The organism is Caballeronia sp. NCF2 (genome assembly GCF_023631205.1).
Taxonomy (GTDB): domain Bacteria; phylum Pseudomonadota; class Gammaproteobacteria; order Burkholderiales; family Burkholderiaceae; genus Caballeronia; species Caballeronia zhejiangensis.
In genome coordinates this window covers 56,269-101,847 of sequence record NZ_JALQDN010000030.1, presented here as the reverse complement: position 1 = coordinate 101,847, position 45,579 = coordinate 56,269, and the positions used below count along the sequence as shown (strand labels likewise).

Genomic DNA, 45,579 nt, shown 5'->3' with positions numbered 1-45,579 from the left:
AAAGGTAAATTCGAGCGGACCAAGCCGCACGTGAACGTGGGCACGATCGGTCACGTTGACCACGGCAAGACCACGCTGACGGCAGCGATCACGACGGTTCTCACGCAGAAGTTCGGCGGCGAAGCGAAGGCGTACGACCAGATCGACGCAGCGCCGGAAGAAAAGGCACGCGGTATTACCATCAACACCGCGCACGTCGAGTACGAAACGGCTAACCGCCACTACGCACACGTCGACTGCCCGGGCCACGCCGACTACGTGAAGAACATGATCACGGGCGCCGCGCAGATGGACGGCGCAATCCTGGTGTGTTCGGCTGCTGACGGCCCGATGCCGCAAACGCGTGAGCACATCCTGCTGGCCCGTCAGGTTGGCGTGCCGTACATCATCGTGTTCCTGAACAAGTGCGACATGGTGGACGACGCCGAGCTGCTCGAGCTCGTCGAAATGGAAGTGCGCGAACTGCTGTCGAAGTACGACTTCCCGGGCGACGACACCCCGATCATCAAGGGTTCGGCCAAGCTGGCGCTGGAAGGCGACAAGGGCGAGCTGGGCGAAGTGGCGATCATGAACCTGGCCGACGCGTTGGATTCGTACATCCCGACGCCGGAGCGTGCAGTTGACGGCGCGTTCCTGATGCCGGTGGAAGACGTGTTCTCGATCTCGGGTCGCGGCACGGTGGTGACGGGTCGCGTTGAGCGCGGCATCGTCAAGGTCGGCGAGGAAATCGAAATCGTCGGTATCAAGCCGACGGTGAAGACGACCTGCACGGGCGTGGAAATGTTCCGCAAGCTGCTCGACCAAGGTCAGGCAGGCGACAACGTCGGTATCCTGCTGCGCGGCACGAAGCGTGAAGACGTGGAGCGCGGCCAGGTTCTGGCCAAGCCGGGTTCGATCACGCCGCACACGCACTTCACGGCTGAAGTGTACGTGCTGAGCAAGGACGAAGGCGGCCGTCACACGCCGTTCTTCAACAACTACCGTCCGCAGTTCTACTTCCGTACGACGGACGTGACCGGCTCAATCGAGCTGCCGAAGGACAAGGAAATGGTGATGCCGGGCGACAACGTGTCGATCACGGTCAAGCTGATCGCTCCGATCGCCATGGAAGAAGGCCTGCGCTTCGCAATCCGCGAAGGCGGCCGTACCGTCGGCGCCGGTGTCGTGGCGAAGATTATCGAGTAAGAGCCAGAAATCTTCTCGGTAGTTAGTGGTTTCGGGGTCGGCAATGTCCGTCGACCCCAAGTGGTTTAGGGGTATAGCTCAACTGGCAGAGCGTCGGTCTCCAAAACCGAAGGTTGGGGGTTCGATTCCCTCTGCCCCTGCCAAAATTCTCGCGCCAAGTGGCGCTGTTTAAGGTGTTATGGCGAATCCTTCCGTCGAAACTGTAAATACTTCCGGCGACAAGTTGATGTTGGTGGCGGGCGTATTGTTGGTCTTGGCCGGGTTCGTTGGATTCTTCTGGCTCTCGGGCCAAGAATGGTACGTCCGCGGCGCAGCGCTTGCTGTTGGTGTCATCGCGGGTGTCGCAGTCGGTCTGCTCTCTGCGCCGGGCAAGGGTTTCATCGCTTTTGCCAAAGACTCGTACAAGGAAGTCCGCAAGGTTGTCTGGCCGACTCGCAAAGAGGCCACGCAAACGACCCTGGTGGTCTTCGCGTTTGTTCTGATCATGGCCATCTTCCTTTGGCTTAGCGATAAGTCGATCGAATGGGTGATTTTCTCGGCGATTCTGGGTTGGAAATGATATGAGCGATACTCCGACATCCCCGAGTGGAAAGCGTTGGTATGTGGTGCACGCCTACTCCGGCATGGAGAAGAGCGTGCAACGTGCGCTTCAGGAGCGCATCGAGCGCGCAGGCATGCAAAATCAATTCGGTCAGATTCTTGTCCCGACCGAAGAAGTTGTTGAAGTAAAGGGCGGCCACAAATCGGTCACCGAGCGTCGTTTCTTCCCGGGTTACGTCCTGGTCGAAATGGAAATGACGGACGAAACGTGGCATCTGGTCAAGAACACGGCCAAAGTAACCGGTTTCGTTGGTGGTGCGCGCAATCGCCCGAGTCCCATCTCGCCACGTGAAGTCGAAAAGATCATGTCGCAGATGCAGGAAGGCGTCGAGAAGCCGCGGCCGAAGACGCTCTTCGAAGTCGGCGAGATGGTCCGCGTGAAGGAAGGTCCGTTCACCGACTTTAATGGCAACGTCGAAGAAGTGAATTACGAAAAGTCCCGAGTGCGTGTTTCTGTCACGATTTTCGGGCGTTCGACGCCGGTCGAACTCGAGTTCGGTCAGGTCGAGAAGCTTTAATCGAATACATCGCGCGTGGCTTCCGGGCCATCGCGCGATTCGCGCTTACGGTCCGCGTCATGACCGTTGAGGAGCGTCAGTAGTCGGCAACGTCGAACGCGCGCTATCACTCACCGAACGCTCACGCGTTCAGCAGAGGTTTTCAACATGGCAAAGAAAATCATCGGCTTTATCAAGCTGCAGATTCCTGCAGGTAAAGCCAACCCGTCGCCGCCGGTCGGTCCGGCACTGGGCCAGCGTGGCCTGAACATCATGGAGTTCTGCAAGGCGTTCAACGCGCAGACTCAGGGTATGGAGCCGGGTCTGCCGGTGCCGGTCGTCATTACGGCATTCGCGGACAAGAGCTTCACCTTCATCATGAAGACGCCGCCGGCTACCGTTCTGATCAAGAAGGCGGCCGCAGTGCAGAAGGGTTCGAGCAAGCCGCACACCGACAAGGTCGGCAACATCACCCGCGCTCAAGCGGAAGAAATCGCGAAGACCAAGATGCCGGATCTTACGGCAGCTGATCTGGATGCAGCCGTGCGTACGATCGCCGGCAGCGCGCGTTCGATGGGCATCACTGTGGAGGGCGTGTAAATGGCTAAGCTTTCTAAGCGCCTTCAGGCATTTGCGAACAAGGTTGATCGTCAGAAGCTGTACGCGATCGACGACGCGCTGGCTCTCGTGAAGGAATGCGCGAGCGCCAAGTTCGACGAGTCGATCGACGTTGCAGTGCAGCTCGGCATCGACGCGAAGAAGTCGGATCAGGTGGTTCGCGGCTCCGTGGTTCTGCCGGCTGGTACCGGCAAGTCGGTTCGCGTCGCAGTGTTCGCGCAAGGCGACAAGGCTGAACAGGCTCGCGCAGCTGGCGCAGACGTGGTCGGCATGGAAGACCTGGCCGAGCAAGTCAAGGCCGGCAATCTGAATTTCGACGTCGTGATCGCTTCGCCGGACACGATGCGTGTCGTCGGTACGCTGGGTCAGATCCTCGGTCCGCGTGGTCTGATGCCGAACCCGAAGGTCGGTACGGTTACGCCGGACGTCGCTCAAGCGGTCAAGAACGCGAAGGCGGGTCAGGTTCAGTTCCGCGTCGACAAGGCCGGTATCATCCACGGCACGATCGGTCGCGCATCGTTCGAGCCGGCATCGCTGCGTCAGAACCTGTCGGCGCTGATCGAAGCGCTGCAAAAGGCGAAGCCGGCGACCAGCAAGGGCGTGTACCTGCGCAAGATCGCTGTGTCGAGCACGATGGGTGTCGGCGTTCGCGTGGATCAAGCCACGCTGGCGCAACAGTAAGAATTTCGAGCGCGGTCAGGTGACCGCGCTTCATATGGGCTTTGGGCGGTTGCAAGATTGCAGTTTCGATTGAGCAACCGGTTGTCAAAGACCGTTGGTGGCGGTGCAGCAGGCAGGCATTGCCTTAATTCAAGCCAACGCAGATGGCGAACCCGAAACAGTTTTGCAGTGGTTGAAGTCGGTTATCGAGCGTCGTGAGACGTCTCACCAATCGATCGAAATACTCCTAACAGTCGGACGCCGTTGTTGAACGTGGTGCATGAGGGTAGTTCGCCCGAGTGCATCGAATCTGGAGGTTTAACCGTGCCACTGAACAAAGAAGATAAGCAGGCAGTCGTCGCTGAAGTCGCCGCGCAAGTCGCGAAGGCTCAGACGATGGTGCTCGCTGAGTATCGTGGGATCACGGTTGGCGATCTGACCAAGCTGCGCGCGAAAGCGCGTGAGCAACAGGTGTATCTGCGCGTGTTGAAGAACACGCTGGCGCGTCGCGCCGTCGAAGGTACGCCGTTCGCTCCGCTGGCTGAGCAGATGACCGGTCCTCTGATCTACGGCATCTCGGAAGATGCCATTGCCGCTGCCAAGGTCGTCAACGACTTCGGCAAGAGCAATGACAAGTTGATCATCAAGGCTGGTTCCTACGAAGGCAACGTGATGGACAAGGCAGGCGTGCAAGCGCTGGCCAACATCCCGAGCCGCGAAGAACTGCTCTCCAAGTTGCTGTTCGTCATGCAGGCACCTGTTTCCGGCTTTGCGCGCGCTCTGGCCGCGCTGGCTGAAAAGAAGCAGGGCGAAGCTGCGTAACGACCGCGCTTGGGCGCTAGTCGCTTAAGTTAGGCAAAGCTAGATCGCTAGCTCGATCCGAATTCAATCTAGGAGTATTTCACATGGCAATCGCAAAAGAAGACATCCTCGAAGCCGTTGGCTCGATGTCGGTGCTGGAACTGAACGAACTGGTCAAGGCGTTCGAAGAGAAGTTTGGCGTGTCGGCTGCTGCTGTCGCAGTTGCTGGCCCCGCAGGTGCCGGTGGCGCCGCTGCTGCTGCTGAAGAGCAGACGGAGTTCACCGTGAACCTGCTCGAAGCAGGCGCGAACAAGGTTTCCGTCATTAAGGCTGTTCGTGAACTGACGGGTCTCGGCCTGAAGGAAGCGAAGGATCTGGTTGACGGCGCACCGAAGCCCATCAAGGAAGCGGTGCCCAAGGCTGCTGCTGAAGAAGCCAAGAAGAAGCTGGAAGACGCTGGCGCGAAGGCTGAAATCAAGTAAGTTTCATTGCGCTATGCGAAGGCTGGCGGTTTTTCACCGCCGGCCTTTTTGTGCTTTGTGGGGACGCAGTTTGTATGCTGGTCAGCAAGCATAAATGTCTCCACAGAAGCCAAAGATAACGGTCGGAGCCGCAGAATTTTCCGATTGTTCTCTTTGTCTTCTGAAGCGACTGCAGAAGGCAAGTTTGGTCGGGTAGCGGGAAACACAGGCATCCGCTGCCGTCAGCCAGCGGTTGGTAGCGGCCAACCACCAAGCTTCTAGATTCGCGCGTCCTCCCCGGACAGTTGCGCGGGTCTCAGTCGGTGAACACCGGGCTGTGGCATCGAGGTATCCCGCCTCGGTAACGCCCGCCGTGATTCGGAGATCGTATGCAATATTCCTTCACCGAGAAGAAGCGTATTCGCAAGAGTTTCGCGAAGCGCCCCATCGTTCACCAAGTTCCCTTTTTGCTGGCGACCCAGCTTGAATCATTCCAGACGTTTCTGCAAGCGGACACGTCTTCCTCGCAGCGCAAGTCCGAAGGCTTGCAGGCTGCGTTCAGCTCTGTTTTCCCGATCGTCTCGCACAACGGTTTCGCGCGTCTCGAGTTCGTCAGCTACATGCTGTCGCCGCCCGCGTTCAACATCAAGGAATGCCAGCAGCGCGGTCTGACGTACTGCTCGGCGCTGCGCGCGAAAGTGCGCCTGGTTCTGCTCGACAAGGAATCGCCGAGCAAGCCGGTCGTCAAGGAAGTGAAGGAGCAGGAAGTGTACATGGGCGAAATTCCGCTCATGACGCCGACGGGTTCCTTCGTCATCAACGGTACCGAGCGCGTGATCGTGTCGCAGCTCCACCGTTCGCCTGGTGTCTTCTTCGAGCACGACAAGGGCAAGACGCACAGCTCCGGCAAGCTGCTGTTCTCGGCTCGTATCATTCCCTATCGTGGCTCGTGGCTCGACTTCGAATTCGATCCGAAGGACGTGCTGTACTTCCGCGTCGACCGTCGCCGCAAGATGCCGGTCACGATCCTGCTGAAGGCTATCGGCATGTCGCCGGAGCAGATCCTCGCGAACTTCTTCGTGTTCGACAACTTCGCGCTGATGAGCGAAGGCGCGCAAATGGAATTCGTGCCTGAGCGTCTGCGCGGCGAAGTCGCGCGCTTCGACATCCAGGATCGCGATGGCAACGTCATCGTCACGAAGGACAAGCGGATCAACGCGAAGCACATTCGCGACCTCGAAAACGCCAAGACGAAGTTCATCTCGGTGCCGGAGGAATACCTGCTCGGCCGCGTGCTGGCGAAGAACGTGATCGACCCCGAAACGGGCGAAGTGATCGCGAACGCCAACGAAGAAATCACGGAAACGGTTCTCGAGAAGCTGCGCGAAGCGAAGGTCAAGGACATTCAGACGCTCTACACGAACGATCTGGATCAGGGTCCGTACATTTCGTCGACGCTGCGTATCGACGAAACTGCCGACAAGATGGCCGCGCGCATCGCGATCTACCGCATGATGCGCCCGGGCGAGCCGCCGACCGAAGAAGCGGTCGAGGCGCTGTTCAACCGTCTGTTCTACAGCGAAGACGCGTACGACCTGTCGAAGGTCGGCCGCATGAAGTTCAACCGCCGCGTCGGCCGTGACGAAATCATCGGACCGATGACGCTGCAGGACGACGACATCCTCGCGACCATCAAGATCCTCGTCGAGCTGCGTAACGGCAAGGGCGAAGTGGACGATATCGACCACCTCGGCAATCGTCGCGTGCGTTGCGTCGGCGAGCTCGCGGAGAACCAGTTTCGCGCGGGTCTCGTGCGCGTCGAACGGGCTGTGAAGGAACGCCTCGGCCAGGCCGAAAGCGAAAACCTGATGCCGCACGACCTGATCAACTCGAAGCCGATTTCGTCGGCGATTCGCGAGTTCTTCGGTTCGTCGCAGCTCTCGCAGTTCATGGACCAGACCAACCCGCTGTCGGAAATCACGCACAAGCGTCGCGTTTCCGCACTGGGCCCGGGCGGTCTGACGCGCGAGCGCGCGGGCTTCGAAGTCCGCGACGTGCATCCGACGCACTACGGCCGTGTGTGCCCGATCGAAACACCGGAAGGTCCGAACATCGGTCTGATCAACTCGCTCGCTCTGTACGCGCACCTCAACGAGTACGGCTTCCTCGAAACGCCGTACCGCAAGGTCGTGGACAGCAAGGTGACGGATCAGATCGACTATCTGTCGGCGATCGAAGAAGGCCGCTACGTGATCGCGCAGGCGAATGCCGCCGTGAGCGAAGACGGCACGCTGACCGACGAACTCGTGTCGTCGCGTGAAGCGGGCGAAACGCTGATGGTCACGCCGGACCGCATCCAGTACATGGACGTGGCGCCGTCGCAGATCGTGTCGGTGGCTGCATCGCTGATCCCGTTCCTCGAGCACGACGACGCGAACCGCGCGTTGATGGGTTCGAACATGCAGCGTCAGGCCGTGCCTTGCCTGCGTCCGGAAAAGCCGGTCGTCGGTACGGGCATCGAGCGCACGGTCGCGGTCGACTCGGGCACGACGGTTCAGGCGCTGCGCGGTGGCGTGGTGGATTACGTCGACGCGGGCCGTATCGTGATTCGCGTGAACGACGATGAAGCCGTCGCCGGCGACGTCGGCGTGGACATCTACAACCTGATCAAGTACACGCGTTCGAACCAGAACACGAACATCAACCAGCGTCCGATCGCGAAGGTCGGCGACAAGGTTGCGCGCGGCGACGTGCTGGCTGACGGTGCATCGACGGATTTGGGCGAGCTCGCGCTCGGCCAGAACATGCTGGTCGCGTTCATGCCGTGGAACGGCTACAACTTCGAAGACTCGATTCTGATCTCGGAGAAGGTCGTTGCGGACGATCGCTATACGTCGATCCACATCGAAGAACTGAATGTCGTTGCTCGCGACACGAAGCTCGGACCGGAAGAAATCACGCGCGATATCTCGAACCTCGCGGAAGTGCAGCTTGGCCGTCTCGATGAGTCGGGCATCGTGTACATCGGCGCGGAAGTCGAGGCGGGCGACGTGCTGGTCGGCAAGGTCACGCCGAAGGGCGAAACCCAACTGACGCCGGAAGAAAAGCTGCTGCGCGCGATCTTCGGCGAGAAGGCATCGGACGTGAAGGATACGTCGCTGCGCGTGCCCTCGGGCATGAGCGGTACGGTCATCGACGTGCAAGTGTTCACGCGCGAAGGCATCACGCGTGACAAGCGCGCGCAACAGATCATCGACGACGAACTGAAGCGTTATCGCCTCGATTTGAACGACCAGCTGCGCATCGTGGAAGGCGACGCGTTCTCGCGTCTCGCCCGCATGCTGAACGGCAAGGTCGCGAATGGCGGTCCGAAGAAGCTCGCGAAGGGCACGAAGATCGACCTCGCGTACCTCGAAGATCTCGATCACTACCACTGGTTCGACATCCGCCTCGCGGACGAAGAAGCCGCGGCACAGCTGGAAGCGATCAAGGACTCGATCGAGCAGAAGCGTCACCAGTTCGATCTCGCGTTCGAAGAGAAGCGCAAGAAGCTCACGCAAGGCGACGAACTGCCGCCGGGCGTGCTGAAGATGGTCAAGGTGTATCTCGCCGTGAAGCGTCGCCTGCAGCCTGGCGACAAGATGGCGGGTCGTCACGGTAACAAGGGTGTCGTGTCGAAGATCGTGCCGATCGAAGACATGCCGTACATGGCCGATGGCCGTCCGGCCGACGTCGTGCTGAACCCGCTCGGCGTGCCGTCGCGGATGAACGTGGGTCAGATTCTCGAAGTGCACCTCGGCTGGGCCGCGAAGGGTCTCGGCTGGCGCATCGGCGAGATGATGCAGCGTCAGGCGAAGATCGAAGAAATGCGTCAGTTCCTCACGCAGATCTATAACGAGTCGGGCCGTCAGGAAGAGCTGGACAAGTTCTCCGACGACGAGATCCTCGAACTCGCGAAGAACCTGCGCGAAGGTGTGCCGTTCGCGACGCCGGTGTTCGACGGCGCGACGGAACACGAAATGACGCGTGCGCTCGATCTGGCGTTCCCGGACGACATCGCCACGAATCTCGGCATGACGCCGTCGAAGAACCAGGTCACGCTGTACGACGGCCGCACCGGCGAAGCATTCGAGCGCACGGTCACGGTCGGCTACATGCACTACCTGAAGCTGCACCACTTGGTCGACGACAAGATGCACGCACGTTCGACCGGTCCGTACTCGCTCGTCACGCAGCAGCCGCTGGGTGGTAAGGCGCAGTTCGGTGGTCAGCGCTTCGGTGAGATGGAAGTGTGGGCACTCGAGGCGTATGGCGCGTCGTATGTGCTGCAAGAAATGCTGACGGTCAAGTCGGACGACGTGACGGGCCGGACGAAGGTTTATGAGAACCTCGTCAAGGGCGATCACGTCATCGACGCGGGCATGCCGGAATCCTTCAACGTGTTGGTGAAGGAAATCCGCTCGCTCGGTATTGATATCGATCTGGACCGCAACTAATCGGACTACGGAGAGAAAGCAATGAAAGCTCTGCTCGATCTATTCAAGCAAGTCCAACAAGAAGAAGTTTTTGATGCGATCAAGATCGGCCTCGCGTCGCCCGACAAGATTCGTTCTTGGTCGTTCGGCGAAGTGAAGAAGCCGGAGACCATCAATTACCGCACGTTCAAGCCGGAGCGGGATGGTCTGTTCTGCGCGAAGATTTTTGGTCCGATCAAGGACTACGAATGCCTGTGCGGCAAGTACAAGCGCCTGAAGCATCGCGGCGTGATCTGCGAGAAGTGCGGCGTCGAAGTGACGCTGGCCAAGGTGCGCCGCGAACGGATGGGCCACATCGAACTGGCCTCGCCGGTCGCGCACATCTGGTTCCTGAAGTCGCTGCCGTCGCGTCTGGGCATGGTGCTCGACATGACGCTGCGCGACATCGAGCGCGTGCTGTACTTCGAAGCATATGTGGTGATCGATCCGGGCATGACGCCGCTGAAAGCGCGGCAGATCATGACCGAAGAGGATTACTACAACAAGGTCGAAGAGTACGGTGACGAGTTCCGTGCCGAAATGGGCGCGGAAGGCGTGCGCGAACTGCTGCGCGCGATCAACATCGACGAACAGGTCGAGACGCTGCGCACGGAACTGAAGAACACCGGTTCCGAAGCGAAGATCAAGAAGTACGCGAAGCGCCTGAAAGTGCTCGAGGCTTTCCAGCGTTCGGGCATCAAGCCTGACTGGATGGTGCTCGACGTGCTGCCGGTGCTGCCGCCGGAACTGCGTCCGCTCGTGCCGCTGGACGGCGGCCGTTTCGCGACGTCGGACCTGAACGACCTGTATCGCCGCGTCATCAACCGTAACAACCGGTTGAAGCGTCTGCTCGAACTGAAGGCGCCTGAAATCATCGTCCGCAACGAAAAGCGGATGCTGCAGGAAGCCGTCGATTCGCTGCTCGACAACGGCCGTCGCGGCAAGGCGATGACCGGCGCGAACAAGCGTCCGCTGAAGTCGCTCGCTGACATGATCAAGGGTAAGGGCGGTCGTTTCCGTCAGAACCTGCTCGGTAAGCGTGTGGACTATTCGGGCCGTTCGGTGATCGTGGTCGGCCCGACGCTCAAGCTGCATCAGTGCGGTCTGCCGAAGCTGATGGCGCTCGAACTGTTCAAGCCGTTCATCTTCAACAAGCTGGAAGTGATGGGCGTCGCGACGACCATCAAGGCCGCGAAGAAGGAAGTCGAGAACCAGACGCCGGTCGTGTGGGACATTCTCGAAGAAGTCATTCGCGAGCATCCGGTGATGCTGAACCGCGCGCCTACTCTTCACCGTCTCGGCATTCAGGCTTTCGAGCCGGTGCTGATCGAAGGTAAGGCGATCCAGCTGCATCCGCTCGTTTGCGCGGCGTTCAACGCCGACTTCGACGGCGACCAGATGGCCGTGCACGTTCCGCTGTCGCTCGAAGCGCAGATGGAAGCGCGCACGCTGATGCTGGCGTCGAACAACGTCCTGTTCCCGGCCAACGGCGATCCGTCGATCGTGCCGTCGCAGGATATCGTGCTGGGCCTGTACTACGCGTCGCGCGAAGCGATCAACGGCAAGGGCGAAGGCATGACGTTCACGGGCGTGTCGGAAGTGATCCGCGCGTACGAGAACAAGGAAGTCGAATTGGCATCGCGCGTCAACGTGCGTATCACCGAAATGGTGGCGAACGAAGACCAGAGTGAAGGTGCGCCGAAGTTCGTGCCGAAGATCTCGCTGTACGCGACGACCGTCGGCCGTTCGATCCTGTCGGAGATTCTGCCGCCGGGCCTGCCGTTCACGGTGCTGAACAAGCCGCTGAAGAAGAAGCAGATTTCGCAACTGATCAACACGGCGTTCCGCAAGTGCGGTCTGCGCGAAACGGTGATCTTCGCCGACCAGCTGATGCAAATGGGCTTCCGTCTCGCAACGCGCGCCGGTATCTCGATTTGCGTCGACGACATGCTCGTGCCGCCGCAGAAGGAAACCATCGTCGGCGACGCCGCGAAGAAGGTGAAGGAATACGACCGTCAGTACATGTCGGGTCTCGTCACCGCGCAGGAGCGCTACAACAACGTGGTCGACATCTGGTCGGCAACGTCGGAAGCGGTCGGCAAGGCGATGATGGAGCAGCTCGCAACGGAGCCGGTGGTCGATCGCGACGGCAACGAAACGAAGCAGGAGTCGTTCAACTCCATCTACATGATGGCCGACTCGGGCGCGCGTGGTTCCGCGGTGCAGATTCGTCAGCTCGCCGGTATGCGCGGCCTGATGGCGAAGCCGGACGGCTCGATCATCGAGACGCCGATTACCGCGAACTTCCGCGAAGGCCTGAACGTGTTGCAGTACTTCATCTCGACGCACGGCGCTCGTAAGGGTCTGGCGGACACGGCGTTGAAGACCGCGAACTCGGGTTACCTGACGCGTCGTCTCGTCGACGTGACGCAGGATCTGGTCGTCGTCGAAGACGATTGCGGCACGTCGAACGGCGTGGCGATGAAGGCGTTGGTCGAAGGCGGTGAAGTCGTCGAAGCGCTGCGTGACCGTATTCTCGGTCGCGTCGCGGTGGCGGACGTCGTCAATCCGGAAACGCAGGAAACGATCTACGCTTCGGGCGATCTGCTCGACGAAGATGCGGTGGAGGAAATCGAGCGCCTCGGCATCGACGAAGTGCGCGTGCGCACGCCGCTCACCTGCGAGACGCGTTATGGCCTGTGCGCCGCGTGCTACGGCCGCGACCTGGGCCGCGGTTCGCGCGTGAACGTCGGTGAGGCAGTCGGTGTGATCGCTGCTCAGTCGATCGGCGAGCCGGGCACGCAGCTGACGATGCGTACGTTCCACATCGGTGGTGCGGCATCGCGTGCGGCGGTGGCTTCGACGGTGGAAGCGAAGAGCAACGGTACGCTGCGCTTCACGGCCACGATGCGTTACGTCACCAACGCGAAGGGCGAGCAGGTCGTCATTTCGCGTTCCGGCGAGGCGATCATCGCGGACGACTTCGGTCGCGAGCGTGAGCGTCACAAGATTCCGTACGGCGCAACGCTGCTGCAACTCGACGGCGCTGCGATCAAGGCCGGTACGCAACTGGCTCAATGGGATCCGCTGACGCGTCCGATCATCACCGAGTGGGGCGGTACGGTGAAGTTCGAGAACGTCGAGGAAGGCGTGACGGTCGCGAAGCAGATCGACGACGTGACCGGTCTTTCGACCCTGGTCGTGATCGACGCGAAGCGCCGTGGCTCGCAGGCTGGCAAGAGCGTGCGTCCGCAGGTGAAGCTGCTCGACGCGAACGGCGAGGAAGTGAAGATCCCGAACACCGAGCATTCGGTGCAGATCGGCTTCCAGGTCGGCGCACTGATCACCGTGAAGGATGGTCAGCAGGTGCAGGTCGGTGAAGTGCTGGCGCGTATCCCGGTTGAAGCGCAGAAGACGCGTGACATTACCGGTGGTCTGCCGCGCGTGGCCGAGCTGTTCGAAGCGCGCTCGCCGAAGGACGCCGGCATTCTGGCGGAAGTCACGGGCACGACGTCGTTCGGCAAGGACACGAAGGGCAAGCAGCGTCTCGTCATCACGGACCTCGAGGGCAATCAGCACGAGTTCCTGATCGCGAAGGAAAAGCAGGTGCTGGTGCACGACGGTCAGGTCGTCAACAAGGGCGAAATGATCGTCGACGGTCCTGCCGATCCGCACGACATCCTGCGTCTGCAGGGTATCGAGGCGTTGTCGCGCTACATCGTGGACGAAGTGCAGGACGTGTACCGTCTGCAGGGCGTGAAGATCAACGACAAGCACATCGAAGTGATCGTGCGTCAGATGCTGCGCCGCGTGCAGATCGTCGACAACGGCGATACGCGTTTCATTCCTGGCGAACAAGTCGAGCGTTCGGACATGCTCGACGAGAACGACAAGATGATCGCGGAAGACAAGCGTCCGGCGACGTACGACAACGTGCTGCTCGGTATCACGAAGGCATCGCTGTCGACCGATTCGTTCATCTCGGCGGCGTCGTTCCAGGAAACGACCCGCGTGCTGACCGAAGCGGCGATCATGGGCAAGCGCGACGATCTGCGTGGCCTGAAGGAAAACGTGATCGTCGGCCGTCTGATTCCGGCCGGTACGGGTCTCGCGTTCCACAAGGCGCGCAAGGCGAAGGAATCGTCGGATCGCGAGCGTTTCGACCAGATCGCGGCCGAAGAGGCTTTCGACTTCGGTACGCCAGAAACGCCGGCGGCGGAGCAGCAGCCGCACACCAACGAGTAAGCGTCTCTCGCTAGTAGCATCGATGAACCGCTCAGCTTCGGCTGGGCGGTTTTTTTTTCGTCTGCACGTTTCGCTGCCGGCATCGTCCGAATGGCTAACGCCGGTTTCACGCGCTAATGCGTTGGTAGAATTCGTTATCTCCCACGTCGCAGTGCGCGCTTTTCCACATGTCCCGGTCGCTCGAAATACTCAACGAAATCTTCGGCTATCCCGCATTTCGCGGACAACAGGCGGAGATCGTCGAGCATGTCGCGAACGGCGGCGATTCCCTCGTGCTGATGCCCACCGGCGGCGGCAAGTCGCTGTGCTATCAGATACCGTCGCTGGTACGGCGCGAGGCGGGTTTCGGGGCGGGCATCGTCGTGTCGCCTCTCATCGCGTTGATGCAGGATCAGGTCGCCGCGCTGACCGAGGTGGGCGTGCGCGCCGCGTATCTCAATTCCACGTTGTCCGGCGCCGAAGCAGCCGCGACCGAGCGCGCCCTGCGCAACGGCGAGATCGACTTGCTGTATGTCGCGCCTGAACGCCTGATGACACCGCGCTTTCTCGATCTCCTCGACAGCGCGCCGGTCGGTCTTTTCGCGATCGACGAGGCACATTGCGTTTCGCAATGGGGGCACGATTTCCGCCCTGAATACATTCAGCTTTCCGTGCTGCACGAGCGGTTTCCCGATGTGCCGCGCATCGCGCTCACCGCGACCGCCGATGCGATCACGCGCGACGAAATCGTGCATCGCCTCGCGCTCGACGACGCGCGCATCTTCGTTTCGAGCTTCGATCGGCCGAACATTCGTTATCGGATCGTCGAGAAGGACAATGCGCGCTCGCAGCTGCTCGATTTCATCCGCGCGGAGCATACGAACAAGGACGGCACCACCGATGCGGGCGTCGTCTATTGTCTGTCGCGCCGCAAAGTCGAGGAAACCGCGGACTGGCTGAAGGGCCAGGGCATCCGCGCGTTGCCGTATCACGCGGGCATGGAGTTCGAGACGCGCCAGAAGCATCAGGAGATGTTCCAGCGCGAGGAAGGCATCGTCATGTGCGCGACCATCGCGTTCGGCATGGGCATCGACAAGCCGGACGTGCGCTTCGTCGCGCATCTGGATTTGCCGAAGAGCGTCGAGGGCTACTACCAGGAAACCGGACGCGCGGGCCGCGACGGCTTGCCGGCGAACGCGTGGATGGCTTACGGATTGGGCGACGTCGTGCAGCAGCGGAAGATGATCGACGAATCCGACGCCGACGACGCCCACAAGCGGGTGCAGACCGGCAAGCTCGATGCACTGCTTGGACTTTGCGAGGCGGCCACGTGCCGCCGCGTGCGTTTGCTCGCGTACTTCGGCGAGACGAGCACGCCGTGCGGCAATTGCGATACGTGCATCGAGCCGCCCGCGTCCTTCGATGCCACTCGCGAGGCGCAGATGGCGCTGTCGTGCGTGTATCGCGCACAGCGGGCGAGCGGATTCCATTTCGGTGCCGGGCACCTGATCGACATTCTGCGCGGCACGCGCAGCGAAAAGGTCCTGCAACGCGGCCACGAGAAAATTTCGACGTTTGGCGTCGGCGCGGCGCTGTCCGAGCCCGAGTGGCGCGCAGTGTTCCGGCAATTGGTGGCGTTCGGCTATCTCGCAGTCGATCACGACGGCTTCGGCGCGCTCGTTCTGACGGATGCCAGCAAGCCAGTACTCAAGGGCGAAGAGCGCGTCACGCTGCGCAAATACGTGAAGCCGACGCGCGCGCGGCAGTCGTCGAGCCGCACGGGCGAACGCGCGGATCCGACCGCAGGCATGTCACCGCGCGAGAAGTCGCGCTGGGAGCGCTTGCGGACCTGGCGCGCGGAAACCGCAAAGAGCGACGGCGTGCCCGCCTACGTCATCTTCCACGACGCGACGCTCGCCGAAATCGCGCGCAGCGACCCCGATACGATCGACGACTTGCGCCATATTCCCGGCATCGGCGTGCGCAAACTGGAGCGTTTCGGCGACGAACTGCTCGACGTCGTCGGTTCGGATTGAGATTCGTCGCTCGAAAATCCATCGAAATCGTCGCAACGTATTGACCCGATTGCGATTTTCAGAATATCATGCTTGGTTCTCGTCATTGGTCCGTCTTCGGATCTGGCCTAGTGCCGGATGCGAAGCGCGGGAATCGTCGGCGAGATCGCTAAACACGCAATTCTTTTCGCTTTGCCCGATCGAATTGCGTGGATTTTGTTCATTTTTAGGATTAGACAATGCCAACCATCAATCAACTGGTTCGCAAAGGCCGCGCGTCGGAAACGACGAAGAGCAAGTCGCCGGCCCTGCAGGACTGCCCGCAGCGTCGCGGCGTGTGCACCCGCGTGTACACGACGACGCCGAAGAAGCCGAACTCGGCACTCCGTAAGGTCGCCAAGGTTCGCCTGACCAACGGCTTCGAAGTCATTTCGTACATCGGCGGTGAAGGCCACAACCTGCAAGAGCACTCGGTCGTGCTGATCCGCGGCGGCCGTGTGAAGGACTTGCCGGGTGTGCGTTACCACATGGTTCGCGGCTCGCTGGATACCCAGGGCGTCAAGGACCGTAAGCAAGCTCGCTCGAAGTACGGTGCGAAGCGCGCTAAGGCTGGCAAGTAAGTCGCCGGTCGGAAGTAACGAATCAAGGTCGCCGCAAGGCGGTAAAGGCGGTGGTGCCGGAAGTGCCGGTGCTATCGAGTAAGTGGTCACCCGGCCAAGCTGGTTTAGTCGAATAGATGGATCGGGTTAGTTGGTGGCCGCGGAGCGGGGAATCGCTCCAACTGAAAAAGTAAAGGAAGAATCATGCCGCGTCGTCGCGAAGTCCCCAAGCGGGAAGTGTTGCCGGATCCGAAGTTCGGCAACGTAGATGTAGCCAAGTTCATGAACGTGCTGATGCTCTCCGGCAAGAAGTCGGTTGCCGAGCGTATCGTGTACGGCGCTTTTGAACAGATCCAGACCAAGGGTGGCAAGGACCCGCTGGAAGTGTTCACGGTTGCGCTCAACAACGTGAAGCCGGTGGTCGAAGTGAAGAGCCGTCGCGTTGGTGGTGCGAACTATCAGGTTCCGGTCGAAGTGCGTCCCTCGCGTCGTATGGCATTGGCGATGCGTTGGTTGCGTGAAGCCGCGAAGAAGCGCAGCGAAAAGTCGATGGCCCTGCGTCTCGCAGGTGAACTGCAGGAAGCGGCTGAAGGCCGTGGTGGCGCAATGAAGAAGCGCGACGAAGTTCACCGCATGGCAGAAGCCAACAAGGCATTCTCGCACTTCCGTTTCTAAGCTCCCGCTCACCGGGCAAACGGAAAATCAGGGCGGGTGCGCTAGTTTTGGCGCCTCGCCCGTTTGTGTTAGGACGCGGCCGGTATTTCGCCGGCGCGTCGACCGAAAAAGGATCCAAAGTGGCTCGCAAGACACCTATCGAGCGCTACCGCAATATCGGTATTAGCGCTCACATCGACGCCGGCAAGACGACGACGACCGAGCGCATCCTGTTCTACACGGGCGTGAACCACAAGATCGGTGAAGTTCACGACGGCGCAGCAACGATGGACTGGATGGAGCAGGAGCAGGAGCGCGGCATCACCATCACGTCGGCTGCTACCACGGCCTTCTGGAAGGGCATGGGCGGCAACTACCCCGAGCACCGCATCAACATCATCGACACGCCGGGACACGTCGACTTCACGATCGAAGTGGAACGCTCGATGCGCGTTCTCGACGGCGCGTGCATGGTCTACTGCGCAGTGGGCGGCGTTCAGCCGCAGTCGGAAACCGTGTGGCGCCAGGCGAACAAGTACAAGGTTCCCCGTCTCGCGTTCGTCAACAAGATGGACCGTACCGGCGCGAACTTCTTCAAGGTCTATGACCAACTGAAGAACCGCCTGAAGGCGAACCCGGTTCCCGTCGTCGTGCCGATCGGCGCCGAAGAAAACTTCAAGGGCGTCGTCGACCTCCTGAAGATGAAAGCGATCATTTGGGACGAAGCATCGCAAGGCACGAAGTTCGACTACGTCGACATCCCGGCCGAACTCGTTGACACGTGCAACGAGTGGCGCGAGAAGATGATCGAGTCGGCTGCGGAAGCCAGCGAAGAGCTGATGGAAAAGTACCTCGGCGGCGAAGAGCTGAGCGAAGCGGAGATCGTCAAGGCGATCCGCGACCGGACCATCGCGTGCGAAATCCAGCCGATGCTGTGCGGCACCGCGTTCAAGAACAAGGGCGTGCAGCGCATGCTCGACGCCGTGATCGACTTCCTGCCGTCGCCGGTCGACATTCCCCCGGTTACGGGCGAACTCGAAAGCGGTGAAAAGGCCGAGCGTCGCGCAGCCGACGACGAGAAGTTCTCGTCGCTGGCGTTCAAGATCATGACGGACCCGTTCGTCGGTCAGCTGATCTTCTTCCGCGTGTACTCGGGCGTCGTGAATTCGGGTGACACCGTGCTGAACGCGACCAAGGACAAGAAGGAACGTCTGGGCCGTATTCTGCAGATGCACGCGAACCAGCGCGAAGAAATCAAGGAAGTTCGCGCGGGCGACATCGCCGCGGCCGTCGGCCTGAAGGAAGCGACCACGGGCGACACGCTGTGCGATCCGCAGCACCCGATCGTTCTGGAACGCATGATTTTCCCGGAACCGGTGATTTCGCAGGCAGTCGAGCCGAAGACGAAGGCTGACCAGGAAAAGATGGGCCTGGCGCTGAACCGTCTCGCGCAGGAAGACCCGTCGTTCCGCGTCCAGACGGACGAAGAATCGGGCCAGACCATCATTTCGGGCATGGGCGAGCTCCACCTCGAAATTCTGGTCGACCGCATGAAGCGCGAATTCAACGTGGAAGCGACCGTCGGCAAGCCGCAGGTTGCATACCGCGAAACGATCCGCACGACGGCGGCAGACGTCGACGGCAAGTTCGTCAAGCAGTCGGGTGGTCGCGGCCAGTACGGTCACGCGGTCATCACGCTCGAGCCGAACGAGCAGGGCAAGGGCTACGAGTTCCTGGACGAGATCAAGGGCGGTGTGATTCCGCGCGAATACATCCCGGCAGTGGACAAGGGCATCCAGGAAACGCTGAAGTCGGGCGTGCTGGCTGGCTTCCCGGTTGTGGACGTGAAGGTTCACCTGACGTTCGGTTCGTACCACGACGTCGACTCGAACGAAAACGCGTTCCGCATGGCCGGTTCGATGGCCTTCAAGGAAGCAATGCGCAAGGCAAGCCCGGTCATCCTCGAACCGATGATGGCTGTGGAAGTCGAAACGCCTGAAGACTACATGGGCAACGTGATGGGCGATTTGTCGGGCCGTCGCGGTATCGTCCAGGGCATGGAAGACATGGTTGGCGGCGGCAAGATCGTCCGCGCCGAAGTGCCGCTGTCGGAAATGTTCGGCTACTCGACCTCGCTGCGTTCGCTGACGCAAGGCCGTGCAACGTACACGATGGAATTCAAGCACTATGCTGAAGCTCCGCGTAACGTCGCCGACGCGATCATCAACGCCAAGGGTAAGTAATTCCCGCAAGTAATTCGGCGCAAGCCACAAGCTTTAAACCGATAACCAAACTTTTGAACGAAGGTAATCATGGCAAAAGGTAAATTCGAGCGGACCAAGCCGCACGTGAACGTGGGCACGATCGGTCACGTTGACCACGGCAAGACCACGCTGACGGCAGCGATCACGACGGTTCTCACGCAGAAGTTCGGCGGCGAAGCGAAGGCGTACGACCAGATCGACGCAGCGCCGGAAGAAAAGGCACGCGGTATTACCATCAACACCGCGCACGTCGAGTACGAAACGGCTAACCGCCACTACGCACACGTCGACTGCCCGGGCCACGCCGACTACGTGAAGAACATGATCACGGGCGCCGCGCAGATGGACGGCGCAATCCTGGTGTGTTCGGCTGCTGACGGCCCGATGCCGCAAACGCGTGAGCACATCCTGCTGGCCCGTCAGGTTGGCGTGCCGTACATCATCGTGTTCCTGAACAAGTGCGACATGGTGGACGACGCCGAGCTGCTCGAGCTCGTCGAAATGGAAGTGCGCGAACTGCTGTCGAAGTACGACTTCCCGGGCGACGACACCCCGATCATCAAGGGTTCGGCCAAGCTGGCGCTGGAAGGCGACAAGGGCGAGCTGGGCGAAGTGGCGATCATGAACCTGGCCGACGCGCTGGATTCGTACATCCCGACGCCGGAGCGTGCAGTTGACGGCGCGTTCCTGATGCCGGTGGAAGACGTGTTCTCGATCTCGGGTCGCGGCACGGTGGTGACGGGTCGCGTCGAGCGCGGCATCGTCAAGGTCGGCGAGGAAATCGAGATCGTCGGTATCAAGCCGACGGTGAAGACGACCTGCACGGGCGTGGAAATGTTCCGCAAGCTGCTCGACCAAGGTCAGGCAGGCGACAACGTCGGTATCCTGCTGCGCGGCACGAAGCGTGAAGACGTGGAGCGCGGCCAGGTTCTGGCCAAGCCGGGTTCGATCACGCCGCACACGCACTTTACGGCTGAAGTGTACGTGCTGAGCAAGGACGAAGGCGGCCGTCACACGCCGTTCTTCAACAACTACCGTCCGCAGTTTTACTTCCGTACGACGGACGTGACGGGCTCAATCGAGCTGCCGAAGGACAAGGAAATGGTGATGCCGGGCGACAACGTGTCGATCACGGTCAAGCTGATCGCTCCGATCGCCATGGAAGAAGGTCTGCGCTTCGCAATCCGCGAAGGCGGCCGTACCGTCGGCGCCGGTGTCGTGGCGAAGATTATCGAGTAAGATATCGGGCTTGCTCGATTGAACTCGAAGTAAAGCAGTAGCAGTATCGACCGGGACCGGGCGTTCGCTCTCCGCGAGCGCTTAGTCCCACGCTCTTTTGCCAATGTGCGGTGCAATACCGCCTCGCTCTTTTCAAGGAATCGTCATGCAGAACCAGAAAATCCGCATTCGTCTGAAGGCTTTCGACTATCGCCTGATCGATCAATCGGCAGCCGAGATCGTCGACACGGCGAAGCGGACTGGCGCGATCGTTCGTGGCCCGGTGCCGCTGCCGACGCGTATTCAGCGTTTTGACATCCTGCGTTCGCCGCACGTCAACAAGACGTCGCGCGACCAGCTCGAAATCCGTACCCACCAGCGCCTGATGGACATCGTCGATCCGACGGACAAGACCGTCGACGCGCTGATGAAGCTCGACCTGCCGGCAGGCGTCGACGTCGAAATCAAGCTGCAGTAAGTCCAAAAGCTCCGCTGGCGTGCCAGACGGAGCTAAGTCTTTGATTGCTTGCAGGATTCGAAAAGCCTTGTTATACTCCAAGGCTTTTCGCGCCTATGCGCATGCAAAGGCGCAAGAAAGTGGTGCAAGAAAGTGGTGCAAGAATAGCCGACCCAGTTTCTCGTAACGAAGCCGGCATTTGTAAATCAGCCCCGACCAATCGCAGTTGGGAATGGAGAAAACGATGAGCCTTGGACTCGTAGGTCGCAAGGTTGGCATGACCCGTATCTTCACGCCTGAGGGGGATTCGATCCCCGTCACCGTGCTGGACGTGTCGGACAACCGCGTGACGCAGATCAAGACCGTTGAAACGGATGGTTATACCGCCGTTCAGGTTGCATTCGGTACTCGCCGCGCATCGCGCGTGACGAAGCCGTTGGCGGGCCACCTCGCCAAAGCCGGCGTTCAAGCCGGTGAAATCCTTAAGGAATTCCATATCGATGCGGCCAAGGCAGGTGAACTGTCGAATGGTGCCGTCGTCGGTACGGATATTTTCGAAGTCGGCCAGAAAGTTGACGTGCAAGGCACGTCGATCGGTAAGGGCTACGCCGGTACGATCAAGCGCTACAACTTCGCTTCGGGCCGCGCATCGCACGGTAACTCGCGTTCGCACAACGTTCCGGGTTCGATCGGTATGGCGCAGGATCCGGGCCGCGTGTTCCCGGGCAAGCGCATGACCGGTCACCTCGGTGACGAGACCGTCACGGTCCAGAATCTCGAAATCGCCCGCATCGACGCTGAGCGCAATCTGCTGCTCGTCCGCGGTGCTGTTCCGGGTGCGAAGGGCGGCAAGGTCTTCGTGACCCCGGCCGTCAAGACGCGTGCTGTGAAAGGAGCGAAATAATGGAACTTAAGCTCCTGAATGCCAATGGTCAGGAAGGCGCAGGCGTGAACGCATCGGACGTCGTGTTCGGTCGCGATTACAACGAAGCCCTGATTCACCAGGTCGTCGTCGCTTATCAGGCGAACGCACGTAGCGGCAACCGCGCGCAGAAGGACCGCGAGCAGGTCAAGCACACCACCAAGAAGCCGTGGCGTCAGAAAGGTACGGGCCGCGCTCGTGCCGGTATGTCGTCGAGCCCGTTGTGGCGCGGCGGTGGTCGTATCTTCCCGAATTCGCCGGAAGAAAACTTCTCGCACAAGGTCAACAAGAAGATGCATCGCGCGGGTCTCCGCTCGATTTTCTCGCAGTTGGCTCGCGAAGGCCGTATCGCCGTGGTCGAAGACTTCGTGCTCGAAGCCCCGAAGACCAAGCTGCTGGCCGAAAAATTCAAGGCAATGGGTCTCGACTCCGTGTTGGTCATCACCGATACGGTCGACGAAAACCTGTACCTCGCGTCGCGCAACCTGGCCCACGTGGCGGTTGTCGAGCCGCGTTACGCCGACCCGCTCTCGCTGATCTACTTCAAGAAGGTTCTGATCACGAAGGCTGCGGTCGCTCAGATCGAGGAGTTGCTGTCATGAGCGAGATTCGCAAAAACGATCATCGTTTGATGCAAGTTCTGCTCGCGCCGGTGATCTCCGAAAAGGCGACGCTGGTTGCCGACAAGAACGAACAAGTCGTGTTCGAAGTCGCGCCGGACGCCACGAAGCAGGAAGTCAAGGCTGCTGTCGAGCTGCTGTTCAAGGTCGAAGTCAATTCCGTCAACGTGCTCGTCACGAAGGGCAAGGCAAAGCGCTTTGGCCGCTTCAATGGCAAGCGCAAGGACGTGAAGAAGGCGTACGTCTGCCTGAAGCCCGGCCAGGAAATCAACTTTGAAGCGGAGGCCAAGTAATCATGGCAATCGTGAAAGTTAAGCCGACCTCGCCGGGTCGCCGCGCGATGGTCAAGATCGTCAACAAGGATCTGCACAAGGGCAAGCCGCACGCAGCGCTGCTCGACACGCAATCCAAGTCGGCGGGCCGTAACAACAACGGCCGTATCACCACGCGTCACCAAGGTGGTGGTCACAAGCAGCACTACCGTATCGTCGATTTCCGTCGCAACAAGGACGGCATTCCGGCAAAGGTCGAACGTCTCGAGTACGACCCGAACCGTAGCGCGAACATCGCGCTGGTTCTGTACGCAGACGGCGAGCGTCGCTACATCATCGCGCCGAAGGGCGTGGCGGTCGGCGCGCAACTGATGTCCGGTTCGGAAGCGCCGATCCGCGCAGGAAACGCTCTGCCGATCCGCAATATCCCGGTCGGTACCACGATCCACTGCATCGAAATGCTGCCGGGCAAGGGCGCGCAGATCGCGCGTTCGGCTGGTACGTCGGCAATGCTGCTGGCGCGCGAAGGCGTCTACGCTCAAGTGCGTCTGCGTTCGGGCGAAATCCGCCGCGTGCACGTCGAGTGCCGCGCAACGATCGGTGAAGTCGGCAACGAAGAGCACAGCCTCCGTCAAATCGGTAAGGCCGGTGCGAACCGCTGGCGCGGTATCCGTCCGACGGTGCGTGGTGTTGCAATGAACCCGGTCGATCACCCGCACGGCGGTGGTGAAGGTAAGACGGCTGCAGGTCGCGATCCGGTGAGCCCGTGGGGCACGCCGACGAAGGGTTATCGCACCCGCAGCAACAAGCGCACGACGACGATGATCGTCCAGCGCCGTCACAAGCGTTAAGGAGTAGGCAATGACACGTTCTGCTAAAAAAGGTCCGTTCTGCGACGCTCATTTGCTGAAGAAGGTTGAGGCGGCTGCATCGACGCGTGACAAGAAGCCGATCAAGACCTGGTCGCGTCGTTCGACGATTCTGCCGGACTTCATCGGTCTGACGATCGCTGTTCACAACGGTCGCCAACACGTTCCGGTGTACGTCACGGAAAACATGGTCGGCCACAAGCTTGGCGAGTTCGCACTGACCCGTACGTTCAAGGGTCACGCGGCCGACAAGAAGGCCAAGAAATAAGGGGCAATCAAGATGGAAGTGAAAGCAATTCATCGCGGTGCCCGCATCTCGGCGCAGAAAACGCGCCTTGTGGCTGACCAGATTCGTGGTTTGCCGGTCGACAAGGCGCTGAACGTCCTGACGTTCTCGCCGAAGAAGGCGGCGGGTATCGTCAAGAAGGTCGTGCTGTCTGCGATCGCGAATGCGGAACACAACGAAGGCGCCGACATCGACGAGCTCAAGATCACGAGCATCTACGTCGACAAGGCTGCTTCGCTGAAGCGTTTCACCGCACGCGCAAAGGGTCGTGGTAACCGCATCGAGAAGCAATCCTGTCACATCACTGTGACGGTCGGGAATTAAGGAGCCAACGATGGGACAGAAAATTCATCCGACTGGCTTCCGTTTGGCCGTCAGCCGCAATTGGGCTTCGCGCTGGTATGCGAACAACAACAATTTCGCGGCGATGTTGCAGGAAGACATCGGTGTTCGTGAATACCTGAAGAAGAAGCTGAAGAACGCTTCGGTTGGTCGCGTCGTCATCGAGCGTCCGGCGAAGAACGCGCGCATCACGATTTACAGCTCGCGTCCGGGCGTTGTCATCGGCAAGAAGGGCGAGGACATCGAATCGCTGAAGGCTGAACTGCAGAAGCGCATGGGCGTTCCGGTTCACGTCAACATCGAAGAGATTCGCAAGCCGGAAACGGACGCGCAACTGATCGCCGATTCCATCACGCAGCAGCTCGAGCGCCGGATCATGTTCCGCCGTGCGATGAAGCGCGCGATGCAAAACGCGATGCGTCTTGGTGCACAAGGCATCAAGATCATGAGCGCGGGTCGTCTGAACGGTATCGAAATCGCTCGTACCGAGTGGTATCGCGAAGGTCGCGTGCCCCTCCATACGCTGCGTGCGGATATCGACTACGCGACGTCCGAAGCGAAGACCACGTACGGCATCATCGGCGTGAAGGTGTGGGTCTACAAGGGCGATACCCTGGGCCGCAACGAAGCGCCGGTCGTGGAAGAAGTGGCGGAAGAAAAGCGTCCGCGCCGCAACGCACGTCCGGGTGGCGATCGCCGTCCGCGCCGTGACGGTGAAGGCGCTCCGGGCGGCGCGCGTCGTGGCGCACCCCGTCGCGCTGGCGGTGACGCGAAGACTGGAGAATAACGATGCTGCAACCGAAACGCAGAAAGTATCGCAAAGAGCAGAAAGGTCGTAACACCGGTAAGGCGACGCGCGGCAACGCGGTGTCGTTCGGTGAATACGGTCTGAAGGCTATCGGTCGCGGCCGTTTGACCGCGCGTCAAATCGAAGCGGCGCGTCGTGCAATGACGCGTCACATCAAGCGTGGCGGCCGGATCTGGATCCGTATCTTCCCGGACAAGCCGATTTCGCAAAAGCCGGCCGAAGTGCGTATGGGTAACGGTAAGGGTAACCCTGAGTACTACGTCGCTGAAATTCAACCGGGCAAGATGCTGTACGAAATGGACGGTGTCTCCGAAGAACTGGCGCGCGAAGCGTTCCGTCTGGCGGCAGCCAAGCTGCCGCTCAAGACGAACTTCGTGGTCCGTCAGCTCGGCGCCTAAGGAGTAAATGATGAAGGCAACTGAACTTCGCCAAAAAGACCAGGCCGCGCTCAACAAGGAGCTGTCGGATCTGCTCAAGGCGCAATTTGGCTTGCGTATGCAGCTCGCGACCCAGCAGCTCACGAACACGAGCCAGCTGAAGAAGGTCCGTCGCGACATCGCACGCGTGCGTACCGTCATGACCGAGAAGGCGAACCAGAAATGAACGATAGCGTAAAAACCTCGCTCAAGCGGACGCTGGTCGGCAAGGTCGTCAGCAACAAGATGGACAAGACGGTCACCGTGCTGGTCGAGCACCGCGTGAAGCATCCGATCTACGGCAAGTACGTCGTGCGTTCCAAGAAGTACCACGCGCATGACGACGCGAACACGTACAACGAAGGCGATCTCGTCGAAATCCAGGAAACTCGTCCGATTTCGAAGACGAAGGCCTGGGTTGTGTCGAAGCTGGTTGAAGCGGCTCGCGTGATCTAAAGCTGAAGTTGTAGTGCCGCGATGCTTTAAGTAGTTGTATCGCAGTAAGTTTCGCTTGCAAGACCGGGATTATTTGTTATAATCTCGGTCTTCCCTCTTTGTGGGAGCCCCGTCGCGGGCGAAATTGGTGGGGGAAGCCGGTTCGGGCGCTAGCCTGAGTCGACAGATTCACCGGATTGCGATGGCGGGTTTCGTCTGCCGTTGCTGCCTGTTCTAACCCAAGCAGCCATTTGGCTGACGGGACCAAGACTGACCGGCTGTGCCATGGTGGTGCAATCGGATTAAGTTGGGAAAGATAAACCATGATCCAGACCGAAACTCGGCTTGAAGTGGCCGACAACACGGGTGCGCGTGAAGTCATGTGCATCAAGGTGCTCGGCGGCTCGAAGCGTCGTTACGCAAGCATTGGCGACATCATCAAGGTGACCGTCAAGGAAGCGACGCCGCGCGGACGCGTGAAAAAGGGCGAAATCTACAACGCCGTGGTCGTTCGTACGGCCAAGGGCGTGCGTCGCCAGGATGGCTCGCTCATCAAGTTCGACGGCAATGCCGCCGTTCTGCTGAACACGAAGCTCGAGCCGATCGGCACGCGTATTTTCGGGCCGGTTACGCGTGAACTGCGTAGCGAACGATTCATGAAGATCGTTTCGCTCGCTCCGGAAGTGCTGTAAGGAGTCGCGATGAACAAGATTCGCAAGGGTGACGAAGTCATCGTCACCACCGGCAAGGACAAGGGCAAGCGCGGCACCGTGCTGGCCGTTGCGGACGACCGTGTCACCGTCGAGGGCATCAACCTCGTCAAGAAGCACGTGAAGCCGAACCCGATGAAGGGTACGACGGGCGGTGTGGAAGCCAAAACGATGCCGCTGCATATTTCGAACGTCGCATTGGTCGACGCGAATGGCAAGGCATCGCGTGTGGGCATCAAGGTCGAAGACGGCAAGAAGGTTCGCTTCTTGAAGTCGACTGGCGCCACACTTAACGCCTGACGCGGAGTTAAAAAATGGCTCGTCTGCAAGAGATTTACAAAGAAAAGGTTGTGCCGGAACTGGTTGAAAAGTTCGGCTACAAGTCGATTATGGAAGTGCCGCGCCTCACCAAGATCACCCTGAATATGGGGCTTGGCGAAGCCGTCGCTGACAAGAAGGTGCTTGAGCACGCCGTTGGTGACCTCACGAAGATCGCGGGCCAAAAGCCCGTCATCACCAAGTCGCGCAAGGCAATCGCTGGTTTCAAGATCCGCGAAGGCTACCCGATTGGCACGATGGTTACCCTGCGTGGCAATGCCATGTACGAATTCCTGGACCGTTTCGTGACGGTTGCGCTGCCTCGCGTGCGCGACTTCCGCGGTGTGTCGGGCAAGGCGTTCGACGGCCGTGGTAACTACAACATCGGTGTGAAAGAGCAAATCATTTTCCCCGAAATCGACTACGACAAGATCGACGCGCTGCGTGGGCTGAACATCAGCATCACGACCACCGCGAAGACCGACGAAGAAGCAAAGGCATTGCTCGCCGGCTTCAAGTTCCCGTTCAGAAACTGAGGTTACCGTGGCTAAACTGGCACTGATCGAACGTGAAAAGAAGCGCGCGCGCCTGGCAGCCAAGTACGCTCCGAAGCGTGCTGAGCTGAAGGCTGTGATCGACGACGCAAGCAAGTCGGACGAAGAGCGTTACCTCGCGCGTCTGGCACTGCAACAACTGCCGCGTAACTCGAACCCCACTCGCAAGCGTAACCGCTGCGCGATCACGGGTCGTCCGCGTGGCACGTTCCGCAAGTTCGGACTCGCACGCGGCAAGATTCGTGAAATCGCTTTCCGCGGCGAAATCCCTGGCCTGACCAAGGCGAGCTGGTAATAGGAGAAACATAAATGAGCATGAGTGATCCTATCGCCGATATGCTGACTCGCATCCGCAATGCGCAGATGGTCGAGAAGGTTTCGGTGACTATGCCCTCGTCGAAAGTCAAGGTTGCGATTGCGCAGGTTTTGAAGGACGAAGGTTATATCGACGACTTCGCAGTCAAGTCGGAAGGTGCGAAGACGGAATTGAACATCGCGTTGAAGTACTACGCTGGCCGTCCGGTTATCGAGCGCCTCGAGCGCGTATCGAAGCCCGGTCTGCGCGTGTACCGCGGTCGCAATGACATCCCGACCGTGATGAACGGCCTGGGCGTTGCAATCGTGTCGACGCCGAAGGGTGTGATGACCGACCGCAAGGCGCGCCAGAACGGCGTCGGTGGCGAAGTCATCTGCTACGTCGCTTAACGCCTAAGGAGAAGAAACATGTCTCGAGTAGGTAAAAGCCCGATCGCGCTGCAAGGCGCGGAAGTGGCCATCAAGAGCGACGTCATCACCGTGAAGGGTCCGCTCGGCACGATCTCGCAACCGGTCAACAAGCTGGTTGCCGTGACGAACGAAGACGGCACGTTGAAGCTGGCTCCGACGGATGAAAGCCGCGAAGCGAACGCGATGTCCGGCACGATGCGCGCCCTCCTGGCGAACATGGTGCAAGGCGTCACCAAGGGTTTCGAGCGCAAGCTGACGCTGGTTGGCGTCGGTTATCGTGCGCAAGCGCAAGGCGACAAGCTGAACCTGTCGCTGGGTTTCTCGCACCCCGTGGTGCACCAGATGCCGGAAGGCGTCAAGGCTGAAACCCCGTCGCAGACCGAAATCGTGATCAAGGGGATCGACAAGCAGAAAGTCGGACAGACCGCAGCAGAAGTGCGCGGCTATCGTCCGCCCGAGCCGTACAAGGGCAAGGGCGTGCGCTATTCCGACGAGGTCGTGATCCTCAAAGAAACGAAGAAGAAGTAAGGGTGCGCAATCATGGATAAGACTCAATCTCGCCTGCGCCGCGCTCGTCAGACGCGTATCAAGATCGCTGAGCTGCAGGTTCCGCGTCTGGCCGTGCATCGCACGAATACGCATATCTACGCGCAAGTGTTCTCGGCATGCGGCACGAAGGTCGTGGCAAGCGCCTCGACGCTGGAAGCTGAAGTGCGCGCTGAACTGGCCGACAAGTCGGGCAAGGGCGGCAACGTCAACGCCGCGACCTTGATCGGCAAGCGTATCGCCGAAAAGGCCAAGGCTGCCGGCATCGAATCCGTCGCCTTTGACCGCTCGGGTTTCCGCTACCACGGCCGCGTGAAGGCGCTGGCTGATGCGGCGCGTGAAGCCGGGCTCAAGTTCTAAGGGAAGAATTCGTCATGGCAAAGATGCAAGCGAAAGTTCAGGCTGACGAACGCGACGACGGCCTGCGCGAAAAGATGATTTCGGTCAACCGCGTGACCAAGGTTGTGAAGGGTGGCCGTATTCTCGGCTTCGCCGCACTGACCGTGGTTGGCGACGGTGACGGCCGGATCGGCATGGGCAAGGGCAAGGCCAAGGAAGTTCCGGTTGCCGTTCAAAAGGCAATGGAGCAGGCCCGCCGCAACATGTTCAAGGTGCCCCTGAAGAACGGCACGCTGCAACACGAAGTGCACGGCAAGCACGGCGCATCGGCGGTTCTCCTCGCTCCGGCGAAGGACGGTACCGGCGTGATCGCTGGCGGCCCGATGCGCGCAGTGTTCGACGTGATGGGCGTTCAAAACGTTGTGGCCAAGAGCCACGGTTCGACGAACCCGTACAACCTCGTTCGTGCGACGCTGGACGGCCTGCGCAAGCAGTCGACCCCGGCAGACATCGCTGCGAAGCGTGGTAAGTCCGTCGAAGACATTCTGGGCTAAGGTGGTCACCATGTCTGAAAAAACTGTCAAGGTTCAGCTCGTCAAGAGCCTGATCGGGACCCGCGAATCGCACCGCGCAACGGTGCGTGGCCTCGGCCTGCGTCGCCTGAACTCGGTTTCCGAGCTGCAGGACACGCCGGCAGTGCGCGGGATGATCAACAAGGTCTCGTACCTCGTTAAGGTCATCGCCTAAGCGCGACCTACGGATCCAAGGAGTTGAACATGGAATTGAATAACCTGAAGCCGGCGGAAGGCGCGAAGCACGCTAAGCGTCGCGTCGGTCGCGGTATCGGTTCGGGCCTCGGCAAGACCGCTGGCCGCGGCCACAAGGGTCAGAAATCGCGTTCGGGCGGCTTTCACAAGGTCGGCTTCGAAGGCGGTCAGATGCCTCTGCAGCGTCGCCTGCCGAAGCGCGGCTTCACCTCGCTGACGAAGGAATTCGTCGGTGAAGTGCGCCTGGCTGATCTCGAGAAGCTGCCGGTCGACGAAATCGATCTGTTGGCGTTGAAGCAAGCGGGTCTGGTCGGCGAGCTCATCAAGAGCGCGAAGATCATCAAGACCGGCGAGATCACGCGCAAGGTCACGGTGAAGGGCCTGACGGCAACGAAGGGCGCCCGTGAGGCAATCGAAGCCGCTGGCGGCTCTTTCGCCGAGTAACGCGCTTTCGCCGTTACTAGCACTAGCATCGGAGAAGGTACTTGGCTAACAGCCCGAGTCTCGCAAAAACCGGTCGAAGCGCGGCGAAATTCGGCGATCTGCGCCGGCGTGCAGTGTTCCTGCTGCTTGCGCTGATCGTCTACCGCATTGGGGCGCATATTCCGGTGCCCGGCATCGATCCGGATCAACTGGCGAAGCTGTTCCAGAGCCAGTCGGGCGGCATCCTTGGCATGTTCAACATGTTCTCGGGTGGCGCACTGTCGCGGTTCACGATCTTTGCGCTGGGCATCATGCCCTACATTTCGGCGTCGATCATCATGCAGTTGCTGTCGATCGTGTCGCCGCAGATGGAGGCGCTGAAGAAGGAAGGGCAGGCGGGACAACGTAAGATCACGCAGTACACGCGTATCTTCACGGTGGTTCTGGCGACCTTCCAGGCGTTCGGTATCGCGGTCGCGCTGGAAAACCAGCCGGCTCTGGTGCTGGACCCCGGCATGGTGTTCCGGCTGACGACGGTCGTCACGCTCGTGACGGGCACGATGTTCCTGATGTGGCTCGGTGAGCAGATCACGGAGCGCGGTCTCGGCAACGGCATCTCGATCATCATCTTCGGTGGTATCGCAGCGGGTTTCCCGAACGCGATCGGTGGTCTGTTCGAACTGGTTCGCACCGGTTCGATGAGCATCATCTCGGCGATCATCATCGTGGTCTTGATCGCGGCGGTCACGTATCTGGTCGTGTTCATCGAACGCGGTCAGCGCAAGATCCTCGTGAACTATGCGAAGCGCCAGGTCGGTAACAAGATTTACGGCGGACAGTCGTCTCATCTGCCGCTGAAGTTGAACATGTCGGGTGTGATTCCGCCGATCTTCGCGTCGTCGATCATCCTCTTCCCGGCAACCATCCTGAACTGGTTCAGTTCGGGTACGCGCACCAACTGGTTCGCGAACACGCTGCACAACGTGGCCGAGGCGTTGAAGCCCGGTCAACCCGTGTACGTGCTGCTGTATGCGTTGGCGATCGTCTTCTTCTGCTTCTTCTACACCGCATTGGTGTTCAACAGCCGGGAGACCGCCGACAACTTGAAGAAGAGCGGTGCTTTCGTTCCGGGTATCCGTCCGGGCGATCAGACTGCACGATATATCGACCGCATCCTCACGCGTCTTACGCTGGCTGGTGCGATCTACATCGTATTCGTGTGCCTGCTGCCTGAGTTTCTGGTGTTGCGCTGGAACGTGCCGTTTTATTTTGGTGGAACGTCGCTGCTGATCATTGTCGTCGTCACGATGGACTTCATGGCTCAGGTGCAGTCGTACGTTATGTCGCAACAATATGAATCGCTGCTCAAGAAGGCAAACTTCAAGGGTGGCAACGTCCCGATGCGTTAATAAGGACTATGGCCAAAGACGATGTTATCCAGATGCAGGGTGAGGTCATCGAAAACCTTCCCAACGCTACTTTCCGGGTGAAATTGGAAAATGGCCATGTCGTCCTGGGACATATTTCCGGAAAGATGCGGATGCACTACATCCGCATCCTGCCGGGCGACAAGGTTACGGTTGAATTGACGCCTTACGATCTGTCTCGTGCACGGATCGTGTTCCGGGCGAAGTGATTTGAAAAAAGGGTAATATCATGAAAGTGATGGCATCGGTTAAGCGCATTTGCCGCAATTGCAAGATCATCAAGCGCAAGGGCGTTGTGCGCGTGATTTGCAGCTCTGATCCGCGCCACAAACAGCGTCAAGGCTGAACGCCGCGCTTTTGCTTGCGCTTTTTGTTTGAGGAAAAACAATGGCTCGTATCGCAGGGGTTAACATCCCGAATCACCAGCATACCGAGATCGGCCTGACGGCAATCTTCGGCATCGGCCGCACGCGTTCGCGTGGCATCTGCACCGCTGCTGGCGTGGAATTTTCGAAGAAGGTCAAAGACCTTACCGACGCAGACCTCGAAAAGCTGCGTGACGAAGTGGGCAAGTTCATCGTCGAAGGCGATCTGCGCCGTGAAGTGACGATGAACATCAAGCGCCTGATGGACTTGGGTTGCTACCGCGGCATGCGCCATCGCAAGGGCCTGCCCCTGCGTGGCCAGCGTACGCGCACGAATGCCCGTACGCGCAAGGGTCCGCGTCGTGCAGCGCAATCGCTGAAGAAGTAAGCGGAACTGACAGTTACAGGAAAACGTAATGGCTAAGGCTTCGAACAACTCCGCGGCGCAACGCGTTCGCAAGAAGGTCAAGAAGAACGTCGCCGAGGGCGTGGTTCACGTTCACGCGTCGTTCAACAACACCATTATCACGATCACCGACCGTCAAGGTAACGCGCTGGCATGGGCGACCTCGGGTGGTCAGGGCTTCAAGGGCTCGCGTAAGTCGACGCCCTTCGCAGCTCAGGTCGCAGCCGAATCGGCTGGTCGCGTGGCAATGGAATACGGCGTGAAGAACCTCGAAGTGCGGATCAAGGGCCCCGGTCCTGGCCGCGAATCGGCGGTGCGCGCGTTGCATGGTCTTGGCATCAAGATCACCGCGATCTCCGACGTGACGCCGGTCCCGCACAACGGCTGCCGTCCGCCGAAGCGCCGTCGTATCTAATACGTCGACGCAACCGCATGTTGCCTGTCGATGCGCGAGTATCGGCGGGTTTCGTGCGTTAGTAAGTTTTGACTAAGCCCACCGTTCGGCCCAAAGGGTTCGGACTAGCGCAGACTGAAGTTCAACGGAAGTTTGCGTGATCAATATTTAAGGATGCAACGTGGCACGCTATACCGGTCCCAAAGCAAAGCTGTCCCGCCGTGAAGGCACTGATCTGTTCCTGAAGAGCGCACGCCGCTCCCTCGCCGACAAGTGCAAGCTCGACAGCAAGCCCGGCCAGCACGGCCGCACCTCGGGCGCGCGTACGTCCGACTACGGTACCCAGTTGCGCGAAAAGCAGAAAGTGAAGCGTATCTACGGTGTGCTGGAGCGTCAGTTCCGCCGCTACTTCGCTGAAGCCGACCGCCGCAAGGGCCCGACGGGCGAAAACCTGCTGCAATTGCTCGAGTCGCGTCTCGACAACGTCGTGTATCGCATGGGCTTCGGCTCGACGCGCGCTGAAGCACGTCAGCTCGTGAGCCACAAGGCGATCATGGTGAACGGCCAAGTCGCGAACATCCCGTCGCTGCAAGTGAAGTCGGGCGACGTCGTGTCCGTGCGCGAGCAGTCGCGCAAGCAGGCTCGTATCGTCGAAGCTCTCTCGCTGGCGCAGCAAGGCGGCATGCCGAGCTGGGTGTCGGTCGACGAGAAGAAGTTCGAAGGCACGTTCAAGTCGATGCCCGAGCGTAGCGACATCGCCGGCGACATCAACGAAAGCCTGATCGTCGAATTGTATTCGCGTTAATCGCGGCGGTAATGGATGGACAGCCGGGGAGCCTGATTGCTCGTGGCAAGAGGTGGCCTCGGCTGTTTATTTTCAGGTTGTCACCGGTCAGCCTTATCGGTGTAACGAGCCGAGGGTATTGAAAAGGAAAACCTATGCAAACCAGTTTGTTGAAGCCCAAGATCATTGCAGTTGAATCGCTTGGTGAGAACCATGCGAAAGTGGTTATGGAGCCGTTCGAACGCGGCTATGGCCACACCTTGGGTAACGCGCTTCGGCGCGTGCTGCTGTCGTCGATGATCGGCTACGCGCCGACCGAAGTGACGATCGCAGGCGTCGTGCACGAATACTCGACGCTCGATGGTGTGCAAGAGGATGTGGTCAACCTGCTGTTGAACCTGAAGGGTGTCGTCTTCAAGCTGCACAACCGCGACGAAGTCACGGTGACGCTGCGCAAGGAAGGCGAAGGCGTTGTCACGGCCGGCGATATCGAACTCGCGCACGACTGCGAGGTCATCAATCCGGAACACGTGATCGCTCACCTGTCGAAGGGCGGCAAGCTCGACGTTCAGATCAAGATCGAAAAGGGCCGCGGCTACGTGCCGGGCAACGTGCGTCGCTATGGCGAAGAGTCGGCCAAGATCATCGGCCGCATCGTGCTGGACGCGTCGTTCTCGCCGGTTCGCCGCGTGAGCTACGCCGTCGAAAGCGCACGTGTCGAACAGCGCACCGACCTCGACAAGCTCGTGATGAACATCGAGACCAACGGCGTGATTTCGCCGGAAGAAGCGATCCGCCAGTCGGCTCGCATTCTGGTCGATCAGTTGTCGGTGTTCGCCGCACTGGAAGGCACGGAAGCGGCAGCAGAAGCACCGTCGCGCGCACCGCAGATCGACCCGATCTTGCTGCGTCCGGTGGACGATCTCGAACTCACGGTTCGCTCGGCGAACTGCCTGAAGGCCGAGAACATCTACTACATCGGCGACCTGATCCAGCGCACGGAAAACGAGCTGCTGAAGACGCCGAACCTCGGCCGCAAGTCGCTGAACGAAATCAAGGAAGTGCTGGCGTCGCGCGGTCTGACGCTCGGTATGAAGCTCGAAAACTGGCCGCCGGCCGGGTTGGACAAGTAATACCAAACGCAGTCGCGTAACTTGGCAAAGACGCGGATTTTGCTTTAAAATCCGCGTCTTGCTTTTACCTGACCGGCCCGTGCACCCAAATTAGGGTGCAATAGAAGAGCTGGACCAAAACTCGTTAAAGGAACTGAAATGCGTCATAAGCATGGTCTGCGGAAACTGAACCGCACGAGCAGCCATCGTCTGGCAATGCTCCGCAATATGTCGAACTCGCTGATCGAGCACGAAGTCATCAAGACGACGCTGCCGAAGGCCAAGGAACTGCGCAAGGTCGTCGAGCCCCTCATCACGCTGGGCAAGAAGCCGTCGCTCGCGAACCGTCGTCTGGCGTTCAACCGCCTGCGCGATCGTGATTCCGTCGCGAAGCTCTTCGACGTCCTCGGCCCGCGCTACGCGAACCGCCCGGGCGGCTACCTGAGCATCCTGAAGTTCGGTTTCCGCGTCGGCGATAACGCCCCGATGGCGCTGGTCCAACTGATGGATCGCCCGGAAGTCGAAGAGACGGAAGAAGTGCAAGAAGCGGAATAAATCCCGTTTTCGGTTGTTACCAGAAAGGCCAGGCTTAGAGCTTGGCCTTTTTGCTTTCTGGCTGCGACATTTCAGCGCGCCGAGGCGTAAAAGTGAGTGTCAGCCGCCGATGCTACGATACGCAATTAACCTCTCGGAGCACGCCGAGTGAACGTCCCCGTCGTTTTGATGCTGTCCACGCTGCCCGACGCCGCCGCAGCCGATGCGCTCGCGCATGCGGCGCTGGACGCGCGGCTCGCGGCGTGCGTGACGAATCTCGGCGCCGTGTCGTCGCAATATCACTGGAAGGGCGTGCTGGAGTCGTCGCAGGAAGTGCAGTTGTTGTTCAAGACGAGCGTCGCGCGCAGCGCAGAATTGCAGCGCTTCGTCGAGGCTCGACATCCGTATGAAACGCCCGAAATCCTCGTCTGGCAGGTCGATGCATCGCCGGGATACGGCCAGTGGGTCAACGCAGAAACGCAGCGTCCTCTTCATGTTTGAGTTTTCTCGCCTTGTCACGCGGCGACTTTTCGGCGCGTTTCTCTTCCTGGCGGCGTTCGCGCTGCTGTCGGGCGCCGCGCGCGCAGCCGACGATTTCCTCGACCCCGACGTCGCGTTCAAATTCAGCGCATCCGAAAAGCCGGGCGAAGTGGACGTGCGCTACAAGATCGCCGACGGCTACTACATGTACCGTGAGCGTTTCGCGTTCGCGGTGAAGAGCGGCGACGCGACCATCGGCGCGGCGCAACTTCCGGCGGGCAAAGTTCATTTCGATCAGACATTCAACAAGGACGTCGAGACGTATCGCGGCGAACTGATCATCCGTATTCCGGTGACGAAAGCGAACGGGCCGTTCGAGCTCGCGGTGACGTCGCAGGGTTGCGCGGATGGCGGCATCTGCTATCCGCCGATGGAGAAGGCCTATCGTGTGCGCGGCGACGCGCTCCAGCCCGCGGGCGCGGCACCGACCGCGACGACGAGCGCAAACACCGGCGACACCTGGTTCGAGCGCGCGACCAGCGCCGACTACGCGCAATCGATGCTCGAGGGCGGCGGATTCTTCACAGTCGTCGGACTCTATTTCCTTGCCGGCATGGTACTGAGCCTCCTGCCATGCTCGTATCCGATGATCCCGATTCTGTCCGCGATCATCGTCGGCGAAGGCGCGCGTGTGACGCGTTCGCGCGGATTCGCATTGTCGGTTTCGTACGTGATCGGCATGGCGCTCGTCTATACCGCGCTCGGCGTCGCTGCCGCGTTGATCGGACAAAGCCTCGGCGCGTGGCTGCAGAACCCGTGGGTGCTCGGCGCGTTCGGCCTGCTGCTCGCGGCGTTCGCCATCGCGTTGATCTCGGGCGTCGATATCGCGCTGCCCGCGCGCTGGCAAGCGGGCGTCAACGAAGCATCGCAGAAGCGCAGCGGCGGCAAGTTCGCGGCAGTCGCGGCGATGGGCGCGCTGTCCGCGCTCGTGGTCGGCGCGTGCATGACTGCGCCACTTTTCGCAGTGCTCGCGTTCATCGCGCACACCGGCAACGCTGCGCTCGGCGGCGCCGCGCTCTTCGCAATGGGCATCGGACTGGGCGTGCCGCTGCTCGTCATCGGGCTCGGCGCGGGTTCGGTTCTGCCGCGCGCCGGTGCGTGGATGGACGGCGTGAAGGTCTTCTTCGGCGTCGTGCTGCTCGCGGCCGCGCTGTGGATCGTCTGGCCGGTCATCGGCGGCGTTGCGCAGATGCTGCTCGCGGCGCTATGGCTGCTGATCGCGGCGGCATCGCTCGGATTGTTCTCGTCGGGCGCGGCGGCGCCTGTCGGTGTGTGGAAGCGGCTCGGGCGCGGGCTCGGAGCGGCATTCGCGATCTGGGCGGCGACGCTGCTCGTCGGATTGGCGGCGGGTTCGACAGATCCGCTGCGCCCGCTCGCCGTGCTGGCTTCCCGCAGCGAGCCGTCGGCGAATGCGCAATCGCAGGGCCTGATCTTCGCGCCGGTGCGTTCATCGGCGGAACTGGACTCGGCGGTGAAAGCGGCGACGCGTCCCGCGATGCTCGATTTCTACGCGGACTGGTGCGTGTCGTGCAAGGAAATGGAGAAGCTGACTTTCTCCGACGCCCGTGTGCAAGCGCGCCTCGCGCAACTGAATCTTCTGCGCGCGGACGTGACCGCCAACAACACGAACGATCAAATTCTCCTCAAGCGCTTCAAGCTTTTCGGGCCGCCGGGAATCATCTTCTTCGATGCGCAGGGCAACGAAGTCGCGCGCGTGGTCGGGTATGAATCGGCGGATACGTTCCTGAAGAGTCTCGATAAACTGAACGGATAAAAAAAGGGCGATGCACTCGCATCGCCCTTTTGGCGCTTACACGGAAGCGCGAATGATCCGCGCCGCATCCAGCGCGAAGTACGTCAGCACGCCGTCCGCGCCCGCGCGCTTGAACGCGAGCAGCGCTTCCATCATGACCTTGTCGTGATCGATCCAGCCGTTCTGCGCGGCCGCCTTGATCATCGCGTACTCGCCGCTCACCTGGTACGCGTACGTCGGGAAGCGGAACTCGTCCTTCACGCGCCGCACGATGTCGAGGTACGGCATGCCCGGCTTGACCATCACCATGTCCGCGCCTTCCTCGATGTCCATGCGCACTTCGCGCATCGCTTCGTCGGAGTTGGCCGGGTCCATCTGATACGTCATCTTGTTGCTCTTGCCGAGATTCGCTGCGGAACCGACGGCGTCACGGAACGGGCCGTAGAACGCCGACGCGTACTTCGCCGCATACGCCATGATGCGCGTGTGGATGTGGCTTTCGCTTTCGAGCATCTCGCGGATCGCGCCGATGCGCCCGTCCATCATGTCCGACGGCGCGACGATATCCACGCCCGCTTCAGCTTGGGTGCGCGCCTGCTCGACGAGAATTTCGCTCGTTTCGTCGTTCTTCACGTAGCCTTCTTCGTCGAGCACGCCGTCCTGGCCGTGGCTCGTGTACGGATCGAGCGCGACGTCGGTCAGCACGCCGAGCATCGGGAAGTTCTTCTTCAGCTCGCGCACGGCGCGCGGAATGAGACCGTCCGGATTCGTGGCTTCGCGGCCATCGGGCGTCTTGATCGACGGTTCGATCGCCGGGAACAGCGACAGCACCGGCACGCCAAGTTCGACGCATTGCTCGGCGACTTTCATCAGCAAATCGACGGACGTGCGCTCGACGCCGGGCATCGACGGCACGGCCTGCCGCACATTCGTACCTTCGACGATGAACACGGGATAGATGAGCTCGTTCGTCGTGAGGATGTTTTCGCGCATCAGACGGCGCGAGAAGTCATCGCGGCGCATCCGGCGCGGGCGATGGTGAGGATGGAAGCTCATATTTCGACTCGAATTTGGGTGGTCTTCAGGGGAGGTCGAAAACGTGTTCCGAGACGCCTAAACCCTTGCCGAACAAGCACTTGGCTGCGTCTGAAACCGCTTTGAGACAATGGTATATCATACCGATCGAGCGAGGCGCTTGCCGCCGGACTCCCCGCTTCTCCTCCCTGAGCGGGTGCCTGTCGTTATTCGATTAGGCTATTAACCCGCCGTTATGCGGCGGGTTTTTTTATGCCGGCGCGCACGCGCCGCGCTCACTCGGCTGCGTCTTCTGACGCGTTTTCGCCGGCTTCTTCCGGTATCAGCCAGCTTTCGATCTGTTCATGCGCCTCGTCGATGCCCGTCCGTTTGAGCGCCGAAAAGAGCTGCGCCGTAAGTTCGCCGCGATAGCCCGCGTCTTTATATTCGGCGAAGGATTTCTTGGTCGCACGCAGAGCGTTCGTCATCTCCTGTCGCGTCAATTTGTCGCATTTGGTGAGCAGCGCGTGAATCGGTTTTCCGGTCGGCGCGAACCAGTCGATCATGATGCGATCGAGGTCGGTGAGCGGCCGGCGCGAATCCATCATCAGGATCATGCCGCACAGTTGCGCGCGGCTTTGCAGGTACGTCGAAAGCAGCCGCTGCCAATGTTCCTTCGCGGCGCCCGGCACTTCGGCGTAACCGTATCCGGGAAGGTCGACGAGATAGCCGACCGGCGCGGCTTCCGGACCGACGGAGAAGTAATTGATATGCTGCGTGCGCCCCGGCGTTTTACTCGCGAAAGCAAGCCGCTTCTGATTGCAGAGGATGTTGATCGCCGTCGATTTACCGGCGTTCGAGCGCCCCGCAAATGCGATTTCGGGTTGCGGCGTCGGCGGCAGATCGCGCAGATGGTTGACGGTGGTGAAGAAGCGGGATTGATGAAGCAGGAATGACATGGGCGGGTCCAATCGAAAGCGCTGCGAAAACCGAAGCCTTGAGAACCCGGCAAATACTGGGCATGCCCCGACTGGCGTCTTTGCGTATAGCGGGTTATTGTACAATACGACGGATTTTTAAAGATCAGCGGGCACGCAAGACCCAAGCCGCAGGCGGCACCCACAAGGAGCGAGACAGTTTTCAGAGGCGTACTTTTGGGCCTCTTCGTTCAGCGAGTTCGGGTATCTTGCGGCGATGATCGGTCGCCGTCGTTTTTTGCAGAACCTCACATTCTCACAAGACGAAAAACAGGGTACGCGAATGAACCGACTGTACAGGTCTCTGGTGGTGATTCGGGCAGCGGCGGCTTTCGGTGCAGGTTTGAGTGGTCTGGCGGTATCGATGTCAGTGAGTGCGGCGGAGCCCGCGCAACCGGCCAAGCCGGATGTGACGCGAGGCCAGGCTATCGCGACTCAGGTGTGCGCGGCGTGTCACGCGGCAGACGGCAACAGCGCCGGCGCGGCATTTCCGCGGCTCGCGGGGCAGCACGCCGAGTACATCGTCAAGCAGTTGAAGGATTACAAGACGCAGCCGGGTGCAAAGGCACCGGCGCGCAACAATCCGATCATGGCGGGCATCGCGGGCGCGCTATCGGATCAGGACATGGTGAACGTCGCGGCGTACTTCGCGTCGCAGAAGGCAAAGCCCAATTACGCGCGCGACAAGAACGACGTCGCGTTGGGCCAGAAGATCTACCGCGGCGGCATCGCGGACAAGGGCGTGCCGGCGTGTGCGGCGTGCCACGGCGCGACGGGCATGGGCATTCCGGTGCAGTATCCGCGGCTGTCGTGGCAGTGGGGCGATTACACAGTGGCGCAGTTGAACGCCTTCGCATCGGGACAACGCAACAACAGCGAGCCGATGCACCAGATTTCCTCGCGCCTGAACGAAGCGGAGATGAAGGCGGTCGCCGACTACATCGCCGGTTTGCATTGAACGCATAGCAGTCAGCGTCCAGCGGTTCTCCATGCAGAGACGGAGAATCGCCCATACTACGAAGCCGGTCCCGGACTATCCGAGAAGACCGGCGCGAAAACAAGAAAAGGGTGGGACGTCGGTCGACAAAGACCGCCAGCGTCTCCACCCTTTTTTGCTGTCCAGCCGGAGTTTGAATGAGCGTCACCACATCGGGTTTGCAGTCGAAGTCGAGCCGTCGGGCCATCAGGCATTTCGTCGAACTCGTCAGTTCGATGCGCTTCGCCATCGCATTGCTGGTCATTCTGGCGATCGCGAGCATCATCGGCACGGTGCTTACGCAGGACGATCCGTATCCGAACTACGTCAATCAATTCGGCCCGTTCTGGGCGGACATCTTCCGTGGCTTGAGCATCTACACCGTGTACAGCGCATGGTGGTTCATGCTGATCCTGATTTTCCTCGTGATCTCGGTGTCGCTGTGCGTGATCCGAAACAGCCCGAAGATGATCGCGGACATCAAGAGCTGGAAGGATCGCGTGCACGAAGGCGGGCTGCGCGCGTTCCATCACAAGGGCGAGTTCACGGTCACGGCCGATCGCGCGCAGACCGCCGCGACGCTCGAACGCCTGTCCGCGAAGATGGGCTACCGCTTCAAGACGCGCGAGACCGACAACGGCGCGACGCTCATCACCGCCAAGCGCGGCGCGATGACCAAGATCGGCTATATCTCGGCGCATCTGGCGATCGTCGTGATCTGTATCGGCGGTCTGCTGGACAGCAATCTGCCCATCAAGCTGCAGATGTGGATGTTCAACAAGACGCCGATCAACAGCAACGCCGTCATCAACGACATTCCGCGCGAGCATCGTCTTTCAACGTCGAATCCGACTTTCCGCGGCTACGCATGGGTGCCCGAAGGGCAGTTCGTCGGCACGGCGATACTGAATCAGCAAGACGGCTCGATCATTCAGGACCTGCCGTTCTCGATTCAGCTCAATAAGTTCATCGTCGATTACTACTCGACCGGCATGCCGAAGCTCTTCGCGAGCGATATCGTCGTGATCGATCACAAGACAGGCAAGCGCATTCCGGCGCGCATCGAAGTGAACAAGCCGTTCACGTATGACGGCATTTCGATCTATCAATCGAGCTTTCAGGACGGCGGCTCGAAACTCGAAATGACCGCCTGGCCGATGACCGGCGGCAGCGCGAAGACCGCGCCGTTCAGCGGGACGATCGGCGGCACGGCGCCCATCGGCGCGCAGTTCGCGGGCGCGCAGGGCGAGACGGTCGAGTTCACGGATTTCCGCGCGATCAACGTCGAGAACATGACCGACGGCAGCGGCGCGCCCGACGCGCGCGGCGTCGGCAAGAAGGAAACGCTGCGCGATGCATTCGACGAGCGCCTCGGCTCAGGCGCCAAAACGTCGAGACCGACGGATCTGCGCAATATCGGCCCGTCGGTGCAATACAAGGTGCGCGGCACGGACGGCCAGGCGCGCGAATACAGCAACTACATGGTGCCCGTGGACGTGAGCGGCCAGCGTATGTTCCTCGCGGGCATGCGCCTGAGCCCGAACGATCCGTTCCGCTATCTGCGCATTCCCGCCGACGATCAGGGCACCGTCAAACAGTGGATGGACCTGCGCGCCGCGCTCGCGACGCCGGCGACGCGCGCCGAAGCCGCGCATCGTTTCGCGTTGCGTTCGGTGCCGCAGGAAAACGGTGAACTGCAGAAACATCTGGAGGAAAGCGCCGTCCGCGTGCTGAATCTTTTCGCAGGCGCCGATGAAACCGGCAAGGCGACGACGAATCCGCAGATGATTGGCGGTTTCCAGAGCATCGCGATGTTTATCGACAAATCGGTGCCGAAGGGCGAGCAGGAGAAAGCCGCCGGCCTGCTGATGAGGATGCTCGAAGGGGCGATGTGGGACGTATGGCAGATTTCCCGAGAGCAAAACGGCCAGCCCGCGGCTAAAGTGGACGATAAGAACGCCGCGTTCGTGCAATCGTCCATCAACGCGCTTTCCGACAGCTTTCTGTACGGTTCGCCGGTCTTTCTGCAACTGGACAACTTCAGGCAGGTGCAAGCTTCGGTATTCCAGTTGACGCGCGCGCCGGGTAAAAATCTGGTGTATCTTGGCAGCCTTCTGCTGGTCGTCGGCATTTTCGCGATGTTTTACGTGCGCGAACGCCGGCTCTGGTTCTGGCTCAAAGATACGGGCCAGGGCGGCGCGAGCGTGCTGATGGCGATGTCCACTGCCCGCCGCACGTTCGATTTCGAGAAAGAGTTCGTGCGTACGCGCGCGCAGATCGCAGCGGCGCTCGGCGTGAAGCCGGAAGTACCGGCCGATCCGTCCCCGGCGCAAAACGCGCACCGGCATTCGCAAACCGAGACCCCGAGCTCGGAAGTTTCAACACGGTAAGATCATGGACCTCACACAGACTTCCTCCCACGCCTCCGCCAAGACGGAACGTCCGGCATCGGGGCTTCCCGATGTCGCCGAGTTCGACGATCGTCCGTTCTTGCGCAGGCTCACGCTGATCGACTGGCTCTTCGCCCTCGCGATGGTCGCGGGCGCGGGTTTCGCGCTGAACCGCTATCACGCGTACATGGACGTGTACGACACGGCCGTGCTGGTCGGCGCCGTGCCGACGTTCGTGGTGCTCGGTTGGCGCTGGAAACCGGTACGCCTGCTGATCGCGTTGATCGCGGTGTTGTCGCTTTTCTCGATCCAGCTCTATCAGCACGACCTCGCTCGCGCCGACACGAACTTCTTCCTCAAGTACTTCCTGTCGAGCCAGTCCGCGATCTTGTGGATGAGCGCGCTCTTCATCCTCGCGACGCTCTTCTACTGGATCGGCCTTGCGACGCGCTCGCAGACGGGCGGCGCGATCGGCTCGCGCATGACGTGGGTCGCGGTGCTGATGGGCTTCACCGGCCTGATGGTGCGCTGGTACGAGTCCTACATGATCGGCTCGGACGTCGGCCATATTCCGATTTCGAATCTGTACGAAGTCTTCGTGTTGTTCTGCCTCATCACGTCGCTGTTTTATCTCTACTACGAGCAGCATTACTCGACGCGCGCGATGGGCGCGTTCGTGCTGCTCGTGATCAGCGCGGCGGTCGGTTTCCTGATGTGGTATTCGATCGCGCGCGATGCACAGCAGATACAGCCGCTCGTCCCCGCGCTGCAAAGCTGGTGGATGAAGATCCACGTTCCGGCGAACTTCATCGGCTATGGCAGCTTCGCGCTCTCGGCGATGGTCTCCGTCGCGTATCTCGCGAAGCAGCGCGGTTTCATGGCGGACCGCCTGCCGTCGCTCGAAGTGCTCGACGACGTGATGTACAAGTCGATCGCCGTCGGCTTCGCGTTCTTCACCATCGCGACGATCCTCGGCGCGCTGTGGGCGGCGGAAGCGTGGGGCGGCTACTGGAGCTGGGATCCGAAGGAAACCTGGGCGCTGATCGTCTGGCTGAACTACGCCGCGTGGCTGCACATGCGCCTGATGAAAGGCCTGCGCGGCGCCGCCGCCGCATGGTGGGCGCTGACGGGCCTGATCGTCACGACCTTCGCGTTCCTCGGCGTCAACATGTTCCTTTCGGGCTTGCATAGTTACGGCAAGCTCTGATCGGCAGCGTCGAATCGAAAAAGACCGCCATGCGTGACGAGCGCTGGCGGTTTTTTTTCGTTTTGCGGTGGAATACTGGCATCCAATCTGCTGTTTTCTCCGTACAAGAATGAACGGAAGGAGTCACGCTTCATGTGGATCAAACAAGGCCGTAATCTGTACGGCGATGACATTGCGAGTCACGAAATCACGCCGCGCGACGTGTTCGAGAATCGCCGGCGCACGCTTCGTTCGCTCGGCGCGCTCGCCGCGACAGGACTCGCCGGCGCGAGCGGCCTCGCCCACGCGACGCTGACATCGCCCGACGCCAAAGGCCAGAAGCTGGCCGCGACGACCAACCCGAAGTTCGTCGCGCTCGACAAGCCGACGCCGTTCAAGGACATCACGAGCTACAACAACTTCTACGAGTTCGGCACCGACAAGGACGATCCCGCCGCCCACGCCGGCACGCTGCGTCCGCGGCCGTGGAAAGTGTCCGTCGAGGGCGCGATCAAGAATCCGAAGGTCTACGACATCGACGACATTCTCAAGCTCGCGCCGCTCGAGGAACGCGTGTACCGGCTGCGCTGCGTCGAAGGCTGGTCGATGGTGATTCCGTGGATCGGCGTGTCGTTGTCGGAGCTCATCAAGCGCGCCGAGCCGACGGGCAACGCGAAGTACGTGCAGTTCATCACGCTGGCCGATCCGTCGCAGATGCCGGGACTTTCGACGCCGATCCTCGAATGGCCGTATTCCGAAGGTCTGCGCATGGACGAGGCGATGAATCCGCTCACGCTGCTGACCGTCGGCTTGTACGGCGAAGTGCTGCCGAATCAGAACGGCGCGCCGGTGCGTGTCGTCGTGCCGTGGAAGTACGGTTTCAAGAGCGCGAAATCGCTGGTGAAAATCCGCTTTGTCGAGAAGCAGCCGCCAACGAGCTGGAATCTCTACGCGCCGAGCGAATACGGCTTCTTTTCGAACGTGAATCCGAATGTCGATCATCCGCGCTGGAGTCAGGCGACCGAGCGGCGCATCGGCGAGGACGGTTTCTTTCAGCCGAAACGCAAGACGCTCATGTTCAACGGCTACGGCGATCAGGTCGCGTCGATGTATGCCGGCATGGATCTGAAGAAGAACTTCTGAACGATGTCGTCCGCTTCCCAGATCAAAAGCGCGCGCGTCGCGACGGGACCGCGATGGATCGTTCCGGTCAAGATCGTCGTGTTCGTCGCGATGCTGTTTCCGCTCGCACGTCTCGTGCTGCTCGGCGCGACGGGCGGCCTGGGCGCGAATCCGATCGAATTCATCACGCGCTCGACCGGCCTCTGGACGCTCGTGTATCTGTGCATCACGCTCGCGATCACGCCCGTGCGCCGCCTGACGGGAGTGACGGCGCTCGCGCGCTTTCGCCGGATGATCGGTCTCTTCGCGTTCTTCTTCGCCGTACTGCACTTCACGACGTACATCTGGTTCGACAAATGGTTCGATGTCGCCGCGATGCTGAAGGACATCGGCAAGCGGCCGTTCATCACGGTCGGTTTCGCGGCGTTCGTGCTGCTGATTCCGCTCGCGGTCACATCGCCGAAAGCGATGGTGCGCAA

The 45,579-nt window shown here is 60.5% G+C and carries 52 protein-coding genes and 1 tRNA gene (1 of these 53 only partly in view); 51 read left to right on the top strand and 2 right to left on the bottom strand.

Annotated elements, in window-relative coordinates:
- From tuf (NCS02_RS13135) to dsbD, 46 genes are all read left to right on the top strand, one after another.
- Positions 1-1,185, top strand: a 1,185-nt coding sequence (tuf, locus tag NCS02_RS13135) for an elongation factor Tu (RefSeq protein WP_250435275.1), incomplete at its 5' end; no start/stop codon positions are given.
- 67 nt (positions 1,186-1,252) lie between these two features.
- Positions 1,253-1,328: transfer RNA gene (locus NCS02_RS13130), tRNA-Trp, on the top strand.
- 35 nt (positions 1,329-1,363) lie between these two features.
- Entirely contained in the window at positions 1,364-1,744 is a 381-nt protein-coding gene (gene secE / locus NCS02_RS13125) for a preprotein translocase subunit SecE (RefSeq protein WP_008343790.1), read from the top strand.
- A 1-nt stretch (position 1,745) separates the two neighbouring features.
- Complete coding sequence (gene nusG / locus NCS02_RS13120; RefSeq protein WP_008343792.1) at positions 1,746-2,303, top strand: transcription termination/antitermination protein NusG; 558 nt, start codon at positions 1,746-1,748, stop codon at positions 2,301-2,303.
- Positions 2,304-2,450: 147 nt separating this feature from the next.
- Positions 2,451-2,882, top strand: a complete 432-nt coding sequence (rplK, locus tag NCS02_RS13115) for a 50S ribosomal protein L11 (protein WP_008343796.1) — start codon at positions 2,451-2,453, stop codon at positions 2,880-2,882.
- On the top strand, positions 2,883-3,581 hold the full coding sequence (gene rplA / locus NCS02_RS13110; RefSeq protein WP_008343797.1) for a 50S ribosomal protein L1: 699 nt from the start codon (positions 2,883-2,885) through the stop codon (positions 3,579-3,581).
- Positions 3,582-3,884: 303 nt separating this feature from the next.
- Positions 3,885-4,382: a 50S ribosomal protein L10 gene (gene rplJ / locus NCS02_RS13105; RefSeq protein ID WP_034473109.1), complete on the top strand. Its 498-nt coding sequence runs from the start codon at positions 3,885-3,887 to the stop codon at positions 4,380-4,382.
- A gap of 83 nt (positions 4,383-4,465) precedes the next feature.
- Entirely contained in the window at positions 4,466-4,843 is a 378-nt protein-coding gene (rplL, locus tag NCS02_RS13100) for a 50S ribosomal protein L7/L12 (RefSeq protein WP_008343803.1), read from the top strand.
- 368 nt (positions 4,844-5,211) lie between these two features.
- Positions 5,212-9,318 carry a DNA-directed RNA polymerase subunit beta gene (gene rpoB, locus NCS02_RS13095; RefSeq protein WP_008343804.1) on the top strand — a complete coding sequence of 1,369 codons (4,107 nt, stop codon included), beginning with the start codon at positions 5,212-5,214 and terminating at the stop codon, positions 9,316-9,318.
- Positions 9,319-9,339: 21 nt separating this feature from the next.
- Positions 9,340-13,581 carry a DNA-directed RNA polymerase subunit beta' gene (rpoC, locus tag NCS02_RS13090; RefSeq protein ID WP_008343805.1) on the top strand — a complete coding sequence of 1,414 codons (4,242 nt, stop codon included), beginning with the start codon at positions 9,340-9,342 and terminating at the stop codon, positions 13,579-13,581.
- A gap of 167 nt (positions 13,582-13,748) precedes the next feature.
- Positions 13,749-15,596 carry a DNA helicase RecQ gene (recQ, locus tag NCS02_RS13085; protein WP_008343806.1) on the top strand — a complete coding sequence of 616 codons (1,848 nt, stop codon included), beginning with the start codon at positions 13,749-13,751 and terminating at the stop codon, positions 15,594-15,596.
- Between the two features lie 218 nt (positions 15,597-15,814).
- Complete coding sequence (gene rpsL, locus NCS02_RS13080; protein ID WP_006998493.1) at positions 15,815-16,195, top strand: 30S ribosomal protein S12; 381 nt, start codon at positions 15,815-15,817, stop codon at positions 16,193-16,195.
- A 183-nt stretch (positions 16,196-16,378) separates the two neighbouring features.
- Positions 16,379-16,849 carry a 30S ribosomal protein S7 gene (gene rpsG, locus NCS02_RS13075; protein WP_008343817.1) on the top strand — a complete coding sequence of 157 codons (471 nt, stop codon included), beginning with the start codon at positions 16,379-16,381 and terminating at the stop codon, positions 16,847-16,849.
- 119 nt (positions 16,850-16,968) lie between these two features.
- The gene (gene fusA / locus NCS02_RS13070) at positions 16,969-19,071 is read left to right on the top strand and encodes an elongation factor G (RefSeq protein ID WP_008343818.1); all 2,103 of its coding nucleotides are present in this window, start codon (positions 16,969-16,971) and stop codon (positions 19,069-19,071) included.
- A 69-nt stretch (positions 19,072-19,140) separates the two neighbouring features.
- On the top strand, positions 19,141-20,331 hold the full coding sequence (gene tuf / locus NCS02_RS13065) for an elongation factor Tu (RefSeq protein WP_008343820.1): 1,191 nt from the start codon (positions 19,141-19,143) through the stop codon (positions 20,329-20,331).
- A gap of 145 nt (positions 20,332-20,476) precedes the next feature.
- Positions 20,477-20,788, top strand: a complete 312-nt coding sequence (gene rpsJ / locus NCS02_RS13060; protein WP_006998489.1) for a 30S ribosomal protein S10 — start codon at positions 20,477-20,479, stop codon at positions 20,786-20,788.
- A 223-nt stretch (positions 20,789-21,011) separates the two neighbouring features.
- Complete coding sequence (rplC, locus tag NCS02_RS13055) at positions 21,012-21,671, top strand: 50S ribosomal protein L3 (protein ID WP_008343843.1); 660 nt, start codon at positions 21,012-21,014, stop codon at positions 21,669-21,671.
- On the top strand, positions 21,671-22,291 hold the full coding sequence (gene rplD / locus NCS02_RS13050) for a 50S ribosomal protein L4 (protein ID WP_008343845.1): 621 nt from the start codon (positions 21,671-21,673) through the stop codon (positions 22,289-22,291). Before rplC ends, rplD begins: the two co-directional genes overlap by 1 nt.
- Entirely contained in the window at positions 22,288-22,602 is a 315-nt protein-coding gene (gene rplW / locus NCS02_RS13045; RefSeq protein WP_008343846.1) for a 50S ribosomal protein L23, read from the top strand. Before rplD ends, rplW begins: the two co-directional genes overlap by 4 nt.
- A gap of 2 nt (positions 22,603-22,604) precedes the next feature.
- Complete coding sequence (gene rplB / locus NCS02_RS13040) at positions 22,605-23,432, top strand: 50S ribosomal protein L2 (protein ID WP_008343849.1); 828 nt, start codon at positions 22,605-22,607, stop codon at positions 23,430-23,432.
- 10 nt (positions 23,433-23,442) lie between these two features.
- Positions 23,443-23,718: a 30S ribosomal protein S19 gene (rpsS, locus tag NCS02_RS13035; protein WP_008343850.1), complete on the top strand. Its 276-nt coding sequence runs from the start codon at positions 23,443-23,445 to the stop codon at positions 23,716-23,718.
- A gap of 12 nt (positions 23,719-23,730) precedes the next feature.
- Positions 23,731-24,060, top strand: a complete 330-nt coding sequence (gene rplV / locus NCS02_RS13030; RefSeq protein WP_007730533.1) for a 50S ribosomal protein L22 — start codon at positions 23,731-23,733, stop codon at positions 24,058-24,060.
- 10 nt (positions 24,061-24,070) lie between these two features.
- Entirely contained in the window at positions 24,071-24,865 is a 795-nt protein-coding gene (rpsC, locus tag NCS02_RS13025) for a 30S ribosomal protein S3 (protein ID WP_008343851.1), read from the top strand.
- Between the two features lie 2 nt (positions 24,866-24,867).
- Complete coding sequence (gene rplP / locus NCS02_RS13020; protein WP_008343852.1) at positions 24,868-25,284, top strand: 50S ribosomal protein L16; 417 nt, start codon at positions 24,868-24,870, stop codon at positions 25,282-25,284.
- 10 nt (positions 25,285-25,294) lie between these two features.
- The gene (gene rpmC / locus NCS02_RS13015; RefSeq protein ID WP_008343853.1) at positions 25,295-25,489 is read left to right on the top strand and encodes a 50S ribosomal protein L29; all 195 of its coding nucleotides are present in this window, start codon (positions 25,295-25,297) and stop codon (positions 25,487-25,489) included.
- Positions 25,486-25,758, top strand: a complete 273-nt coding sequence (gene rpsQ / locus NCS02_RS13010; RefSeq protein ID WP_008343854.1) for a 30S ribosomal protein S17 — start codon at positions 25,486-25,488, stop codon at positions 25,756-25,758. The genes rpmC and rpsQ overlap by 4 nt, the downstream gene beginning before the upstream one ends.
- Positions 25,759-26,060: 302 nt before the next feature.
- The gene (gene rplN / locus NCS02_RS13005) at positions 26,061-26,429 is read left to right on the top strand and encodes a 50S ribosomal protein L14 (protein WP_006998478.1); all 369 of its coding nucleotides are present in this window, start codon (positions 26,061-26,063) and stop codon (positions 26,427-26,429) included.
- Positions 26,430-26,438: 9 nt separating this feature from the next.
- Complete coding sequence (gene rplX / locus NCS02_RS13000; protein ID WP_008343860.1) at positions 26,439-26,747, top strand: 50S ribosomal protein L24; 309 nt, start codon at positions 26,439-26,441, stop codon at positions 26,745-26,747.
- Between the two features lie 14 nt (positions 26,748-26,761).
- Positions 26,762-27,301: a 50S ribosomal protein L5 gene (gene rplE, locus NCS02_RS12995; protein WP_008343862.1), complete on the top strand. Its 540-nt coding sequence runs from the start codon at positions 26,762-26,764 to the stop codon at positions 27,299-27,301.
- 7 nt (positions 27,302-27,308) lie between these two features.
- Entirely contained in the window at positions 27,309-27,614 is a 306-nt protein-coding gene (rpsN, locus tag NCS02_RS12990) for a 30S ribosomal protein S14 (RefSeq protein ID WP_008343864.1), read from the top strand.
- A gap of 14 nt (positions 27,615-27,628) precedes the next feature.
- Entirely contained in the window at positions 27,629-28,024 is a 396-nt protein-coding gene (gene rpsH, locus NCS02_RS12985; protein ID WP_008343866.1) for a 30S ribosomal protein S8, read from the top strand.
- Between the two features lie 18 nt (positions 28,025-28,042).
- Entirely contained in the window at positions 28,043-28,573 is a 531-nt protein-coding gene (gene rplF / locus NCS02_RS12980) for a 50S ribosomal protein L6 (RefSeq protein ID WP_008343868.1), read from the top strand.
- A 12-nt stretch (positions 28,574-28,585) separates the two neighbouring features.
- On the top strand, positions 28,586-28,951 hold the full coding sequence (gene rplR / locus NCS02_RS12975) for a 50S ribosomal protein L18 (protein ID WP_008343872.1): 366 nt from the start codon (positions 28,586-28,588) through the stop codon (positions 28,949-28,951).
- A 14-nt stretch (positions 28,952-28,965) separates the two neighbouring features.
- The gene (gene rpsE, locus NCS02_RS12970; protein WP_008343875.1) at positions 28,966-29,484 is read left to right on the top strand and encodes a 30S ribosomal protein S5; all 519 of its coding nucleotides are present in this window, start codon (positions 28,966-28,968) and stop codon (positions 29,482-29,484) included.
- A 10-nt stretch (positions 29,485-29,494) separates the two neighbouring features.
- Positions 29,495-29,677, top strand: a complete 183-nt coding sequence (rpmD, locus tag NCS02_RS12965) for a 50S ribosomal protein L30 (protein ID WP_006400644.1) — start codon at positions 29,495-29,497, stop codon at positions 29,675-29,677.
- A 29-nt stretch (positions 29,678-29,706) separates the two neighbouring features.
- Positions 29,707-30,141 carry a 50S ribosomal protein L15 gene (rplO, locus tag NCS02_RS12960; protein WP_008343934.1) on the top strand — a complete coding sequence of 145 codons (435 nt, stop codon included), beginning with the start codon at positions 29,707-29,709 and terminating at the stop codon, positions 30,139-30,141.
- Between the two features lie 41 nt (positions 30,142-30,182).
- Positions 30,183-31,529, top strand: coding sequence for a preprotein translocase subunit SecY (gene secY / locus NCS02_RS12955; RefSeq protein ID WP_008343935.1), 1,347 nt, complete (start codon positions 30,183-30,185; stop codon positions 31,527-31,529).
- 8 nt (positions 31,530-31,537) lie between these two features.
- Positions 31,538-31,756, top strand: a complete 219-nt coding sequence (gene infA / locus NCS02_RS12950) for a translation initiation factor IF-1 (RefSeq protein WP_004521905.1) — start codon at positions 31,538-31,540, stop codon at positions 31,754-31,756.
- 20 nt (positions 31,757-31,776) lie between these two features.
- Positions 31,777-31,893 (top strand): 50S ribosomal protein L36, encoded by a 117-nt coding sequence (rpmJ, locus tag NCS02_RS12945; protein ID WP_004199844.1) that lies wholly within the window; start codon positions 31,777-31,779, stop codon positions 31,891-31,893.
- A gap of 41 nt (positions 31,894-31,934) precedes the next feature.
- Entirely contained in the window at positions 31,935-32,300 is a 366-nt protein-coding gene (gene rpsM, locus NCS02_RS12940; protein ID WP_008344037.1) for a 30S ribosomal protein S13, read from the top strand.
- Between the two features lie 28 nt (positions 32,301-32,328).
- On the top strand, positions 32,329-32,733 hold the full coding sequence (rpsK, locus tag NCS02_RS12935; RefSeq protein WP_006052224.1) for a 30S ribosomal protein S11: 405 nt from the start codon (positions 32,329-32,331) through the stop codon (positions 32,731-32,733).
- Between the two features lie 160 nt (positions 32,734-32,893).
- Positions 32,894-33,517 (top strand): 30S ribosomal protein S4, encoded by a 624-nt coding sequence (rpsD, locus tag NCS02_RS12930; RefSeq protein ID WP_008344042.1) that lies wholly within the window; start codon positions 32,894-32,896, stop codon positions 33,515-33,517.
- Between the two features lie 134 nt (positions 33,518-33,651).
- The gene (locus tag NCS02_RS12925; RefSeq protein WP_008344045.1) at positions 33,652-34,629 is read left to right on the top strand and encodes a DNA-directed RNA polymerase subunit alpha; all 978 of its coding nucleotides are present in this window, start codon (positions 33,652-33,654) and stop codon (positions 34,627-34,629) included.
- A gap of 138 nt (positions 34,630-34,767) precedes the next feature.
- Positions 34,768-35,163, top strand: coding sequence for a 50S ribosomal protein L17 (gene rplQ, locus NCS02_RS12920; RefSeq protein ID WP_008344047.1), 396 nt, complete (start codon positions 34,768-34,770; stop codon positions 35,161-35,163).
- A gap of 147 nt (positions 35,164-35,310) precedes the next feature.
- On the top strand, positions 35,311-35,643 hold the full coding sequence (cutA, locus tag NCS02_RS12915) for a divalent-cation tolerance protein CutA (RefSeq protein WP_250459045.1): 333 nt from the start codon (positions 35,311-35,313) through the stop codon (positions 35,641-35,643).
- The gene (dsbD, locus tag NCS02_RS12910) at positions 35,636-37,456 is read left to right on the top strand and encodes a protein-disulfide reductase DsbD (RefSeq protein WP_250523166.1); all 1,821 of its coding nucleotides are present in this window, start codon (positions 35,636-35,638) and stop codon (positions 37,454-37,456) included. Before cutA ends, dsbD begins: the two co-directional genes overlap by 8 nt.
- 36 nt (positions 37,457-37,492) lie before the next feature.
- Here the strand turns inward: dsbD and hemB are convergent, their stop codons facing one another.
- Positions 37,493-38,491 (bottom strand): porphobilinogen synthase, encoded by a 999-nt coding sequence (gene hemB / locus NCS02_RS12905; protein ID WP_250523165.1) that lies wholly within the window; start codon positions 38,489-38,491, stop codon positions 37,493-37,495.
- A 254-nt stretch (positions 38,492-38,745) separates the two neighbouring features.
- Entirely contained in the window at positions 38,746-39,408 is a 663-nt protein-coding gene (gene yihA, locus NCS02_RS12900) for a ribosome biogenesis GTP-binding protein YihA/YsxC (RefSeq protein WP_008344055.1), read from the bottom strand.
- 301 nt (positions 39,409-39,709) lie between these two features.
- Here yihA and NCS02_RS12895 point away from each other — a divergent pair, with 301 nt between their 5' ends.
- From NCS02_RS12895 to msrQ, 5 genes are all read left to right on the top strand, one after another.
- Complete coding sequence (locus NCS02_RS12895; protein ID WP_175983043.1) at positions 39,710-40,384, top strand: c-type cytochrome; 675 nt, start codon at positions 39,710-39,712, stop codon at positions 40,382-40,384.
- A 176-nt stretch (positions 40,385-40,560) separates the two neighbouring features.
- On the top strand, positions 40,561-42,792 hold the full coding sequence (locus NCS02_RS12890; protein ID WP_250435271.1) for a cytochrome c biogenesis protein ResB: 2,232 nt from the start codon (positions 40,561-40,563) through the stop codon (positions 42,790-42,792).
- A 4-nt stretch (positions 42,793-42,796) separates the two neighbouring features.
- The gene (gene ccsB, locus NCS02_RS12885; RefSeq protein ID WP_008344060.1) at positions 42,797-43,999 is read left to right on the top strand and encodes a c-type cytochrome biogenesis protein CcsB; all 1,203 of its coding nucleotides are present in this window, start codon (positions 42,797-42,799) and stop codon (positions 43,997-43,999) included.
- A gap of 132 nt (positions 44,000-44,131) precedes the next feature.
- The gene (gene msrP / locus NCS02_RS12880; protein WP_175983045.1) at positions 44,132-45,121 is read left to right on the top strand and encodes a protein-methionine-sulfoxide reductase catalytic subunit MsrP; all 990 of its coding nucleotides are present in this window, start codon (positions 44,132-44,134) and stop codon (positions 45,119-45,121) included.
- A gap of 3 nt (positions 45,122-45,124) precedes the next feature.
- Positions 45,125-45,579: the 5' portion of a protein-methionine-sulfoxide reductase heme-binding subunit MsrQ gene (gene msrQ / locus NCS02_RS12875; protein ID WP_008344065.1), read on the top strand. It continues 184 nt past the right edge of the window; 455 of the gene's 639 nt are visible here — the first part of the coding sequence; its start codon is at positions 45,125-45,127; the stop codon falls past the right edge of the window.

Excerpts from the sequence above, each read along its gene's own strand:
- msrP (WP_175983045.1), top strand. The coding sequence starts at position 44,132 with ATGTGGATCAAACAAGGCCGTAATCTGTACGGCGATGACATTGCGAGT.
- rplP (WP_008343852.1), top strand. The coding sequence starts at position 24,868 with ATGCTGCAACCGAAACGCAGAAAGTATCGCAAAGAGCAGAAAGGTCGT.
- tuf (WP_008343820.1), top strand. The coding sequence starts at position 19,141 with ATGGCAAAAGGTAAATTCGAGCGGACCAAGCCGCACGTGAACGTGGGC.
- rplB (WP_008343849.1), top strand. The coding sequence starts at position 22,605 with ATGGCAATCGTGAAAGTTAAGCCGACCTCGCCGGGTCGCCGCGCGATG.
- rplN (WP_006998478.1), top strand. The coding sequence starts at position 26,061 with ATGATCCAGACCGAAACTCGGCTTGAAGTGGCCGACAACACGGGTGCG.
- yihA (WP_008344055.1), bottom strand. The coding sequence starts at position 39,408 with ATGTCATTCCTGCTTCATCAATCCCGCTTCTTCACCACCGTCAACCAT.
- recQ (WP_008343806.1), top strand. The coding sequence starts at position 13,749 with ATGTCCCGGTCGCTCGAAATACTCAACGAAATCTTCGGCTATCCCGCA.
- rplC (WP_008343843.1), top strand. The coding sequence starts at position 21,012 with ATGAGCCTTGGACTCGTAGGTCGCAAGGTTGGCATGACCCGTATCTTC.
- rpsL (WP_006998493.1), top strand. The coding sequence starts at position 15,815 with ATGCCAACCATCAATCAACTGGTTCGCAAAGGCCGCGCGTCGGAAACG.
- rpmJ (WP_004199844.1), top strand. The coding sequence starts at position 31,777 with ATGAAAGTGATGGCATCGGTTAAGCGCATTTGCCGCAATTGCAAGATC.
- ccsB (WP_008344060.1), top strand. The coding sequence starts at position 42,797 with ATGGACCTCACACAGACTTCCTCCCACGCCTCCGCCAAGACGGAACGT.
- rpmD (WP_006400644.1), top strand. The coding sequence starts at position 29,495 with ATGTCTGAAAAAACTGTCAAGGTTCAGCTCGTCAAGAGCCTGATCGGG.
- rplD (WP_008343845.1), top strand. The coding sequence starts at position 21,671 with ATGGAACTTAAGCTCCTGAATGCCAATGGTCAGGAAGGCGCAGGCGTG.
- hemB (WP_250523165.1), bottom strand. The coding sequence starts at position 38,491 with ATGAGCTTCCATCCTCACCATCGCCCGCGCCGGATGCGCCGCGATGAC.
- rplK (WP_008343796.1), top strand. The coding sequence starts at position 2,451 with ATGGCAAAGAAAATCATCGGCTTTATCAAGCTGCAGATTCCTGCAGGT.
- nusG (WP_008343792.1), top strand. The coding sequence starts at position 1,746 with ATGAGCGATACTCCGACATCCCCGAGTGGAAAGCGTTGGTATGTGGTG.
- rpoC (WP_008343805.1), top strand. The coding sequence starts at position 9,340 with ATGAAAGCTCTGCTCGATCTATTCAAGCAAGTCCAACAAGAAGAAGTT.
- NCS02_RS12890 (WP_250435271.1), top strand. The coding sequence starts at position 40,561 with ATGAGCGTCACCACATCGGGTTTGCAGTCGAAGTCGAGCCGTCGGGCC.
- rplW (WP_008343846.1), top strand. The coding sequence starts at position 22,288 with ATGAGCGAGATTCGCAAAAACGATCATCGTTTGATGCAAGTTCTGCTC.
- rplV (WP_007730533.1), top strand. The coding sequence starts at position 23,731 with ATGGAAGTGAAAGCAATTCATCGCGGTGCCCGCATCTCGGCGCAGAAA.
- rplX (WP_008343860.1), top strand. The coding sequence starts at position 26,439 with ATGAACAAGATTCGCAAGGGTGACGAAGTCATCGTCACCACCGGCAAG.
- rpsG (WP_008343817.1), top strand. The coding sequence starts at position 16,379 with ATGCCGCGTCGTCGCGAAGTCCCCAAGCGGGAAGTGTTGCCGGATCCG.
- rplO (WP_008343934.1), top strand. The coding sequence starts at position 29,707 with ATGGAATTGAATAACCTGAAGCCGGCGGAAGGCGCGAAGCACGCTAAG.
- rplL (WP_008343803.1), top strand. The coding sequence starts at position 4,466 with ATGGCAATCGCAAAAGAAGACATCCTCGAAGCCGTTGGCTCGATGTCG.
- rplR (WP_008343872.1), top strand. The coding sequence starts at position 28,586 with ATGGATAAGACTCAATCTCGCCTGCGCCGCGCTCGTCAGACGCGTATC.
- secE (WP_008343790.1), top strand. The coding sequence starts at position 1,364 with ATGGCGAATCCTTCCGTCGAAACTGTAAATACTTCCGGCGACAAGTTG.
- rpsS (WP_008343850.1), top strand. The coding sequence starts at position 23,443 with ATGACACGTTCTGCTAAAAAAGGTCCGTTCTGCGACGCTCATTTGCTG.
- rpsE (WP_008343875.1), top strand. The coding sequence starts at position 28,966 with ATGGCAAAGATGCAAGCGAAAGTTCAGGCTGACGAACGCGACGACGGC.
- dsbD (WP_250523166.1), top strand. The coding sequence starts at position 35,636 with ATGTTTGAGTTTTCTCGCCTTGTCACGCGGCGACTTTTCGGCGCGTTT.
- rpsK (WP_006052224.1), top strand. The coding sequence starts at position 32,329 with ATGGCTAAGGCTTCGAACAACTCCGCGGCGCAACGCGTTCGCAAGAAG.
- NCS02_RS12925 (WP_008344045.1), top strand. The coding sequence starts at position 33,652 with ATGCAAACCAGTTTGTTGAAGCCCAAGATCATTGCAGTTGAATCGCTT.
- NCS02_RS12895 (WP_175983043.1), top strand. The coding sequence starts at position 39,710 with ATGAACCGACTGTACAGGTCTCTGGTGGTGATTCGGGCAGCGGCGGCT.
- rplQ (WP_008344047.1), top strand. The coding sequence starts at position 34,768 with ATGCGTCATAAGCATGGTCTGCGGAAACTGAACCGCACGAGCAGCCAT.
- rpsM (WP_008344037.1), top strand. The coding sequence starts at position 31,935 with ATGGCTCGTATCGCAGGGGTTAACATCCCGAATCACCAGCATACCGAG.
- rpsC (WP_008343851.1), top strand. The coding sequence starts at position 24,071 with ATGGGACAGAAAATTCATCCGACTGGCTTCCGTTTGGCCGTCAGCCGC.
- rpsH (WP_008343866.1), top strand. The coding sequence starts at position 27,629 with ATGAGCATGAGTGATCCTATCGCCGATATGCTGACTCGCATCCGCAAT.
- rpsJ (WP_006998489.1), top strand. The coding sequence starts at position 20,477 with ATGCAGAACCAGAAAATCCGCATTCGTCTGAAGGCTTTCGACTATCGC.
- rplA (WP_008343797.1), top strand. The coding sequence starts at position 2,883 with ATGGCTAAGCTTTCTAAGCGCCTTCAGGCATTTGCGAACAAGGTTGAT.
- rpmC (WP_008343853.1), top strand. The coding sequence starts at position 25,295 with ATGAAGGCAACTGAACTTCGCCAAAAAGACCAGGCCGCGCTCAACAAG.
- rpoB (WP_008343804.1), top strand. The coding sequence starts at position 5,212 with ATGCAATATTCCTTCACCGAGAAGAAGCGTATTCGCAAGAGTTTCGCG.
- rplE (WP_008343862.1), top strand. The coding sequence starts at position 26,762 with ATGGCTCGTCTGCAAGAGATTTACAAAGAAAAGGTTGTGCCGGAACTG.
- rpsQ (WP_008343854.1), top strand. The coding sequence starts at position 25,486 with ATGAACGATAGCGTAAAAACCTCGCTCAAGCGGACGCTGGTCGGCAAG.
- rplF (WP_008343868.1), top strand. The coding sequence starts at position 28,043 with ATGTCTCGAGTAGGTAAAAGCCCGATCGCGCTGCAAGGCGCGGAAGTG.
- infA (WP_004521905.1), top strand. The coding sequence starts at position 31,538 with ATGGCCAAAGACGATGTTATCCAGATGCAGGGTGAGGTCATCGAAAAC.